This window comes from Actinospica durhamensis, from assembly GCF_018139695.1.
GTDB lineage: Bacteria > Actinomycetota > Actinomycetes > Streptomycetales > Catenulisporaceae > Actinospica > Actinospica durhamensis.
Map to the genome: position 1 here is coordinate 1 of NZ_JAGSOG010000023.1, position 56408 is coordinate 56408.

Here is a 56408-nt window from a genome sequence, read left to right on the forward strand (position 1 = left end):
AGCTGTGTATAAGAGACAGCGTCGTCACCGCTCCCCCGCTGCGGCAGCCGGTCGGGTAGATCCCGGATAGCTCTCCGATAGCAGTGGTCTGACGCCGCAGGGCCTGGTCCGAGGACCAGGCCCTGCGTGGTGTGCGCTCGATCGCGATCACGGCTCGGCATCAGGCGTGCTGGTGCACCCCGCGCCCCTTGACCAGGCCGAAGGCCGCGCCGAGCGAGACCACGCCCATGCCGACGACGGCCGTGATCCCCTGGGCGCCTTCGAGGGCGAAGCCCGCGGACACCGCGACGAGCAGGTTGAACACGAACAGGAACCACAGCGTGGAGCGCCGGCGCAGGAACGACTTGATCGGGTCCCTCTTCGCGAGAGCGGTGCCCGCGGCGAGCGAGAGCAGGATCCCGCCGAACGTGGCCGCCTGCTTGCCGGTGCCGTCCAGGACGGAGCCGGCGCCCACCGTGGCGGCCATGCCGGCGGCGAAGCCCAGCCACTGCAGGATCGAGGAGATACGCGCGTTCATCGTGTGTCCTTTCGTCGGGCCCGTCGCGTCCGTTCGCGGGAATCGCTTGCGTTCTTCCTCCAGCCTGTCAGCGGGGGCTCGTCGTCACGAGGGGGCGCACTCCCGAACCCGGGGTGTAGCGCGCTACACCCCCGATCCGGGGCCGAACGCGGAAAACGGCCAGAGCCCGCCGGGATGACGGGCTCTGGCCGGGGCGCCCCAGATGGGATCGCCGCAGTTCAGGCCATACCTCGGATCGCCTCGACGACGGTTTCGGCCGTGGATCCGGCCGCGAAGAGCTGGCGGGCCTGGTTGAGCGCCCGGACCCAGTTGACGGTGACCGCACCGCACGCGGCACCGTTCGCGTCGGCGTGCACGACGGCCGTGCGCCCGTCCGCCTCGAGGTCGCCGATGACGACCGAACTGCCCTCGGGATCGCGCCAGCCGACGGCGTTCACCTTCCAGTCGTACTGGTCGGACCACACGTAGTCGGTGGACTCGTAGGCCGCCTGCGCACCCTGCGTGATGGCGATGGCGACGTAGCGTGCCTGGTCGCCGGCATTAGTCCAGTGCTCGGCGCGGATGTGGAAGCCTCGGCCCGGGTGCGGCCAGCGGGCGACGTCGCCGACCGCGAACACGTCGTCCACCCCGACCGCGCGCAGGAAGCCGTCGGTGACGACGCCGTTGTCCAGCTTGAGGCCGGAGCCGGCGAGCCACTCGGTGCACGGGACGGACCCGATGCCCACGACGGCGGTCGAGGCCGCCAGGCGCTCCCCGTCGTCGAGTTCGACGATGAGCCGCCCGGCCTCGCCCTCGATGCCCACCACGCCGACGCCGAACCGGGTCTGGGCGCCGTTGCGCAGGTGCAGGTCCACGAGGCTGCTCGCGATCTCGGGACCGACGAGTCGGGCCATCGGCTCCGGGACCGGGTCCACGACCGTCACGGCGCAGCCGAATCCGCGCGCCGCGGCCGCGATCTCGGTGCCGATGAACCCGCCGCCGACCACGACCACCGGCTCACCGAGCGCGAGCCGCGCGGCGATCGCGCGGGAGTCCGCCAGTGTCCTGAGTTGGTAGACCCCTGACGAGGGCTGCCAGGGAGAGGGCCGCGCCACGGCTCCGGTGGCGATGACGAGCACGTCGTAGGACACGCTCGTGCCGTCGGCGAGGCGGACGAACCGCGCCGTGGGGTCCAGTTCGACCGCGGCCGAGCCGAGCAGCAGCTCGATGGCGAGCGCGTCGAGTTCCGCCGGATCGATCAGCCGGACCGCGTCCACCGAGGACTCGGACCAGTCGCCCTTCAGCAGGTGCTTCGAGAGCGGCGGGCGATCGTAGGGCAGCTCGGTCTCGGCGCCGATGAGCGTGATCGGGCCGGTGTGGCCCTGGGCCCGCAGCCCCTGTGCGGTGCGGGTTCCGGCGAGCGAGGCGCCGACGATGACGACGTGGCGCTCCGTGGCTGTTGCGGTCATCGTCCGAGTCCTCCAGCTGCCGTGAGCATGTCCGCCCGGTCGTGGAGCTTGACCCGCTCCCGGCCGGTGGCTTCGCCGAGTTTCAGTTCGGCGGCCTCGATCGCGAGCCATCGGCTCCAGTCCACCACCGCCACGCCGCGCGAGCGCAGCAGTTCGTCGATCGTCTCGGCGCCGGCGCCGCGTTCCGAGAGCGCGTCCGCGTCGGCGAGGATGGCCGCGGCGGTCTCGCTGGCACACAGGCGGTTCGTCCCGATGACGCCGCTCGGCCCGCGCTTGGCCCATCCGACCACGTACAAGCCGGGGACGGCCTGCTCGCCGTCCACCACGCGGGAGTCGCGGTGCGGGATGGTCCCCGTCGATTCGTCGAACGGGACGCCGGGCATCGGTACGCTGCGATACCCGACGGCGGGCAGCACCAGTCCGGCTTCGAGCTCTTCGACGACCGCCGGATCCGTCGTCCTGGCCAGCCGGACGGCCGTGACGGCCGCGGACGCGTCGCCGACGAAGCCCACCGGCGTTCGGTTGAACAGGAACCGGATCGCGCGCTCTCGACCCTGCGGTTCGCGATCCGCCAGCTTCCGCAGCGACGCCACCAGGCGCGCGGCGGCCGGGGTGCGCGCCAGGCCGGCCTGCTGCGCGTCCGAGAGCTCCAGCTCCTCGGGCGAGACGATGACGTCCGCGCCCTCGACCTCGCCCAGCTCCACGAGCTCCTTGTTCGTGAACTTCGCCGAGTCCGGGCCGCGCCGGCCCACGATGCAGACCTCGCGCACCGCGTGGCCGGCTAAGGCCTCGATGACGTGCGCGGGCACATCGGTGCGGCGCAGTTCGTCCGGGGTGCGCACCAGCATGCGTGCGACGTCGAGGGCGACGTTCCCCACCCCGACGACGACGGCGCGAGCCGCGGCCAGCAGGGAGGTGTCGAAGGCCGCGTCCGGGTGCCCGCTGTACCAGGACACGAAGTCACGCGCCGCGACGACGCCCGCGAGCTGTTCGCCCTCGACGCCCAGCCGGCGGTCCAGCGGAGCGCCGGAGGCCAGCACGACGGCGTCGTAGTGGGCCCGCAGCTCGTCGATCGTGACGTCGGCTCCGACCGTCACGTTGCCGAGGAAGCGCACGCCCGGGGCGTCGAAGACCTCGCCGAGCGAGGCGGTGATGGACTTGATCTTCTTGTGGTCGGGCGCGACGCCGTAGCGCACCAGGCCGAACGGGGCGGGGAGGCGTTCGAACACGTCCACCGCGACCTCGCGGCCGGCCTCCTCGGCCAGGATCTGAGCGCAGAACGCTCCGGCGGGCCCGGAGCCGACGACGGCGATGCGTAGCGCGCCCACCGTCAGTCCGCCTTGCGCGGAAGCTCGGCCACGTACGCGACGTCCCGGTCGATCAGTCCGAGCTTGCGGGCGCCCTTGGGCGCGGCCATGCCCTCGAAGAACTCCGCGTTGAGGTCGAGGAAGGGCTCGTCCGCCTCGCTCAGGTCCGCGTCGTAGCGGATGGCCGAGGTGGGACAGACCTCCTCGCACGCGCCGCAGTCGATGCACTGATCGGGGTTGATGTACATCATCCGGCCGCCCTCGTATATGCAGTCCGCCGGACACACCACGATGCAGCTCTTGTCCTTGACATCGACGCACGCCTGCGTCACCACGAAGGTCACGTCTACTCCCTGAGCCATTTCTTCTAACGGAACGATCGATCCTTTTAACGCGTCAGTGTCGTACGCATCGCACCGGGTGTCAAGCACCTGTACAGGAGGCTTGACGTCCCGTTCGGGGGCGTGCGACGCTCGTCGCATCATGACAACGAAACATGTGTTCCGTTGTTTGCAACACATGTGGCTCGGTCACACACCGAGCACAGAGCCATGAGGGGACGCATCCTGATGACTGGAGAGCGGGTCGCCGTCGTCACCGGCGGGGCCGCGGGCATCGGCCTGGCGATCGCCGAGCGCCTGGCGCGGGACGGATTCAAGATCGCCGTCCTCGACGTCGCGGACGGCGCGGCGCGGCAGGCCGCGGAGGCGATCGAGCAGGCCGGCGGGACCGCGCGGGGCTACCGCGCCGACGTGAGCGACCGGGACCAGGTGGACGACGCGCTCGCCGCCGCCCGCCTCGAACTCGGACCGCTGGCCGCCGTCGTCGCCAACGCCGCGATCGCCCCGCAGCAGCCGTTCCTCGAGATGACCCTCGAGCAGTGGAACGGCACCCTGGCGGTCAACCTGACCGGGACCTTCAACGTCGTGCAGAGCGCGTTGCCCGACCTGCTCGAGGCGGGCTGGGGCCGGGTCGTGCTGATCTCCTCCTCCAGTGCCCAGCGCGGCGCGCCGAGGATGGCGCACTACGCGGCGTCCAAGGGCGGGCAGATGGCGCTGACCAAGGCCCTCGCGGTCGAGTTCGCCAAGTCGGGCGTCACGGTCAACACGGTCGCGCCGTCCTCGATCGACACTCCGAGCGTGCGCAAGAAGCGCGACGCGGGCGCCATGCCGTCGGCGGAGGAGATGGCCAAGTACATTCCGGTCGGACGGATGGGGACCGGCGCGGACATCGCCGCCGCGGTCTCCTATCTCGTCTCTGACGAGGCGTCGTACGTGACGGGTCAGACCGTCAGCGTCAACGGCGGCTCCTTCATAGGGTGATGCGACGATGACACAGCCACAGCCACAGACCCGGCCCCGTATCGCGCCGCGTCCGGTCGAGGACTGGACCGACGAGGTCGACGAGGCCTTCTCCGCGCTACGCGCCCACGTGCCCGGCGGCCAGGCCGGCGCACCCGACGGGCCGCCGGTGCGTCCGCGTTCGAACATCCTGGGCATCTACGCCTGGCATCCGGCGCTGGTGCGCGGCTGGATGCCGTTCTCCAACCACCTGCGCCACTCCACGCTCTCCGACCGGATCCGCGAGATCGCGATCATCCGCACGACCTGGCTCGGCTTCGGCGAGTACGAGTGGGCGCAGCACGTGCGGATGAGCCGGGCCGGCGGCTACCTCACCGACGCGGAGATCGACGCGCTCGCGCAGGGTCCCGGGGCCGACGCGTGGTCGGCCGCCGACGCCGCGGTGGTACGGGCCGTCGACGAACTGTGCGCGGACAAGAACATCTCCGACGCGACCTGGCAGGACCTCGAGGAGCAGTTCTCCCGCGAGCAGCTCATCGACTTCGTCTTCACCGTCGGCACGTACGACATGCACTGCATGGCGTTCAACGCACTCGGGTTGGAGCTCGAAGACGGCATGGTCGGCTTCCCGGACGACCACCGGCGCGGACGTTGAGCACCGTGGTGCGCCGGGGATCGCTGCGCTGGGCGGTGAAGACCTCCTTCGTGCACTACGTCCGGATGGTCGCGGCCGGCAGTGTCGAAGTGCTCGACGGTGCGCAGGCGAGCCCTGACGGTGTCTTCGAGTTCCCGTTGTCCGAGGCCTCGGAAGGGGCCTCGGGCCGGGTGCTGCGCTGCGCCGGGGCCGTGCGGTTCTCGGCGCACCACGGATTCCTCGAGGTCGACCTGCGCGACCTGGAACTGAGCCTGTCGGCGAACGGCGGCGAGCTGAGCATCGCAGGCCCCGAAGGCGGCAGGACCGCCATCGCCACCACGGACCCGCTCGCCCCGGCGGCCGAGCCCGGGCTGATCCGCTGGACGGGCCTCGTCCCACGGCTGACCGAGGCCGGGGTGGAAGTGTTCGGAAACGTCTATCCGGCCGGGACCGAGATGGCCCCGCTCGAAGCCCTCGTCCTGCTAGATTGACAGGCCATGCCCCCCTCCTCGCCCGAGCGACCTGCCCGTCGCAGCAACGCGCGGACCAGCGGAGAGCGCAAGAACGTCCGCGGAGAGGCGACGCGCCAGCTCATCCTCACCGCGGCCGAACGGCTCTTCGCGGAGCGCGGCATCTCGGCGGTGCCGCTGCGCGACATCGGCATCGAGGCCGGCCAGCGCAACCACGCGGCGGTGCAGTACCACTTCGGCGAACGCGACGAGGTGGTCCGGGCCATCATGGAGTTCCGCGGCGCCGAGAGCGAGGCCAGCCGCACGGACATGGTCGCCGACCTGATGCTGGGCGGGCGCAAGCCCACCGTCGTGGACGTCGTCAGCGCGTTCGTGCGCCCCCTGGCGATCCACATCAAGCCGGAGAACCACTACCTCGCCTTCCTCTCGCTCTACATCACCGAAGAAGGCGGGTACGAGGGCCTCGGCGAGGTGCGCACAGGCGCGTCCGTCACGACGCTGCAGGCCCTCCTCAGACGGCTGACACCGCAGATCCCGCAGGCGGTGCTGGACGAGCGCTGGTGGACGACCCTGACCAGCGCCGTGCACGCGCTGGCCCGGTACCAGTCGGCCCAGCAGAAGCGCGCGCACCTTCCCGCCACGATAGACGTCCTGATCGAGGACCTCGTGGCGTTCCTCAGCGCCGGACTCACGGCGCCTCTGGCCGAGGGCGATCCGAGGGCCGCGACCACGGGCTGAGTCCCGCTGAGCGCGCTGCCCGGACCCTGGCCGAGGCATGTCCGGACCCTGGCTGAACCCTCGCTGAGCCCTGCCCGGAAGACGGCCGCTGCCCGCGCATCCGATGCTTGACACCCGGTGCGTTGCCCACAACACTAGCGTCATCTTCATTGAAGAGATCGCTCGTTCCGCTGTAAGAAACACTCGCCGGAGAAACACCGCGGCGGGAGGCGACGAGCGGTCCGGCCGGCCGCAGCGACACTCATCTCGGGCTCGGCTTCCCTCGGAGACACGGACGCAGGGAGATCCGCAGCGTCCTGTGCCCAGATCCCGGCTTAGGAGCACACCATCATGGCAACGCCCGTCATCTCACTCGAACGCACCGATCCGTACCACCCGCCGGCCGCGCACCTGGAGATCCTGCGGTCGGACGCGCCGATCAGCCGGGTGCAGCTGCCCGACGGCCGCCGGCTCTGGGCCCTGACGCGGCACGAGGACGTCAGGGCCATGCTGGCCGACCCCCGGTTCAGTTCGGACCGCAGGGACCCGCGCCACCCGAGCCACACGCCGTACGTGGGGCCGGACCACCGGCAGCAGCTGATCGAGATGGATCCGCCGGAGCACACGCAGCTGCGCCGCTCGGTCGTCGGCGAGTTCACCGTGCAGCGCCTGGCCGCGTGGCGGCCGCGGATCCAGCAGATCGTGGACGAGAGTATCGACGCGATGCTGGCCGGCCCGGCCGAGGTGGACCTCGTCGAGGCGCTCTCGCTTCCGGTGCCCTCGAAGGTCATCTCGGAGCTGCTCGGCGTTCCGTACACGGACCACGACTTCTTCCAGGACAACAGCGCCGAGTTCGTACGCGCGGACTCCACGCCCGAGCAGAAGAAGGCCGCGATCGGCAACCTCCAGGGCTATATCGCCGGGCTCGTGCAGGAGAAGGTGAAGTCGCCCGGCGAGGACCTGCTGAGCCGTCAGATCGCGGCCGGGACCGAGCTGGAGGAGCTGCAGGCGCTCGGCTTCCTGCTGCTGATCGCGGGCCACGAGACGACCGCGAACATGATCTCGCTGTCGGTGGCCACCCTGCTGGACAAGCGGGAGCACCTGGCCGCGCTGCGGGAGGACCCGCAGCTCACGGTCGGCGCGGTGGAGGAACTGCTGCGCTACTTCTCGATCGCGGAGATCGGCGCGGCCCGGCTCGCCACCGCGGACATCGAGATCGGCGGCGTGCTGATCCAGGCCGGCGAGGGCGTGATGGGCCTGACCAACACGGCCAACCGGGACCCGCTGGTGTTCCCGGAGCCGGACGAGATCGACTTCACCCGGATGGCGCGCAACCACCTCGCGTTCGGGTTCGGGCCGCACCAGTGCCTCGGCCAGAACCTCGCCCGCCTCGAGCTCGAGATCGTGCTCGCGACGCTGGTACGCCGGATACCGGGCCTGCGGCTCGCGGTGCCGTTCGACGAGATCCCGTTCAAGGAGAAGGGCCCCAACTACGGGGTCTTCGAGCTGAAGGTGGCGTGGTGACCATGCGCATCGTCGCTCAGCCCGACCGGTGCGTCGGCGCGGGACAGTGCGTCCTGGTCGACCCGGAGGCCTTCGATCAGGACGACAAGGACGGGACCGTCATCGTCGTACGGCCGCGTCCCGAGAGCGAGGCGGAGATCGCGCGGGCGAAGGAAGCCGTGAACGTCTGCCCCGGCCGGACCCTCTCGCTCTCGGTCGAGGATTGATCAGGACACGAAGATCGCGAGGGGGCCCGGTCCGCGAAGACCGGGCCCCCTCGCGACGTCATCACCCCGCGCCAGAGCGCTCAGGCGGCGAGGTGGGCCATGAACTTCGCGGCCCAGTCCATCAGGCTCGCCGGCACGTAGTAGCCGTCCTGGGCGTTGACCTCGTCCCAGTGCTCGGCGATCTCCTCGACCGTCGGCACGCCCTCGCCGGCCGAGAGATAGCCGGGGGTGATGCCGAGGAACCACCGGGCGAACCGGTTCGCGCCGGCCACCAGGATCTCCCCGTTGACCGTGCAGTCCTCGTGCGCGAGATAGGCCATCATCGGCGAGACGAGCCCGGTCTGCATGGCCTGCAGTCGCGCCTCGTCCACCGGCGTGGTCGTGATGTTCGGCTTGGCCGCCGAGGTGCTCGGGCGGGTGATCGCGTTGGGCGCCAGGCAGTTGACCCGGATGCCGTGCGGCGCGGCCGAGACCGCCAGGCTCCGGGTGAAGCCGATCAGCGCGCCCTTCGCGGTGGCGTAGGCGAGGTTGTCCGGGAGCCCGAGCATGCCGGTGGAGGTCGTGGTGACCACCCGGCCGTAGCCCTGCTCCACCATGTGCGGCCAGGCGGCCCGGGTGGTGTGCCAGGTGCCGCGCAGGTGCACGTCGAGGGTGCGCTCCAGGTTCTCCGCGTCGGCCTCGGGGAACGTGGCGAACCGGGAGATGCCCGCGTTGTTCACGACGATGTCGATGCGCCCGAACTCGCGCACGGCGGTCTCGACCAGGGCGTGGCAGCCCTCTTCCCGGCCCACGTCGTGGGTGTCGGCCACGGCGATGCCGCCCGCGGCGGTGATCTCCCCGACCACGTCCGTCGCCGGTCCGGCGTCGCTGCCCTCGCCCTCCTTGGTGCCGCCGAGGTCGTTGACGACGACCTTGGCGCCGCGCTGCGCGAGCAGCAGCGCGTGGGCGCGGCCGAGACCGCGTCCGGCGCCGGTCACGAGGGCGACCCGTCCATCGAACCGGAAGTCAGGGGTGGCGTTCATCATTCTCCCTTGAAGGTGACGTTGGCCGAATCTAAGCACGAGAGCTCAGATAGCGCAACGCCCATTCGCCCAGCTCAGAAGATGTCGCCGCTGGATGGTTGACCATTTTGCAGCGCTAGTGCTTACATAAGTACAGCTGTCGCCAGGGCAGCCGAGACCGAGTGGAGTGAGCTGGGATGGCAGGACAGAGCGACAACGGCGTCGATGTCGAGGTGCTGGTGATCGGCGCCGGCGTGGTCGGTATCTACGCGCTCTACCGCGCGCTGGACGCCGGATTCTCCGCGCGGACCCTGGAGGCCGGGGACGGGGTGGGCGGCGTCTGGTACTGGAACAGGTACCCGTCCGCGCGCTTCGACTCCGAGAGCTACACCTACGCCTACATCTTCTCCAAGGAGCTGTTCGACGAGTGGCGCTGGAAGGAGGAGTTCGCCACCCAGCCCGAGATCGAGAGCTACCTCAACTTCGTCGTCGACCGCTTCGACCTGCGCGAGCACATCAGCACCGGCGAGAAGGTGGCCTCCGCCGTGTACGACGAGGCCGGCCGCGCGTGGGTGGTGACGACCGAGAAGGGCACCGTGGTGCGGGCCCGCTGGGTCATCTCGGCGACCGGCGGCCTGTCCGTTCCGCATTACCCTGAGATCGAGGGCCTCGAGGACTTCCGCGGGCGGGCCTACCACACCGGCGCCTGGCCGCACACGCCCGTGGACTTCGCCGACAAGCGCGTCGCCATCATCGGCAACGGCCCCAGCGGCGCCCAGCTGCTGCCCGCGATCGTGGACACCGTCGCGGCCGTGGACCTCTACCAGCGCACGCCGACCTGGACCACCCCGCTCAACAACGCGCCCATCTCGGACGAGCGCCAGGCCTGGCTGAGCGAGCACTTCGACGAGGTCGTCAAGATCCTGACCACCTCGCCCTCGGGCTTCCTGCACGAGCCGGCCGGGAAGTTCTCCACCGCGGACTCGCCCGAGCAGCGGCAGGAGTTCTACGAGAAGATCTGGCGCAGCCCCGGCTTCGCCAAGCTCACCTCGAACTACTACGACATAACCACCAACCGCGAGGTCAACCTCGAGTTCTGCGAGTTCCTGGCCGGCAAGATCCGCTCCATCGTCAAGGACCCGGTCACCGCGCAGCGCCTGATCCCGACCGACCACCTGTTCGGCGCGAAGCGCCCGCCGTTCGTGGCGAACTACTACGAGTCCTTCAACGAGCCGAACGCCTCGCTGATCTCCCTGCGCGAGACCCCGATCGTGCGCGTGGACGCCACCGGGATCGAGACCACCGAGCGGCATCGGGAGTACGACGTCATCGTGTACGCGACCGGCTTCGACTTCGGCACCGGCGCGCTGACCCGGATGGGCGTGCGCGGCCGCGACGGCCTCGACCTGAGCACCGACTGGGAGGACGGCCCGTCCGACTTCGCCGGGTTCAGCGCGCACCGGCTGCCGAACTTCTTCTTCCCGGGCGGCCCGCACGGCGCCGGCGGCGGCAACTACCCGCGCTACTCGCAGGACCAGGTCGACTGGATCACCGACACCCTGGTCTACGCCCGCGAGCACGGCTTCGACGTCTTCGAGCCGACCGAGGCGCAGCAGGACGCATGGATGACGATGATCGAGACTCTGGCGCCGCAGTCCATCTTCTCCGCGGAGCACAGCCACTACTACGGGGCGAACGTCCAGGGCAAGGTGCGCAAGTTCCTGCTCAACCCGGGCGGTCGCGGCAAGCTGCACGAGATACTCGGCGAGATGACCTCGACCGAGGACTACACCGGGGCGTTCACGCAGTCGGCACCGGTGGCGTGACCCGGTTCAGGGCAGGCACCGCCGGATCGCGTCGGCGACGAGTTCGCCGATGAGGACGGCGGTGGCCGCCGGGCCGCGGTGCGGCGCGTCCGGCAGGATCGAGGTGTCGGCCACGCGCAGGCCGCGCACGCCGTGAACGCGTCCGTACTGGTCCACCACCGCGTCCGGATCACCCTCCGGGCCCATCGGCACCGTGCCGCAGGTGTGCTGGGCCGTCCCCAGATGCCCGTGGATCCACGCGTCCAGAGCGTCGTCGTCCTCGAGGATCGCGCGGCCCGGTTCGATGAGGCCGGGCCCGCGGTCCGTGAACGGCGGCGTCTCGACGAGCGCGGCGGCCGCGCGCACCGCTTCGCGCATCCGGCGGCGGTCCTCGGCAGTGCCCAGATATCCGAGGTCGATGTCCGCAGGCGCGAGCGGATCGGCCGAACGCAGCCGCATGACGCCGGTCGGGCGGGGCGTGAGGACCGAGACCAGGAAGGGCAGTGCGGCGCCCGGCACCGCGGTCGTCCCCGCCACCAGACCGGCCATCGGAACCAGGGATTGCAGGATCTCCGCATCGCCCGGCCCGGCGGGCGTGCCGGTGCCGCCCGGCAGCCTCAGGTGAAGGCAGCCGCCGAGCCAGGACTCGCGCGGCTCGCCCCAGTCGTCCTGGTTCCCCCACTCCAGCGCGATCTGGGGATGGTCGCTCAGCCGGGTGCCGAGGGCCGGGGCGTCGCGGACGACCGGTATGCCGAGGCGTTCCAGGTCAGCGCGCGGGCCGATGCCGGAGAGCAGGAGCAGGTGGGCCGAGCCCAGCGCCCCGGCGCTGACGACGACGGTTCCCGCGTCGAGTGTCAGGAGCCTGCCGTCGTGTTCGATCAGCACGCCGGTCGCGCGGCCGGCGGCGAACAGGATGCGTCGGACCGTGCTCTCACCGAGCACGCGCAGGTTCGGCCGGTCGCGCACCTCGGCGCCCAGGTATGTCAGTGCCGTGTTCTTACGCACTCCGTCGACCGCGTTGGACGGCACGGGCCCGAAGCCGGGTGCGGCCTGGTCGTTCTTGTCCGGCTCTTCGGGATAGCCGAGCAGCGATGCCGCGGATCGGAAGGCGGTGGCCGCCGGATGGTCCAGCCCGCCGCGTCGGACGGGCACCGGCCCGCTGCCGCCGTGCACCGGGCTCGCGCCGTAGTCGAGGTCGTTCTCCAGCGCACGCAGGTGCGGCAGGACGCGATCGTAGGCCCACGCGGGGTTTCCCGCCGCCGCCCATCGGTCGAAGTCCTCGCGCCGGGCCCGGACGAAGTAGCCGCCGTTGACCGTCGTCGAGCCGCCGAGCACGCGGCCACGGGGCACCATCCAAGGGCGCTGCGACGTGAGCCGCACCGGCCACAGCGCGACCTGCGCCTGACCGGACACGGCTCCGGGCACCAGCCGGGCGTCGAGCAGCCGCGTGCCGAACTCGTGCGCCGAGCGCGGAGCCGGGCCGGCATCCAGCAACAGGACCCTGCGATCTGCGTCTTCGCTCAGCCGCGCGGCGAGCACGGCTCCGGCCGCCCCCGCGCCCACCACGACGACGTCCGGCACGCCGAAACCGGGCTGCCCGCACCCGGCCGTGGGCCCGATTCCGTTGCGTTCCATGGCTCCACCTCTGCGCACCCGAGGAAAATCCCGCCGCCGAACCTAGACTTTCGGCACTGCATGCCAATACTATCAGCGCATGTCGAACACCTCTTTGCTCACCGCGATGGTGCAAGCCCAGCCCGCCTATCCCGCCCCGCAGGACGCCGCCGAGGCGGCTCCCGCCGACGCCGTCGAGGCCCGCGACCTGATCGAGGCCGACGACCTGGTCGAGGAGATCTCGATCGACGGCATGTGCGGCGTCTACTAGAGACCGGTCTTCTGCCATGACTGCTTCGAAGCCCGCAGGTCCGGCCGCCGCGCCGGGGCTGGACCTGGACCGGGCCTGGACGCTGCACCCGCAGGTCTCCGTCCGGCCCGAGCCGTTCGGCGCGCTGCTCTACCACTTCGGCACCCGGCAGCTCTCGTTCCTCAAGGACCGCAGGCTCCTCGACGTGGTCAGTGCCCTGAGCTCGGCGTCCACGGCCCGCGCCGCCTGCGCGGCAGCAGGCCTGCGGGCCGAGGAACTCCCCCGCTACGCCACCGCGCTGGCGACCCTGGCCCGCTCCTCGATGCTGGTGGAGCCGGCCCCCTCGACGAACAGGACGGTGGCCTCGTGACCGCGAATTCCCTGATGGACGCGCCGGGCATGACGGGCGTGACGAGCGCGGCGGAGACGACGGGCGCGGCGACGCGGGCCCCGGCGCGGCTGGTGGACCTGTTCGAACAGGGCCTGAACTCCCCGATCTGCCTGACCTGGGAACTCACCTACGCCTGCAACCTGTCCTGCGCGCACTGCCTGTCCAGCTCGGGCCGGCGCGACCCGCGCGAGCTGACCACCGCCGAGGCCAAGGCCGTCATCGACGAACTGGAGGCCATGCAGGTCTTCTACGTCAACATCGGCGGCGGCGAGCCCACCATCCGTCCGGACTTCTTCGAGCTGCTCGACTACGCCACCGAGCACCACGTCGGCGTGAAGTTCTCCACCAACGGCGTCCGGCTCACCCCCGAGATCGCGCGGCGGCTGGCCGCCAACGACTACGTGGACGTCCAGCTCTCCCTGGACGGCGCCACCGCCGAGGTCAACGACGCCGTGCGCGGGGCAGGCTCCTACGACACGGCCCTGCGCGCCGCCGCCAACCTGGCCGAGGCCGGGATGAAGAACTTCAAGATCTCCGTGGTCTGTACCCGGCACAACATCCCGCAGCTCGACGACTTCAAGGCGCTCGCCGACCGGTACGGCGCGCAGCTGCGGCTGACCCGGCTGCGTCCGTCCGGCCGCGGCGCGGACGTGTGGGACGAGCTGCACCCGCTGCCCGGCCAGCAGCGCGAGCTCTACGACTGGCTCACCGCGAACGGCGACCAGGTGTTGACCGGCGACTCGTTCTTCCACCTGTCCGCGTTCGGCGCGCCGCTGCCGGGGCTCAACCTGTGCGGCGCGGGCCGGGTGGTGTGCCTGATCGACCCGGTCGGCGACGTCTACGCCTGCCCGTTCGCGATCCACGACGAGTTCCTGGCCGGCAACGTCCGCTCCCCCGGCGGCTTCGCCGAGGTCTGGCGCGACTCCTCGCTCTTCCGCCGGCTGCGCGAGCCGCAGCAGGGCGGCGCCTGCACCTCCTGCTCGTTCTACGACAGCTGCAAGGGCGGCTGCATGGCCGCCAAGTTCTTCACCGGCCTGCCCCTCGACGGCCCGGATCCCGAGTGCGTGCAGGGACATGCCGAGTCCCTGCTCGACGCCCGGCGCGAGGTGCCGAAGCCGTCCGGCGACCACTCCCACTCCCGCACCCGCCGCACCGGTGCCGTCCCGGTCTCGCTGACCCGGCGCCGCACCGACGAGGTGCGCCGTCCGCCCGTCTCCGCCTGCGACGAGTCCCCGCTGGCCGGCTTCCCGCGCACCTGAGCGCGTCACCTCCCCGTACTTCTCCACGAAAGAACGCCCCCATGAGCAAGAACCCCTGGTTCGAAACGGTCGCCGAGGCGCAGCGCCGCGCCGAGAAGCGCCTGCCCGGCTCGGTCTACAGCGCGCTGCTCGCCGGATCCGAGCGCGGCCGCACGATCGACGACAACACCGGTGCGTTCGCCGAACTCGGCTTCGCGCCGCGGGTGGTGGGCCACCACGCGCAGCGCGACCTGACCACGACGGTGCTCGGCATGCCCTCGGCCTTCCCCGTCGTCATCTCCCCGACCGGCGTACAGGCCGTGCACCCGGACGGCGAGGTCGCCATCGCCCGCGCCGCCGCCAACCGCGGCCTCGTCATGGGCCTGAGTTCGTACGCGAGCAAGCCGGTCGAGGAGGTCACCGCGGCCAACCCGAACACCGCGTTCCAGCTGTACTGGTCCGGCAGCCGGGAGACCATGGTGCAGCGGATGGAGCGGGCCAGGGCGGCCGGCTGCAAGGCCCTGATCCTCACCCTGGACTGGTCCTTCTCCAACGGCCGCGACTGGGGCAGCCCGGTCATCCCGGAGAAGATCGACCTGCGCGCCATGCTCCGGCTCGCCCCGGACGTGCTGCCGCATCCCGGCTGGCTGTGGTCCTTCGCCCGCACCGGCCGCATCCCGGACCTGACCACCCCCAACCTCGCCGCCCCCGGCGCCGCCGCGCCCACCTTCTTCGGCGCGTACGGCGAGTGGATGCAGACCACGCCGCCGACCTGGCAGGACGTCAGCTGGCTGGTCGAGCAGTGGGGCGGGCCGCTGCTGCTCAAGGGCGTGAGCCGGGTGGACGACGCGCTGCGCGCGGTGGACGCGGGCGTGAGCGCGATCTCGGTGTCCAACCACGGCGGCAACAACCTCGACACCACCCCGGCGACCATCAGGATCCTGCCGTCGATCGCCGAGGCGGTGGGCGACCGGATCGAGGTGCTGCTGGACGGCGGCGTGCGCCGGGGCGGGGACGTGGCCAAGGCGCTCGCGCTCGGGGCCAGGGCCGTCATGATCGGGCGCGCCTACCTGTGGGGGCTCGCCGCGAACGGCCAGGCCGGCGTGGAGAACGTGCTGGACATCCTGCGCGGCGGACTGGACTCGGCCGTCCTGGGCACCGGCCACGCCGCGGTGGGCGAGCTGAGCCCGGACGACCTGGTGGTGCCCGAGGGCTTCACCCGCACCCTCGGCGCCCCGACCCTTGGCGCCTCTGCCCTCGGCGCCCGCGCGATCGGCGTCTGACCCGTGGCGGCCGACCTGTCCCGCAGCACCTGGCCCCAGGTGCCGCCGTCCGGCGCCACCGTGCTGGTCCCGGTCGGCTCCACCGAACAGCACGGTCCGCACCTTCCGCTGTCCACCGACAGCGTGATCGCGTCTGCCGTGGCCGAGCGGACGGCGGCGCGGCTGGGCGGGTCGAGGTTCGTCGCGCCCGTCGTCGCGTTCGGCAACAGCGGCGAGCACGCCGGCTTCCCGGGCACCGTCTCGATCGGCCACGAGGCCCTGCGCCTGGTCCTGATTGAGCTGGTGCGCTCGCTGGGCCTGTGGGCCGCGCGTACCGTCCTGGTCAACGGCCACGGCGGCAACGTACGCACCCTGAACGAGGCGGTCGGACAGCTGCGCACCGAGGGCCACGCGGTGGCCTGGACCGGCTGCGACTTCCCCGGCGCGGACGCGCACGCCGGCCGGACCGAGACCTCGGTCCTGCTGCATCTGGCGCCGGAGACCGTCGATCTCGCCGCCGCCGAGGCCGGAGAAACCCGACCCATCAGAGAGCTGATGCGACAGCTGGAGGCGGGCGGCGTGCGCGCCGTCGCGGCCAACGGCGTGCTCGGCGATCCGAGCGGGGCCGACGCACAGGAGGGCCGCCGGCTCATGGACGACCTGGTGGACAGGACGGCGCAGCGTATCAGCACCTTCACGGCCAACGACCGCGGCCGGCTGCTCGATCCCACGGCGGCGGGCCGATGAGCTCGTACACGCAGGCGCGCCGCGGCACGGTCCCGCCCCGCCCCTCGGACGCGCCGCTGCCGACCGGATTCTCCCTCGTCCTCGATCGGCACACCGTCGTCATGGACGGAGGCAGGGTCCTGCTGGGCGGCGCACCCGTCACCCGGCTGCTGCGTCTCACCCCCCGTGCCAGGACTCTGCTGTCCGGCCGGACCTTGCAGGTGCACGACGCGGCCGGAGCGGTGCTCGCCGATCGCCTGCTGGAACTCGGCCTGGCGCACCCCGTGGCCCGCGAACTCCCGCTACCCGCCGAGCACGAGGTCACGTACGTGATCCCGGTCCGGGACCGGCCGCGTCAGCTCGACCGGCTGCTCGGCAGCATCGCCCCCGGCAGCGACGTGATCGTGGTCGACGACGCGTCCGTGGAACCCGAGGCCGTGGCCGAGGTCGCGGCCCGGCACGGCGCCCGGCTGGTGCTGCTGCCGGGAAACCTGGGCCCGGCCGGTGCGCGCAACGCCGGACTGGCGAAGGTACGCACGCCGCTCGTCGTCTTCGTGGACTCGGACATCGTCCTCGACGAGGACACCGTGCCCACGCTGCTCAGGCACTTCGCCGACCCCCGGGTCGGCCTGGCCGCGCCCCGCATCACCGGGCTCCACTCGCGGGAGTCGGCCGGCTGGCTCGGCCGCTACGAACAGACCCGCTCCTCCCTCGACCTCGGCGCGCACCCGGCGCTGGTGCGCCCCGGATCGTTCGTCTCCTGGGCGTCCACCGCCTGTGTGGTCGGGCGGGTCGAGGCCCTCGGCGACGGCTTCGACGAGCGGATGCGGGTGGGCGAGGACGTCGACCTGGGCTGGCGCACGATCGCGCGGGGCTGGCGGATGCGCTACGAACCCTCCGTCGCGGCAGCACACGAACACCGGACCGAATTCGTGGACTGGTTCCGGCGCAAGGCCGAGTACGGCACCGGCGCGCAGCCGCTGTCCGAACGCCACCCGCAGTCCGTCGCCCCCGCGGTCTTCGCCCCGTGGAGCGCCGCGACGGTGCTGGCGCTGCTCGCCCAACGCCGCTGGTCCGTGCCGGTCGCCGCGACGATATCCGGCGTGACGGCCGTGCGGATCGCGCGCAAGCTCGGCGAGATCGAGCAGCCGCTGCGCACCGGAGCGCGGCTCACCGCCCACGGCGCGGTCGGCTCGCTCGCCCAGACCGGCGCGCTGCTGACCCGGCACTGGTGGCCCGTCACCGCGGCCGCCTGCCTCGTCTCCCGCCGGGCCCGGCGCGCAGCCGCCGTCGCCGCGGTCGCCGACGTCGTCCTGGAACACCGGAGGGGCCCGGTGGATCTCGACCCGATCCGCTACACCGCGGCCCGCCGCCTGGACGATCTCGCCTACGGCGCGGGCGTGTGGTGGTCGGCGCTGCGCGGCCGCTCCCTCGCCCCGCTGCTCCCCCGGATTCAGAGCCCTTCGGCCACCCGCCGGAAGCCCTCGTCCAGCAGCTCGGTCAGATCCGCCGAGTCCTCCTGCAGCCACAGCTCGTAGGCCGTGACCGAGGTGGCCAGCGCCACGTTGCCGATCAGTACCGGCTCGAGCGCCGAGGTCGAGACCCCGGCACGCCCGGCCGCGAACTCGGCGACGATCGCGCGCCAGGCGTTGTACCGCAGCGTCGAGTCCGCCTGCAGGGCGGGCACGCTGAGGATGAGCGCCATCCGGCGGCGGTGCCACGGGAGCGTGTGCTCGTCGTAGCGGTTGAACTCGACGATGGCCGTGCGCAGCGCCTCCATCGTCGGCACCGACGCGGGGATCGCGGCCAGCAGTTCGCGCAGGTGCGCGAGCTGACCCTCGAAATCCCCCCACACCAGGGCGTTCTTCGAAGCGTAGTAGCGGAAGAAGGTGCGCCGGCCGATGCCCGCGGCGGACGCGATGTCCTCCACCGTCACCTCGTCGAACCCGCGCTGCGCGAACAGCTCGAAGCCGACACGCTCCAACTCCGCTCGCGACGTGGCCCGCGGGCGGCCGTTGCGGCCCCGCGCCTCGTCGAGCTCGCGATCGGCGAGCCGCTCCACCCGAACTCCCTTCGTCCGCACATCATGTGCGTCATGTGCGTCATGTGCCTCGACCTGCACGGTGTACCCCCCAAGATACGCCCTGAGCCGATCGAGGACTCGACCCTGACGCCTGGTGGTTCAGCGACCCTCGTCGGTGGCGCCGGGTAGGCCCGAAGCCGAGGTGAGGAACCTGAGCGCGGTGGAATTGGCCGCGATCAGTGCGGTTCTGACCACCCAGAACGAGTCGACGATCAGTTGGCTGGGCCCCTTCTGAAACGACACCTGGTCCCTCGGCGGCACCACGAGATCGCCCGAGCGCAGGTCGTAGAAGGCGTTGCGCTCGACGTCGAGTCCGATGTCCGGTCCTCGCGAGCTCAGCTGATCGACCAGGGAGCCGGCTTCCAGGCCGGAGGAGTGGGCCAGCTGGCGCAGCGGCTGCGCGAGCGCGTCGGCGTAGAGCTGCATCAGGATTCGATCATGCTGCTCGGCGGGGGTCGGCTCGGACAGCGTGCGGCCCAAGCCGGCCAGCACGTTGGCACCCCCGCGGACCAGGCCGTAGTCCAAGGCCTGCCGGGCCACCCGCAATCCGTTGCCGGCCCGGCGCATCCGGGCCTGCCGGTCCGGCCCTGGGCCGATCTTGACGATCGCGATCCCGGCCTCGAGCCTCCGTACGGTTTCGAACACGCGGTCCGAGGCCGAGTGATCGAGCTCTTCCTGCAGTGCCCAGTAGCGTGCGGTGACGCCGTCGGCCTGCGCGGGAAGGGCGGCGAGGATCGTGGTGGAACGCGTGACGATCGCTTTGCGGGCTTGCCCGAACCAGGTTTCGGCCGACAGTTCGCCCAACTCTTCCGGACGCAGCACGCCACCTCCGGAAATCGCCGCGAGGTCCCGCAGCACCTCATCGGCGCTGACGCGGGCGGCATCGTTCAGCCGCACGGCGGCGACCTGGATCCTTCCCCGGAGCTTCTCGATGGCCATGAATCGCACCAGATCGTCGGCGACGTCCCGCGCGACGACGAGCACGGCGTCCCTGCGTGAGCCGAGGTCGAGCAGAAAGCGACGCACCGGCTCAGCGTCCAGGAGCGTGCCGTCCACCAAGAGCACGCGCGGATTCTCCAGCACCGCTTCGCTGCGGTCGTCGTCGGTGAACAGCTCCGGGTCGACCAGCCCGGCGTCGAAGCTGGTGCCGTTCACGACGTCGAGTTCGAGTCCGGGACTCGGGCCCTGTTCGAGCACGACCTTGCCGAAGAGCCCGGTCCGGTCCATGCCATTGCTGAGGATCTCGGCGATCTGCCGGTCCCCGTCCGCGGCCAGGACTGTCACCTGGAGCACCTGCTCCATCGTCTCGACGGGGACGGCGAAGTGATCAAGTCCCTGAACCGCCGCGATGGCGCAGTAGTCGAAGGTTCGCAGCACCACATCGAGGTCGGCGCCGTCGGCGAGTCTCGCGTGGGCGCCGCGGATGAACGCCTGGGCCAGGGCCACCGCCGTGGTGATCCCGTCGCCGGACCTCTCCGCGACGTTTCCGATCAGGTCGCGGATCAGGGCGCAGCCGACCGCCTGGGCCGGTTCGGCCGGCTGGAAGCGGGCCGCGACGACGCGCGGGTCGGACTCCTGCCAGAAGCCGCCGCCCTCGATCGGGATGAGGTGCTGGGTCCCGCCCGGCCCGAGGGCGGGGACGATGTGGCGGGCCAGGGCGTTGACGCCGTCGAGGGTGGCGTCGAGCGGGCTGCTCGTCCTCGGGCGGTGGCGGGCCGCGGCGTTGCGGCACAGGGCCAGGTTCTGGGCCAGCCCGCTGTTCTTCTGCTGGGGCTCCGGGTGTCCGGCGGCCTGCTGGCGGTGGCGCAGTTCGCCGAAGACCTCGCGCAGCGCGACGAGCTCGGACCCGCCCGGGACCCCGTCTCGCAGGATACTGATCAGGGTTCCGCTGAAGGCGGTGTTGCGCGCCCCGGGCGGGGCGATGGAGGGCGCGTTCGCGGGCGAGGACGCCATCGTGTAGGTGCCTTCGATCTCCACCAGCCCGCCCAGGACGGCCGACGCGTCGCCCATCGCGGCCACCGCCCGCCCGGCGAAGCAGCAGTCGAGTATCAGGATGCGTGTCTTCGCCCGGCTGCCGTGGATGATCCGCCGCATCCGGTCGAATCCGAACGCGGTGTCCTCGACGTACCTGAGCGAGGAGCGCTCCACCGCCAGGTAGAGCGACCCGGGCTGGGCGATCAGGCCGTGGCCCGCGTAGTACACGATCAGGACGTCCTCGGCTTCCTGGGCGAGGTCGGTCAGCGCCACGCCGAGGTCCTGCGGCGACTTCGGATCCGCGATGACGGTGCACACCTCCGGCCGCAGCCCGCCGCGGTCCGGGTCGGTCAGCACCGCCGCGAGGTCGGTGAGGTTGTTGGAGATGGCGGCGATACCCGTGAGTTCGCGTTCCTCGTACTGCGACGCGCCGATGAGCACGGCCCGGGAACGGTGCGGATCGGGCAGCCTGACCGTCGTCACCGCTCCCCCTTCTTCCCCTCGGCGGCGGGTACCGCACCAGCATGGCACCCGGGCGGGCCTCAGTGCCCGGATTCGCGCGCGGAGCATCCTTCCGGGCGCAGCGGGTAGGGCACGAAGGTGCTGGCGTTCTGGTCGATGCGCAGCGTGCGCCCGAGCGGCGGGACGGCGCGCTGCGGGCAGGCGTCGCGCTCGCAGGTCTTGCAGCCGAGGCCGATCGGGGTGGCCGCGGACTCGTCGACCAGGTCGAGGCCGGCCGAGTACACCAGCCGGGAGGCGTGGCGCAGCTCGCAGCCGAGGCCGATGGCGAAGACCTTGCTCGGTCTGGCCCAGCCGCCCGGGGCGCGCACCACGGTGCGGGCGGTCCACAGGTAGCGGCGGCCGTCGGGCATGGCCGCGACCTGCACGTGTACCCGGCCGGGGGCGGCGAAGGCCTCGTAGACGTTCCACAGCGGGCAGGTGCCGCCGCTGCGGGAGAAGTGGAAGTCAGTGGCGGACTGCCGCTTCGAGACGTTCCCGGCCCGGTCCACCCGGACGAAGGAGAACGGCACCCCGCGCCGCCCCGGACGTTGCAGGGTGCTGAGGCGGTGGCAGACGGTCTCGTAGCCGACGCCGAAGTGGTCGGCCAGGTGCTCGAGGTCGTAGCGGGCCTGCTCGGCGCGCTCGTGGAAGACCCGGTAGGGCAGCACCAGCGCGGCCGCGTAGTAGTGGGCGAGACCGATCCGGATCAGCGTGTGGGCCTCGGATCCCGGCTCCACCGGCTCGCGCTCGGTCAGCTCGCTCAGCAGCGCGTCGTGCTCGAGGTAGGCGAGCTGGGTGGCCATCCGGAAGGCCTGCTGGCCCGGGCGCAGCCGGACCGACAGACGCAGGGTCCTGCGTCCCGGGTCGAAGATGTGCAGCCGGTCGCGGTCGTCCAGGTCGCCCACCTCGACGCGGACGCCGTGCCGCTCGGAGAGCCGCTCCTCCAGGCCGGAGCGCACCTCGCCGCGGCGCAGCCCGATCCGCGCGGCGAGCCGCTCCGCCTCCCGGTCCAGCTCGTCGACGTAGTTGTGCCTGCGGTAGAAGTACTCGCGCACGCTCTCGTGCGGGGCCTGCGTCTCGAGGGCGTCGAGCGCGCCGCGGTCCCCGGCCAGCGCGGCGAGGTGCTCGCCCGCCGCCCGGTTGCGGCGCTGCAGGTCGAGCAGCAGGTTCGCCACGCCGGGCAGGCGTCCGGCCAGTTCCTCCAGGTCCCCGGGCGATATCCGCCCGGCCGTGACGTGCTCGCCCAGCGCGTCGCGCAGGTCCGAGGTCAGCCGCAGCTGGTCGGCCGGGGCGAAGTACGCGGCGTCCACGTCGAAGGCGGTGGTCAGCTTCAGCAGCACGGGCACCGTCATCGGCCGGGCGCCGTGCTCGATCTGGTTGACGTAGCTGGCGGACAGGTCCAGCGCCAGGGCGAGGGCGGCCTGGCTCAGTTCACGTTCCTCGCGGAATCTGCGCAGGCGGGTACCCACGAACGCGGTGCTGTTCACACGTAGCCTCCGGGTCGGGTCGGCTCGTTTCGCGCAGCATACTGCAGACTCCGCCGGCCGTCGGCTTCGCAGACTTCGCCGCTTCGCCGCCGCGGCTTCGCAGAACGTGGCCCCGCTCCACGGGTGACGGGCGCCTTCCCCGCTGCCACAGTGAGGCCCACGGCCGGATCCGCACTCCCGCGTGACCGGCACGTCTCATCGCGGCCTTCGCGGCCGCGATCTCGCATCCCGAGGAGTCATCATGACCGAGCAGGTTCGCCGAGAGCAGGAGCGGCGGGCGGCCGAACTGTCCGCGCGCTGGGCCTCGGACCCGCGCTGGTCGGGCGTGGAGCGCACCTACACCGCGGCCGAGGTGGTGCGCCTTTCCGGATCCGTCCGCGAGGAGCACACCCTGGCCCGCCACGGCGCCGAACGGCTGTGGCGGCAGCTGCACGAGCAGGACTACATCCACGCCCTCGGCGCGCTGACCGGCGGCCAGGCGGTGCAGATGGTCAGGGGCGGGCTGCAGGCGATCTACCTGTCCGGCTGGCAGGTGGCCGCGGACGCGAACCTGGCCGGGCAGACCTACCCGGACCAGAGCCTTTACCCGGCCAACTCGGTGCCGCAGGTGGTCCGGCGGATCAACAACGCGCTGCTGCGCGCGGACCAGATCGACACGGCCGAGGGGAATCAGGGCCCGGAGTGGCTGGTGCCGATCGTGGCCGACGCCGAGGCCGGGTTCGGCGGTCCGCTCAACGCCTTCGAGCTGACCAAGGCGATGATCGCGGCCGGTGCCGCGGGCATCCACTACGAGGACCAGCTCGCCTCCGAGAAGAAGTGCGGCCACCTCGGCGGCAAGGTGCTTGTGCCCACCGCGCAGCACATCAGGACCCTGAACGCGGCCCGGCTGGCCGCGGACATCGCGGACGTGCCCACCCTCGTGGTCGCGCGCACCGACGCGCTCGCCGCGAACCTGCTCACCAGCGACGTGGACGAGCGCGACGCCCGGTTCTGCACCGGCGACCGCACCGCCGAGGGCTTCTACCGGGTCGAGCCCGGCATGGCCCCGGTCATTTCGCGCGCCCTGGCCTACGCCCCGTACGCGGACCTGCTGTGGGTGGAGACCGGCACGCCCGACCTGGCCGAGGCCCGGGAGTTCGCCGAGGCGATCCACGCCGAGTACCCGGACCAGATGCTCGCCTACAACTGCTCGCCGTCGTTCAACTGGAAGGCGGCGCTGGACGACGACCAGATCGCCAAATTCCAGCGCGAACTCGGCGCCATGGGCTACCGGTTCCAGTTCATCACCCTGGCCGGCTTCCACGCGCTCAACCACTCGATGTTCACCCTCGCCCGCGGCTACGCCCTGCACGGCATGACCGCGTACGTGGACCTGCAGGAGGCCGAGTTCGCCTCCGGCGCCGACGGATACACGGCGGTCAAGCACCAGCGCGAGGTCGGCACCGGCTACTTCGACCTCGTCTCCAGCGCGGTGAATCCGAACGCGGAGACGCTCGCGCTGGTCGGATCCACCGAGACCGAGCAGTTCCACTGAGCCGACCGGACCCCGCAGCGTGGAGACGCCCATGAAGACCAGCACGATCGAGATCCTCGGGCCGATGGAACCGCGGTTCGAGGAGATCCTCACCGGCGAGGCGCTCGCCTTCCTCGCCCGCCTGCACACCGCGTTCGCCCCGCACCGCGCGGCCCTGCTCGCCGAGCGAGGCCGCCGCGCGGAGCTGCTCGCGGCCGGATTCGACCTCGACTTCCCGCCGCAGACCCGGCACATCCGGGAGGACCCGACCTGGCGGGTGGCCCCGCCCGCGCCGGGCCTGGTGGACCGCCGGGTGGAGATCACCGGCCCGCCGGAGCGCAGGATGACCGTCAATGCCCTGAATTCGGGGGCGAAGGTCTGGCTGGCCGACTTCGAGGACGCGACCGCCCCGACCTGGCACAACCTCGTCTCCGGCCAGCTGAACCTGCTGGACGCGATCGAGCGCCGGATCGACGAGACCACGCCCGACGGCCGGCACTACCAGGTCGGCTGGGACCCGGCCACGATCGTGGTGCGCCCGCGCGGTTGGCACCTGGACGAGGCGCACCTGCGCTTCGACGGCAAGCCCGCGATCGGCGCGCTGGTGGACTTCGGGCTCTACCTGTTCCACTGCGGCCGGCGGCAGATCGCGGCGGGCAGCGGGCCCTACTTCTACCTGCCGAAGCTGGAGAACCACCTCGAGGCCCGGCTGTGGAACGAGGTGTTCACCGCGGCCCAGGTCGACCTCGGCATCGCGCACGGCACGATCCGCGCCACCGTGCTGATCGAGACCATCACCGCCGCGTTCGAGATGGAGGAGATCCTCTACGAGCTGCGCGCGCACGCGGCCGGGCTCAACGCGGGCCGCTGGGACTACCTGTTCAGCCTGATCAAGAACTACGCGGAGCTCGGCGAGAAGTACGTGCTGCCCGACCGGGCCCGGGTGACCATGGACCTGCCGTTCATGCGCGCCTACACGAACCTGCTCGTGCGCACCTGCCACCGGCGCGGCGCCCACGCGATCGGCGGGATGGCCGCGGCGATCCCGCAGCGCGATCCCGGGGCGAACGCCGCCGCGGTGGCCAAGGTGCGCGCGGACAAGAGGCGCGAGGCGGGCGACGGGTTCGACGGCTCCTGGGTGGCGCACCCGGCGCTGGTGGCCGTGTGCCGGGAGGTGTTCGACTCCGTACTCGGCGCCCGCCCGAACCAGATCCGCCGCCAGCGCGAGGACGTGCGGGTGAGCGCCGAGGACCTGCTGGCCGTGCACAGCGGCGCCCCCGGCTACCCGACCCGCGAGGGCCTGGCCGCGAACGTCGCCGTCTCGCTGCGCTACCTGGTCTCCTGGCTCGGCGGCTCGGGCGCGGTGGCGCTGTTCGGCCTGATGGAGGACGTCGCGACGGCGGAGATCGCCCGATGCCAGCTGTGGCAGTGGCAGTACCACTGCTCCCCGCTCACCGGCGGCGCGTTCGTCACCCCGTTCATGATCAGGGACCTGATCCAGCTCGAGGCCGCCGCGCTGCTCGTCGAGGGCGGCGACGCGGTGCGCATCGCGGACGCGGTCCGGGTGCTCGAGCAGACCGCGCTCGGCCCCAAGCTCCCGCCGTTCCTCACCGTCGACGCGTACGCCCGGTACATGGTCGAACCGGAGGCGGTCGCCGCGGCTGCGTAGGGGCTCCGGTGGTAGGGAATCCGGGGTGAGTCCGGTGTGAATCCGGTGAGCAGGAGACAGGCGGGTGGGGCCGGCGCGACGGCCCCACCCGCCTGTCACCGCTCCCGGACAACCGCGCGTCGGACTATCGCGCAGCGGGCGGCCGGTAGCCGGGGTGAACGCCGACGGCGAGCCCCTGGCGGACGGCGAGCCGCTCGAGCAGTTCCTGGAGTTGCGCGCGCTCGCGCTGGTCGAGGCCGTCGCAGATGTCGTCTTCGTGGGCCGCGCCGACGGTGGCGAGCCGCGCCATGAAGTCGGTCCCCGCGGCGGTGAGGTAGAGCGCGTGGTGGCGCCGGTCCTCGGGATTGCGCCGCCGCTCGATCAGCCCGCGCTCCTCCAGCCCGTCGACGAGCAGCACCAGCCGGCTCGGCGGCGTGCCCAGGGTACGGGCGACCGCCTGCTGGCTCTGCCCCGGCTGCCAGGCGATCAGGCGCAGCAGACCGGCCTGAGCCGGGGTGAGGTCGAGCTGCCCGACCCGCTCGGCGAACCGGGCGGCCGCGTGCGCACCCAGCTGGGCCAGCAGAAACGCGTTGCCAGGCCGCCGCGGCGGCGACCCGTCGCCTCCGCCGTCTTTCGCACTCACGCTCTTGTTCGTACTCACCCTGCCATCATACCCGCTTGACAATCGTATACGCCGGATAACTATATTGGAGTGGACACCGTTTCTCCGCAGCTACCAATCCGTCCACTCGCCACCAGGGGAAGCCATGACCGCCACCGACGTACCCGTCACCACCGCCCGCCGCCCGCAGGCCCAGGGCGGACCGCCGCCGCTCGCACCGATCCTGGCCTACGGGGTGCTGATGGTCACCGCGGTGATCCTGTCCGCCGCGAGCCCGGCGCCCTCGGCGTCCGCCGCGTCCGTCCTGGCGTATGACCGCAGCCACCACGATGCGCTGCTGGTCGCGGGCTGCCTCGGATTCGCGGCCGCCCTGCCGCTGGCCGTGTGGTGCGCCACCGTCTACCGGCGGATGCGCACCGGGCTCGGCATCACCGCCCCCGGCGCGGTCATCGGCCTGGTCGGCGGGCTGCTCGCCGCCTCGTCCCTGGCCCTGACCGGACTGGTGAACTGGACCAGCGCGCAGACCTCCACGCTCGGCGACGCCGGGGTGGCCCGCGCCCTGGCCGACCTGAGCTTCGCCACCGGATCCGCCGGATTCGTCACCCCGCTCGGCCTGCTCCTGGCCGGCATCGCCGTGCCCGCCCTGATCATGCGGCTGCTCCCGCGCTGGCTCGCCTGGACCGGCCTCGTCGTCGCGGCCCTCAGCCTGGTCTCGACGTTCGCGCTGCTGACCTCGGCGCTCTACTTCACCTTCCCGGTCGGCCGCTTCCTCGGCCTCGCCTGGCTGATCGCGGTGAGCGTCCTGCTTCCCGCCAACCGCCACGCCGTGCGCCGCACGACAGCCTCCTGAGAGACCCGCCTGTTCGAATGGCTGGAGTCCGAACCCGGCGCCGACGCCCGCGCACAGATCTTCGGCCCGCTGGAGCAGGAGGTCGACGAGCTGCTGCGGGACGAGGCCGCCGCGATCTGCCGAACCCACCACATCGCCGCCGACGCCCTGCGCACCACCGTCCGCCTCCGCACCCCCCTCGGCGCCCGCGTCCGCTGAACGCGAAGGTCTCCGCGCCGGTCAGCCATCCGCGCACATCGCGCTCGCCACGGCGCACGTCGATGACGCGAACCCCGGGCACGATCGAGGAATCGTCGTCGCCGAGGCCGCCGATGGCGATGCGCTCGTCATCGAGCCAGACCATCGCGTGGGCCCAGTAATACTCCCGTGTGCACAGACTCATCCGGCTGGCCCCGTCGTCCGACTCGAACGAATTGCCCTCCAGCCACGGCGCTATCTCCCACGAGGTCACCGCGCCGAGGGGGTGCCAGATCCAGCCGTCGTCGGCGATACGCGAGCCGGACGGGTTGAGGTGCAGCGCGCCATGGAAGTAGTCGAGGGAACGTGGAGGCAGTCGCCGCTCGAAATCCGCGGACTCGGCGAACTCACGCGCGGTCATCACCTCGCCGGTCGCGAGGTCTACCGCGTCCAGGCGGTTCCAGTCGGTGCGGTGGATGAGGATCTCAGCGCCGCGATGCATGGTGAAGGCGAGAGAGAACGGAACCGTCTCCTGTTCGTCCGTCCCACCGTGAAGCGTGAGCGCTTCCCGCCCGCTGAACAGGTCGAGGACCACGCCATCCGTGCCGTAATCGACGGCGATCGCGAGAAATCGGCCGCTCGGCGACGGGTGCAGCCGCAGCGCGGCCGGGTGCTCGCCCCACGTCTCCTCAGACTGGCCCGTCGTCGTGAGCGTCGTCGAGCCTACGAGTTCGCAGGCGCTGGTGCCGCAGTCCCAGCGGAAGACCTCGCCACGCTCGGACAGGACCAGCCACGCCGCGGATCCGGACGCATCGAGGGGCGCGACAGCACGGGCCGGGGTTGCTTGAAAGGGCAGCGGCGTGATGAGCAAGGCCGTGCCGCCGCCCCTACGCCCTTCCACGCGAGAACCGTACCGTGCGTAGCAGTTTCCGGTCCGAGGGATTCGTGATCACGAAGGTCTTGTGCGGGTAGCGTTCGCGCACTTCGTAGACCGCGTTCTCCATCGTCGTCAGCGCGCCGCGCGCCGCTGCGGGGGCGGAGTAGGCCAGGAACCAGCGCCACTCGTCTTCCTCGGTGGGCGCGTGTCCCTGCAGGCGGGCCTGCATCGTGCGCCGCAGCCGCCCGAGCGCGTGGCCGATTCCCATGTCGTTGTCGACGTTCCGGTGTTCGACGACGTCGTAGAGCTCGAATATCAGGATGGCTTCGGCTCGTGCGGCGAAGTGCCTGTCCCACCACCACGGTCCGCCGCCGGCTATCCAGCGCGGCTGGGCCGCGAGTTCGCGCGCGATGACGGCGAGGCGGTCGGTGGTGGCGGGGATGCCCTGCTCGTCGTACAGGTGGGGCCGCAGGTAGATCGGCTCCAACCCGAGCGTCAGCGGGAGGTATCGGTACACGCGGCGCTCGAAGCCGGGGACGTAGACCTCTGCGACCTGCCCGGCGAGGATTCGGCGCCACAGGGCTTCGCGCGCCGGTATCTCGTCCTGCGGTGACTGCGACTGCGCCTCGTCGCTCAAGGGTCACCCCGTTCTCAGCCTGGGGACTGCATCCACTGAGACAGCTCAGCACACTTCGGCCGAGTGTGGCTCAGCTGCGCAGGTGGGACGCGCCGTTGAGGTCGAGGATGGTGCCCGACGCCCAGGTGGCCTCGGGCGAGGCGAGGTAGACCGCGGCGGCGGCGACCTCTTCGGGCGTGCCGACACGGCCGAAGGGGCTCTGGTCGCGCAGTTCGTCGCCGCCGGGTCCGGCCAGCTTCGCGCTCTGGCGGGTGGTGGAGATGAAGCCGGGTGCCACGGAGGCGACGCTGATGCCGTGCGGCGCGAGGGCCACGGCCATGGACTGGCCGAACGCGTGCAGCGCGGCCTTGCTCGCGCCGTACGCGGGGTAGTCGGGCTCGCCGCGGAAGGCCCCGCGCGAGCCGATGTTCACGATGTGGCCCGGAGCCTGACGCTCGATCAGATGCCGCGCCACGGCCCAGGTCAGGTCCGCCGCGGCGAACACGTTGACGTCGATCATGCGGCGCCACGCCGTGCGCCACGCCTCGAGGGAGACGGTGGCCACCGGGTGGTGGTTGTCGGCGGACGGGGCGATCGCCGCGTTGTTGACCAGGACGTCGATCGCGCCCAGCGCGGCCACCGCCTGCTCGAGCACCCGCTCCGCGCTGCCCGGCTCGGCCAGGTCGGCGCCGACGATCGCGTGTCCGTCCCCGGGGAGCAGCCGCAGCGTCTGCTCGGCGTCCTCCCGCGCGGACGCGTAGTGCACGGCCACGCGCTCGCCCCGGGCGGCGAACGCGATCGCGATCGCGCGCCCGATGCCGCGCGAGGCTCCGGTGACGAGGACGCCCCTCATCGCGGGGCCGTTGGACGAAGGATCGGTCATGGCGGGAGACCTCTCTGCGCGGTGGACGATCTGCGCGGTGCGCGCTCAGGCGAGGGTTTGGGTGAGGGAGTTCTCGGTGTCGCTGCAGACGAGGCGGGCCTGGGCTCCGTTGACCAGGGGCAGGTAGGGCACGACGTGTCCACATTCGACGTCTGCGATGATCGGCACCCCCAGGACGGCGAGCGCGTCGAGGACGGCCTCCCGCTGGGTCAGGCTGGGGGCGTCGGCGGCTCGGGTGCGGCCGACGACGACGGCGTTGGCCTGGTCGAAGTACCCGGACAGGCGCATGCCGTGCAGGGTGCGGCAGATCTGGAACGCGTCGTCGCCGGACGCCTCCACGTAGACGAGCAGGCCCTCCGGCGCGTGCTTCCGGGCGAAGCCCGCCACGTCGGCGAAGGGCGTACCGGAGACGGGACCGAGGGTTTCGACGCACCCTCCGATCAGCCGGCCGGCCACCTCCACGGCCCCCGAGCCGTCCAGGCGCGTCCACCGGCCGGGCGTGTCCAGCGTGAGCTCGGTGACGTCGGGGTGGCCCCGATAGTCGTCGAAGCCCTCGCCGCGGTAACGGCCGGGCGAGTCCTGACGCAGCGTCGCACCGGGCGCCGCGGCGGCCAGGTCCAGCCAGCTCAGCAGTCCCTTCGGGGCCCGGTACGGGGTGTCCATCAGGTTGTAGCCGTGGATGGTCGCGATACCGGTGCGCAGGGTCAGCGGGGTGAGGATCGTGGCCAGGTCGGAGAAGCCGACCAGCCAGGTGGGCTCGGCCGCCTCGATCGCGTCCCAGTCGAGCAGCGGCAGGATGTCGATCGCGGTCTCCCCGCCCCAGGGCGGCACCACGGCCCGCACGCTCGGGTCGGTGAGCATCGCGGTCAGCTCGCGCGCGCGTTGCGGCGCGGGTGCGCTGATGTGCCCGGCCCCGTCCATGCACTCGCCGACGACCACCTCGTACCCGCGTGCTCTGAGGGTCTCGAGCGCGTACTCGAAGCGGGGCCACAGGGCTTGCGGCACTCCGCTGGAGGGCGAGGTGACGCCGATTCGGTCACCGGGGCGCAAAGGAGCAGGGAATCGCACAGATGAGAGCCTATCTGAGCGGGCGAATCGAGAGTGACGATCATTCGAGCATGGGCTCGCATGTCGCAGGCCCTCACCGGGACGCGGCGCTCCCCTCTTTCCCCGCGGCGGATCAGGCCACGAGCAGCCGCAGGCCGAGCTCTGCCGCGTCGAGCGCGACGAGGTCGCGGTTGCGTTCGGCCCACCGGCCCGAGGCGAGGTCCTCGCGGAGCATGTTCACCGCCCGCTGCTCGGCTTCCGGCCCGACCCTGGTCCACACCGAGACCGCGCGGCGCACCTGCTCGTCGAGATACGCCTCGGGTCGGCGCCAGTAGGCCTCGAAGAAGCCGTCGGCGCAGTCCCACGGGATCAGCAACGGCTCAGCGCGGCCGCCGATCGCACGGGTCATGTCGGCCAGCGAGGGCCAGCCGACGAGCAGGTCGGCGAATTCGGGCAGGTAGTCGCGGGTGAGCCAGAACCGCTCGAGCCAGCCGGGGGTCCTCGCGTCGTAGGTGAGCACGACGACGCGGCGGGCCACCCGGCGCAGTTCGCGCAGCCCGGCGAGCGGATCCGGCCAGTGGTGGACGGTGGAGACGGCCATCGCCGCGTCGAAGGTCTGGTCTTCGAACGGCAGGTGCTGAGCGTCGGCGGCCACGCACGGCGCCGCGCCCGCGGGACGCTGGGCCCGCATCACCGCCGACGGCTCGACCGCCGTGACGTCGCGGTCGACCGGTTCGTAGGAGCCCGTGCCCGCACCGACGTTGAGCACCGTCCGCGCGTCCCCGAGCGCACTCCAGATCTGCGCGGCGATCCGCGGCTCGGTACGCCGCGTGGCCGGGTAGGCGGACCCGATCGTGTCGTACAACTGCGCGCCCAACATCTTCAGCTGCTCCTCCGGTGTCGTCTTGATCCCCATCGCCCGTGCCTCCAGTTCCCTCTCGATGGCCGCCACCATGGCGTCGGCGCGGTCGCGCTGCTCCAGCAGCAGGCCGCGCAGCCGGCGCAGGTGCGCGACGGCGTCGGTGGCCGGGTCGTCGACCAGGTCCGCGATCTCGCGCAGTCCGAAGCCCAGCCGCCGGTAGGCGAGCACCTCCCGCAGCCGCTCCACGTCGCCCGCCGCATACGCGCGGTACCCGGCCGCGGTCCGCGCGGACGGCTGAACCAGGCCGATCTCGTCGTAGTGATGCAGGGTGCGTACACTCACGCCGGCCAGTTCGGCCACGCGTCCCACGGTCAGGCGCTCTGCCACGCCCCCGACTATGCGGCATGACGCCACGTGAGGGTCAACCACCAGGGGCGGGAATAGAGACGCAGAGCTCGAAGGTTTGTGTCTCAGTGATCTTAGGAGTCGCTCTGACCGACGGCGTGACGCAATCCGCCGGCAACCTCGTGGACGAGACCGTCCGCCTGACCCGGCAGGCCGCCGAGCTGGGGCTGCGCTCGGCGTGGCTGGGCCAGCGGATGGACTTCGACTCCGTCGCGCTGGCCGGGATCGCCGGCCGGGAGGTGCCGGGGATCGCGGTGGGCACCTCGGCGGTGCCGATCTTCGCTCGGCACCCGATCCTGGTCTCCAGCCAGGCGCAGCGGGCCGGCCGCGGCGCGCCCCGCATCGCCGCCCTCGTCCCCGGCCTGGTCACCACCGACCTGGACACGGCACGCGAGGCCGCGGCCGCAGCGACCGCCTTCTACGACCAGGTCCCGTCCTACCAGCGGATGACCGAGCTGGCGGGCGCGTCCCGGACGAGCGAGCTGGTCACGTTCGGCGACGAGCAGGCCGTCGCGACGGTCGTCCAGGACTACTTCGACGCGGGTGCCACCGAGGTGATCTTCACCGAGACGAACCTCCTCGGCGAGGAGGCACGGCTGCGCACCTGGCGCCTGCTCGGCGAACTCGCCCGCGGCTGAGCGCCGTCCTGGAGGCTCCGACCAGTATCAGACATCGCCATCTTGACCGGGGCGCAGCACGCAGAACTCGTTACCGTCAGGATCCTGCAGCACGTACCACGTCCACCCGTCCTCCTCGACGGGAAGTCCGGTGGTGTGACGGGCTCCGGCCTCGATGAGCCTGGCCAGCTCGCGTTCCAAGTCCGTGGTGCGCAGGTCCAAGTGGACTCTATTCTTCCCGGTCTTGGCCTCGGGTACCTTCTGCAGCAGCACCTCGATGCCTTCACCTGTTGCAGGAAGAAGGGCCAGGTAGGCGTCGTCGTCCGCGAGAGGGTCGGCCACGTAGCCCAATGCGGCGGTCCAGAACGCGGCCGAGCGGCGCAGGTCTGTGCAATCGAGCACGATGACCAGTTCCGTGTCTTCGCGCCCTGCATAGCGAGTGGGCCTGTGCACCATGCGGGAACTCTACTCCGGCACTGATACCAGGAGCCCTTACTCCGACACCGGCCTGACGACCATGAGCGAGTCTTCCAGGCTCGCCACCATGGCGAAGGGAAACCGGTCGAGCTCGAGGCAGAGTGCGACGTCGTCGGGATGCACACCCTGACGCACACCCTCGGCCAGTTCGACCGCGGCGCGCGAATCGGCGGCGCGGCGGAGGAACTCGGCCGCGTCCGTCTCAGCCTCGACGGTCCTGCGCGCGATGTACTGAGCGCACGCCAGATCCTCGTCGGCCCGGCCGTCCTCGCCGGTGACCACGAACGTGACCCGCTCGCCCCCGCGCGTCCGCAGGACCTCGGCCGTCGCCTGCGCCACCACGAAACTCGCGCACAGCACCAGCGAAGCGTCCTTGACCGCGAGCGCGCCGACCGTCCCCGCCGTGGTCTTCTGCACGACGGTCCGGCCGCCGAGGTCGACGGATCGCAGCAGACCGGGCGAGTTGACGGCGTCGAAACCGGGCGCGGACGCACCGTCCTTGAGCGCCAGCCAATCCGGGTGGCGGGCCTTGAGCGCCAGGGCGTCGTCCAGCGACTCGGCGAGAACGATCCGCTCCGCGCCCTGCGCGAAGGCCCAGGCGGCCACGGTGAAAGCACGCATGACGTCGACCACGACCGCCACCGAAGGGGTTTCGACGAGTTCGGCGATGCCGAGGAAACGAGCGTCCATCCGGCCATGATCCCCCGCGCCCGACCCGGGACGCGGCGGCCGAGGCCTGGCCCGGGCTCTGGCTCAGTCGGTGGCCAGCAGGCCGAGCTGCGTCAGCACGCTGACGCCGTCGTCGAGGCCGACCTCCTCGATGATCAGGCCGTCCTCGACCTTCAGGACGGTGATGCCGGTGAAGCGCATGCTCCTGCCGCTGCCGGCCGGCACGCCGCCCAGGGGCAGGTCGGTGAACGCGTCACCGGTGTGGGTGCCGCCGCCGATCCACTGCCCGACGACGTAGTCGCCCTCGGCGATCAGCTCGGCGGTACCCTCGAAACCGAGGTCCGGGAACGCGGCACGGAACCCGGTCGCGAACGCGCGCACCGCCTCGCGCCCGCGCAGCGGCTCGTGCAGCGAATACTCGAAGCGGATGTCGGGCGCCGCGAGCTCGTCGATCACCGCGGGGTCGAAGTTCTTGCCCCAGAACTCGGTGAACCAGCGGCCGACCACGGCCTTGTTCTCCTCGACGGTCATGTGGACTCGTCCTTTCCGTAGCGTTCGGGCGAGGGACACACCTGGCGGCGCGGCCTTCACCCGGTAGACGGCGGAGCGGACTGCGACGTGAGATCCCGCCGGACCACACACTTCGGACGGTACCGAAGCGTCCGGAACCTACGGTCGAGCCCATGAAGACCGCGGCGCAGACCCAGACCGAGACGCAGACCCAGGCCCAGACCGAGGCCCAGTCCCAGACCCAGACCCAGACCCACCGCACCATCGCACCTCAGATCCTTTACTTCGGCACCCCGGTGGTCCTGCTGACGAGCGAGAACCCCGACGGCTCGGCCAACCTCGCGCCGTTGTCCTCGGCCTGGGCGCTCGGCCAGGCCGTCGTGCTCGGCCTCGGCACCTCCGGACAGACCGCGGCCAACCTGCGCGAACGACCCGACCTCGTGATCAACCTGCCCCCGCCGGCGCTGTGGCCGCAGGTGGAGCGGCTCGCCCCGCTGACCGGCCGTCACCCGGTGCCGCCCGGCAAACAGGGCACATTCCGCTACGAACGGGACAAGTTCGCCGCCGCCGGCCTGACCCCGCAACCCGCCGACCTCGTGCGCCCGCCGCGCGTCGCCGAGTGCCCGCTCCAGTTCGAAGCCCGAGCCGCACGCGTCCAGCCCGACGTCACCGGGGCCTTCCTGATCATCGAGGCCCACGTACTGCGGGTACACGCCGCGCCACAGCTCACCGTCCCGGGCACCGACCACGTCGACCCGGGCGCATGGAGTCCGCTGATCTACAACTTCCGGCACTATTTCGGCCTCGGCGCGCAGCTCGGCCACACCTTCCGCTCCGAGACCGCCGCCACGCGATGACTCTTCAGCGGACGGGACATCCTGCTCGCGCCGCTGCCGCCGAGGTTCCGGAGGGCGGACACCGGCACCCGCGCCGGCGACCCGCCGGCCACTGATCGCAGCGCCCTTGCGTACCTACTGCCTATACTGTCTATACTGTGCATGTACAGTCAGCGGAGGGAGCGGTGAGCGTCGTGCGCGTGGTTTTGTCCAACAGCTCGAATCTGTCGCTCTACGAGCAGATCAAGGAGCAGGTCGGGGCGGCCATCCTCTCCGGCGAGCTGCCCGAGGGCGCGGCCCTGCCGTCGGTCCGGGCGCTCGCGCGGGACCTGCGCATCAGCGTCATCACGACCGCCCGGGCGTACACCGAGTTGGCCGCGGCGGGCTTCATCACGACGGTCCCCGGCAAGGGCGCCTTCGTCCAGCCGCTGGACTCGGAGCTCGTGCGGGAACAACGGGTGCGGCAGGTGGAAGGCGGGCTTCAGACCGCGTTGGACGCCGCCCGGCAGGCGGGTCTGAGCCGTGACGATCTCGTCGAGATCCTCGACGCGCTGATCCGGCTCGAGCAGCGGGACGAGATCGAGGTCGAATAGCAGGGCACGGACACACGAGACGAGGGAGGGTTCGCGATGGATTCGGACCTTGCGTTTTCACTTCGGGGCGTGGGGGCCACCGCCGGCAGCTTTCAGCTGCGCGACGTCAGCCTCTCGCTCCCCGTGGGCTACGTCATGGGCTTCGTCGGAGCCAACGGCGCGGGCAAGACGACGACCATCCGCTGCCTGCTGGGCATGCAGCAGATCCAGCGAGGCGAGATCGAGGTGCTCGGCCACCGCGTCCCCGGCCCGGTCGCGCTGCGGCAGGACGTGGGAGTGGTGCTCGACCACGACTACGTCGTGGGCGACTGGCGGCTGAGTGAGGTGGAGCGCGCGGTACGGCCCTTCTACGACCACTGGGACGGCCGGCGATATCGCGAGCTGCTCGAGGAATTCGGGCTGGACATGCGAGCCAAGGTCGGTGACCTGTCACGCGGCATGAACGTCAAGCTGATGATCGCGCTGGCGCTCTCGCATCAGGCGCGGCTGCTCGTCTTCGACGAGCCCACCAGCGGCCTCGACCCGGTCGCCCGGGACGAGCTGATCGGCATCCTCGGCGACTTCCTGCTCGACGAGGGACACAGTGTCCTGTTCTCCACGCACATCACCACGGACCTGGAGCGCATCGGCGACTATCTGACGCTCATCCACGCCGGGCGCATCGTCTTCACCGGGACCAAGGAGGAGGTCCTGGACGCCTACCGCGTCGTACGCGGTGGGCCGGACGACCTGACGGACACCGTCGGGGTCGAGCTGATCGGCCTGCGCCGGACGGCAACCGGGGTCGAGGCGATGGTGCCCGCCGCCGACGCGGAGCTGCTGGGCTCGCGGGTCGTCGTGGAGCGGCCCACCCTGGAGGAGATCGTCGTCCGCATCGGGTCCAAGGCCGGGACGAAGACCGGAGCGAAGACCGGGCCGAACAGCCGGCCCGTCGCAGAGCACGCCGACACGGGTCCCACCCGCTCGCGCGGCCGCCGGCCCGCCATGGCCTGGAGGAACAAGTGAAGCCCATCGTCCGCGTGACGCTGCTGGATCTGCGCACGATCACGCCCTACGGCCGCCAGGCCCTCGTCATCGCCGTCCTGGTCATGGCGATCACCGCCGACCGCCCCCAGGTCGTCCTCCCGGCGCTCATCCTGCTCGCCGCCTCGGTCACGGCCGGCTACCCCTTCCAGATCTCCGAGAAGGCCGACCTGGAGACGCTCTACGCCGTGTTGCCCCTGACCCGGAGTTCGCTGCTGCTCGGCCACTACCTCTCGGCGCTGGCCACCTTCGCCGTCTACGCGGTCCTCGGTTCACTCGAAGCCGTGATCTGCGCTCACCTGCGGCACGTCTCGTTCAGCGGACACGAGTTCGCGGCGGCGCTGGCGCTGTCCTGGGCCCTGTTCGCCCTCAACATCGCCGTCAAGTTCCCCCTGTTCATCCGCTTCGGATACTCACAGGTAGGCATGCTGGGCACGACCATCCCGATCGCACTGGTCGCGGTGATCGCCTCCCGGGCGCACCTGTCAGTGCCGTCGGCGGCATGGCTGGACCTGCTCGCGGCCGGCGGCCTGGTCCTGTTCGGAGGCTCGATCGCCGTCACCGTGGCCGTGGACCCGCGGCGGTTGCGCCGGCCCGGCCTCGCGGTCCGGTACTGAGGCCGCGTCGTCGCGATCTGACGAACACGCAGATCACCACCTGCGAGACGCCCGTTCCTCCGTGCCACGGTGAGACTATTTCGATAACAGAAGTTACCAAAGCATTACTTGTTCATGAGATTGACATGAGATCACTTCAGCACTTAGCATCGCCGGTCGGGGGACTGCTGCCATCTCATCAGGCTCGGCTACCCCACGTGAAACACTGGCTAGTGCGAGGACCGACAGATGCGTGTGGTGGTCACCGGAGGTGCCGGTTTCATCGGCTCGAACCTGTGTGAGCGGCTGATCGAACGAGGCGACGAGGTCGTCTGCGTCGACGACTTCTCCTCAGGCGTCCTGGACAACGTCCGGCACCTGACCGAATCCCCCCGCTTCTCGATCTCGCGCCAGGACATCTCGGCCGGGCTGACCGTGGACGGGCACGTCGACGCGGTCGCCCACCTCGCCAGTCCGGCCTCGCCGCCCGACTATCTGCGCCGGCCGCTCGAGACGCTCGCCGTCGGCAGCAGGGGCACCGAGAACGCGCTGGAGCTCGCCTTCCGCAACGGGGCGCGCTTCATCATCTCCTCCACCAGCGAGGTCTACGGCGACCCGCTGGCGCACCCGCAGCGCGAGAGCGACTGGGGCAACGTCAACCCGATCGGGCCGCGCAGCGTGTACGACGAGGCGAAGCGCTACGCCGAGGCGCTCACCATGGCCTACCGCCGCACCAAGGGTGTCAACACCGGCATAGTCCGGGTCTTCAACACCTACGGCGTGCGCATGCGGGCGGACGACGGGCGCGTGGTGTCGAACTTCATCACCCAGGCCCTGGCGGGCAAGGCGTTGTCCATCTACGGCAGCGGGGAGCAGACCCGCAGCTTCTGCTACGTCGACGACCTCGTGGGCGGCCTGCTCGCGATGCTCGGCAGCGACGAGCCGGGGCCGGTCAACTTCGGCAACCCGGAGGAGCGCACGGTCACCGAGCTGGCCGACCTGGTGTGCCGGATCGTCGGGAGCGACGCGGCGGTGGAGTACCACGCGCTGCCCCAGGACGACCCGACCCGCCGCTGCCCGGACATCAGCCTGGCCGGCCGCCTGTTCGGCTGGGCGCCGAGGGTGGGCATCGAGGAGGGGCTGCGCCGCACCACCGCGTGGTTCGCCGCGCAGCCGGAGCCGGACACCGCCGCACAGCTGTGCGGGGACGAATCCCTTGTCAGCGCAGAGGTATAGCGTGCAGGACGCGCCGGAGGTCGCAGGATGAAGGAGCGCCAGGTCCAGGGGGCGCCGAAGCGGGTCGCCCCGACTCCGCCGCGCCCGTGGTCGTCCGACGACGCCACGATGCTGCTGACGAAGTGGACCCCGCCGGTCGGCTTCGACGACGAGGTGGAGCAGTGGATCCCGGTCCGCGGCTTCGGCGCGGAGGCCGGGGCCTGGACCCCGCCGCCCGTCTACGCCGACCCGGCCGCCGAGGCGAAGGCGCGGCGCGACATCGAGGACGAGCTCTACCGGCTCTCCGGCGGCAACGTCACCGGGTTCCGGACCACCGGGCCGATCTTCGGCCCGCCGCTGAAGGTGCGTTACCTGGACCAGACCACCATGGTCCCGGCGCTGCGCCGGCGCGACCGGCTGGCCATCACGCTGATGTCGGTCGGCTGGATGGTGTGTTTCACGCTCTTCTGGATCTGGTGGCTCTCGCCGCAGAACCGCCTCGGCTGGGCCGGGCTGGTCATCAACAGCGCGATCCTGTTCTACGTCACGGCCATCCCGATGTACTTCCTGCTCGCGGTCGCCTGGCTGCGCAAGCTGGATCCGGCGATCCCGATACCGAGGCTGCGAGTCGCCTTCGTGGTGACCAAGGCGCCGTCGGAGCCGTGGGAGACGGCCAAGCGCACCCTCGAGTGCATGCTCTCGCAGGAGTACCCGCACGAGTACGACGTGTGGATCTGCGACGAGCGCCCGAACGAAGAGGTCATCTCGTGGTGCGAGGAGCACGACGTGAAGATCTCCACGCGGTTCGGGGTGGAGACCTACCACCGCACCAGCTGGCCCCGGCGCACCAAGTGCAAAGAGGGCAACCTCGCCTATTTCTACGACCGGGTGGGCTACGCGGACTACGACGTGGTCGTCCAGCTCGACTGCGACCACGTGCCCGAGCCCACCTATCTGGCCAGCATGGTCCGGCCCTTCTCCGACCCGGCCGTGGGCTACGTGGCGGCGCCGAGCATCTGCGACGCGAACGCCGACTCGTCCTGGGCGGCACGCGGCCGGCTCTACCGCGAGGCCGTCTGGCACGGTCCGGTGCAGCTCGGCCACAACGGCGGCCTGGCCCCGATGTGCATCGGCTCGCACTACGCCGTGCGTACCCGGGCGCTGCGTCAGATCGGCGGGATCGGCCCGGAGCTGGCCGAGGACTTCTCCACCACGTTCCTGCTGAACTCGGCCGGCTGGCAGGGTTCGTTCGCCATCGACGCCATCGCGCACGGCGACGGCCCGATGACCTTCGCGGACATGCTCACGCAGGAGTTCCAGTGGTCGCGCAGCCTGACCACCCTGCTGGTGCGGCTGCTCAACTCGCACCTGCCGCGGATGCGCAACACGCTGCGCACCCGCTTCGGCTTCTCGCTGGCGTTCTACCCGCTCAACGCCGCCGTGCTCTCGGCCGGCCTGCTGCTGCCGCCGATCGCCGTGCTGGCCGGGATCCAGTGGGTGCACGTGAACTACCCGTACTTCGTCCTGCACGTCGCCTCGGTCTCGATCTGGCTGCTGCTGCTCGTCGGCCTGCTGCGCCGCCGCGGCCTGCTGCGCCCGGCCAAGGCACCGGTGCTCAGCTGGGAGAACTGGATGTTCACGCTGACCGGCTGGCCGTACGTGGCGCGCGGCGTGACGGCCGGGTTCATGAGCGCGATCCGGCCGAAGCCGATCACCTTCAAGGTGACCCCGAAGAGCGCCGCGGGCATGCCCACGCTGCCGGCCAGGCTGATGACGCCTTACCTGGCCTTCTCCCTCGCGCTCTCCGGCGTGGCCGTCTACGGCGAGCTGTGCACCCAGTCCGTCGGCTATGTGCTGCTGTGCATCTTCAGCTCCACCGCGTACGCGACGATCTCGATCGGCGTACCGTTGCTGCACGCCCGCGAGTCCGCGCGCAACGCGGGCGAGACGTTCCGCAGGGCCCTGAGCGTCGCGCGGACGGCGCTGGTCCTGGGGCTGCTCGTGCTGCCCAGCCTCGGCTTCGCCATGGCCAGGTACGTCCCCTACGTACTCGGCGTGTACCACCGCTGACCCGCCCGGCCCGCGGGCCGCACCACCGACCTCGAGCTTGCGAGCTCGGCCAAGGAGAGCTCGATGACCACTGCGTCCCGTGACGAGGCGCCGACCGTCCTGGTGACCGGCGGCGCCGGCTTCATCGGCAGCCACACCTGTGTGGAGCTGTTGGAGCACGGCTACCGCGTGGTCGTGGTGGACAACCACGCCAACAGCTCGCCCGAGGCGCTGGCCCGGGTGGAGAAGATCGCCGGAGCGCCGCTGGCGGCCTCCTACCAGCTCGACCTGCGGGACGCGGACGGCCTCGACGAGGTCTTCCGCCGGCACAGTTTCGACGCGGTGATCCACTTCGCCGCCATGAAGTCGGTGCGCGAGTCGGTGGAGATCCCGCTCGAGTACTACGACGTGAACCTCGGCGCGATGACCTCGCTGCTCAAGGCCATGCAGCGGCACGGGGTGGACCGGCTGGTCTTCTCCTCCTCCTGCTCGATCTACGGCGAGTCCGACGCGCTGCCGCTCACCGAGCGCAGCCCGGCCCAGCCGACCAACGCCTACGCGCGCTCGAAGTGGATCTGCGAGCAGATGCTCGCGGACCTGTGCCGCATCCGGCCGGAGTTCGCGGTGCTCTCTCTGCGCTACTTCAACCCGGCCGGCGCGCACCCCTCCGGCCAGCTCGGCGAGGACCCGCGCGGCATCCCGGGCAACGTGATGCCCTTCGCCATGCAGGTGGCGGTGGGCCGCCGGGAGAATCTGAGCATCTTCGGCGGCGACTTCGAGACCCCGGACGGCACCGCGCTGCGCGACTACATCCACGTCGTGGACGTCGCCGACGGCCACCGCGTCGCCCTGGAGAAGCTCGGCGTCACCGCCTCCGGCCCCCTCGGCGAGGCCCCGACCGGGATCCAGGTGCTCAACCTGGGCACCGGAAAGGGCAGCTCCGTGCTCGAGCTCGTGCACGCGATCGAGAAGGCCTCGGGCCGCCCGGTCCCGTACGAGATCATCGAGCGGCGGGCCGGCGACGTCACCAGCCTGATCGCCTCGGCGGCCGAGGTGGAGCGGCTGTGGGGGTGGCGCACCACGCGCGACCTGGAGCAGATGTGCGCGGACGCCTGGCGCTTCCAGGAGGCGAACCCGGACGGCTACGGCGGCTGGGACGCGAACGCCTGATCGCGCGGCCGATAATCCGTTGACCGCATCTGCCGGCGTCGCGACCATGCCCTGGTGACCTTCACGGACGACGACGTCGCGCAACTCTACGATCTGACGAATCCCTGGGCCGCCGAGCAGTGGCCGGGCGACCGGTTCTACCACGCACTCGTCATGGCCGCGGGGTCAGTGCTCGACGTCGGCTGCGGTACCGGCCAGATGCTGCACGAGGCCCGAACCCGCGGCCATCGCGGTCGTCTGGCCGGCATCGATCCCGATGTGGCGGCCCTGCGTCGGGCGCGGCGTCGGGAGGATGTCGAGTGGGTTGAGGGCAAGGCCGCCGACATCCGCCCGCATCGGGAGTTCGACCTGGCCACGATGACGAGCCACGCCTTCCAGTGTCTGCTGTCGGACGAGGAGATCCGGCTGTCCCTGGCCGCGATCCGAGGCGCGCTGCGCAACGGCGGCCGCTTCGCCTTCGAGACGCGCCACCCCCAGGCCCGGGCCTGGGAGCAGTGGGCCGTCGGAGATTCCGGGGACATCGCGTTCTCCGACGGCCGTGTCCTGCGCATGCGGTACCGGGTCGAGGCCCGCGGCGACATCGTCGAGCTGATCGAGGTCACCGCCCTGGCCGACGGCACGGTGCTGCGCGAGGACACCGGCAGTCTGCGGTTCTTGGACGTGGAGCCGCTCAACGCGTTCCTCGCCGAGGCCGGGTTCGAGATCGAGGCGCAGTACGGCGACTGGAGCCACGGGCCGATCACGCTGGAGAGCAAGGAGATCGTCACGATCGCCCGGGCGGCGTAGCGGCGTGGCGCGTCTGCCTAATTTCGGCCCGCATACAGTGCCTGGGCACTGCCCCAGAGGCTGCTGCGGTTGAGGTGGTCCGGATGCCGCCGGATCATGGCGTGGTAGAAGCCCTCCGGAGTCGGCTCCGACTCGAGCAGTTCGTCGGTGTCGGCAAGGTAGCGGCGGGTCTGGCGGATCTGGCGGCCCGCATCGTCGTCGTGCTCGGCGTTCTTGTGGCCGGCCACGATCCGGCCCGCACCCAGCGCTTCGACGACGTCGATGGCACGGCGCCACGCCTCGCGCCCTCCGTCGCGTGATTCGACGAGGTACTGGTGGACGCCGTCGTAGACCACGTCACCGGCAACTACGAGGTCGAGGGCCGGGGCGTGCAGCACGCTGGTGTCGTCCGTGTCACTGTGTCCGACCTCGATGATGGACAGCTCGTGCCGTTCGAGCACGAGCCGGTTGCCGAGGTCCTCGGTGGGGACGGCCGTGACGGGCGTCGCCGGGATCTGCCCGGGCAGGATCTTGTCCCAGAACCCGGCGCGCGCCTGGGCGGCGCGGTGCATCTGCTCGATGGTCGCGGCCGTGGCCACCACCCGGGCACCGGGAAACCGCTCGGCCACGCTCGCGGCGGTGAACCAGTGGTCCCCGTGCGCGTGGGTGGCGAAGACGTACGTCAGCCTTCTGCCGACGGCCTCGACTCGGTCCGCGACGGCCCGCGCCTGGGCGGCGGTGAGCGGCGGATCGACGAGGATCGCCTCCCGCTGACCGTAGATGAGCGTCGTGGACACCGGCGCCCAGGTACGCGCACCGCCGTCCGGCAGGAGATCCGGCAAGGCGAGCGCAATCGCCGGGGACACGAGGACCTCGTAGCTCAAATCGATCTCGGACATGAGAGTGCTCCTTCGAGTCGTCCGGGCCGGACGTGAGATCCGGCTCGGAAAGCGTTGGGCGACCCAACGTTGTGAGGCCCAACGTATCAGACATCAGTTGGGGTGCCCAACGGTTATAGTGAGGGCATGGGTGATGCGCACGAAGATCTCCAGCCCCCGGCCCGGCTGCGGGCCCTGACGAGCTGGCAGGCGCACAAGGTCTCCACCGTCGGGGCCCGCATGACCGCCAGGCACATGCCGCTGACCGCGCGCTCCGACTTCGCCGTCCTGGCCGCGCTGGAGGAGTACGGCCCGCTCAGCCAGGCCGATCTCGGCAGGCGGCTGGGGTTGGACCGCAACGACGTCAGCGGAATCGTCACCCGACTGCACACCGGCGGCCACGTCGACCGCGAGGCCAACCCCGAGGACCGGCGCCGGAACCTCGTCACCGTGAACAAGACAGGCCTGCGCTACCTCGACGAGATCCAGCGCAACGCCGACAAGGCCCAGGCCGAACTGCTCTCAGGCCTGGACGCGAACGAGCGCCGCCAACTCCATGCACTGCTGGCGAAGGCGCTCGAGGCCCACCGGGGAGAGCCTGCGTAGGGCAGGCAGATGCGACAAGGCCCTGACCTCTTCGGGCCGGTCAGTGGGAGTGATGTCCCGAGCTCGAGTCGCCGTTTCCGCCATGGTGGCTCGGCGGTGTGCCTTGATAGCCGCCGGCAGAGTTGAGCTCGAACCGATACTCGTAGCGGAGCAGCTTCACCAACTCGGTGGTCAGCTGTGCGATCGCGTCGGAGATCGCCTGCGTGACCGCGTCCGTTACGGCGGCGTCCGCGGAAGCGACGGCGGCCGCGGTGCTGTCGGCGGCCTCGCTTTGGCTGCCCACTCGCGCGATCCGTGCGCGGGCGAAGGGCGAGAACCTGTAGAGGTGCCGGTCCAAGCCGGCCGAGTGGGCCAGTCCGGCGAGAGCGCGGTCCGCTTCGTCGCTCTCGCCGCCGTGGGCGACTCGATCCAGCCGGGCTTTGGCCGCGTCGCGGCGCGTCTGATCGAGCAGCGTGGCGGACATGGGCGCCGGCACCGGGCTTCGGCGGCGTTCGAGGCGAAGCACGCCTTGATCGGCCAGGATCGACAGGTATCTGTTGACCATCCCGAAGCCGGCCGGGGTGTCCTTGAGCCAGGTGCGCAGCGACGGCGCGGCGCTCGCGCCGAGTGAGGCCAAGGCGCTGTCCAGCCTCTTGTCCCCGGTCTCCGCGACGTCGAGCACCGTGATCCTGTTGGCGTTCATCGTGATGCGGTGCGCGAGCGCCAGATCGACCAGGACCGACGCCCGCAGGGCGAACTTCATCCGGTCGACCTCGCGTATCTGCCCGCTACGCGGCACGAACGCGAGGAGCAGCAGGTCTTCCCCCGAAGTCATGGCCCTGATGGTAGAGGCTTCGCCACGCGGGGTCCATAAGGTCGGAGGCTTGCCCTAGTTCCCCGTGGTAGTACTGGGCGACGCGGACGCCGTGGTCGTCGCGGCGCCGGCCGCCGAGCTGGGCGCGGCCATCACAGCGCCCTGCATGGCGGGGATGGACACGGCCTGGCCGTAGTAGTCCAGGTTGCCCGGGTTGGTTCCGAAGTTCGTGGACAGGTCGATTCCGGCCGTGGCGGCCGCTGCTCCCGGCTGGGGGACGGGGACCTGAGTGTGCGTCGGGTCCCAGCTCGCGGCCGGGCCCTGGGCGAGGCCGGGGTCCGTGGAGGAGCCGGTGTCGTTGCCGTTGAGGGTCTCCTGGCCGGTGGAGGCGCGCCAGTCGCTCAGCGAGGTGTAGCTGTTGCCGCCCCACTGCAGGCGCCAGTGCGCGGCCAGGGAGTAGTAGGCGTTGCCCTGCAGCTCCACCTGCGAGGTGTGGAAGCTGGAGGAGGTCTTGATCAGCGAGCCGAACTCGGCGATGAAGACGTTGTCGCGGATCGAGGCGCCGTGCAGGCTCGAGCCGAGGTTGAGCAGCGGGGACTCGGCGCCGTGGCCGTTCTGGACCACCGTGTTGTGGTAGACCTCGACGTCGGTCTCATAGCCGTCGACCATGAGCAGGCCGTAGGTGATCGAGTCGTTGTCGGTCGGGCTGAGCGCGTCGTTCATGCTCACGTTGAACCGCACCACGTTGCCCGACGAGGCGGCCGAGGAGTGGCCGGCGTAGACCATGTAGCCGGGGCCGTAGTTGTTGTAGGTCAGGTTGTATTCGAGCACGGAGTCGAACGTGCTCTGGTCCAGGTCGAACCCGCCGCCGTCGGTGTAGCCGGCGGTCCGGTTGGAGTAGGAGACGTTGTGCTCGATGACCACGCCGGTGGAGTCGTGCGCCCAGATGCCGACCGGGCCGGATTCCGAGTCGCAGTCGCCGCCGTTGCCGTAGGCGACCGAGTTCTCCACCGTGCCGCCGCTCACGCCGCCCAGGCTGATCCCGCTGCCGGTGGAACCCTGGTGGTCGGAGGCGTTGCCGAGGTTGTCGTAGGCGGCGACGCCGGAGATGGTCAGGGACTGGATCGGGTAGCCGGCCGAGGGCTTGAGGTCCGACGGGCCGAAGGTGATGATCCCGTTGTCCCGGTTCGCGTGGGCCTTGGTGTCGGTGATGGAGACGTCGGTGAACCCGGCCGTCCCGGCGCCGCCGCCGATCGATATGCCGTCGCGGTAGCCGGAGACGTCGAGGCCGGTGAGCGTGAGTCCGGCGAGCTTCCGGTTGCCCGAAAGCGTGTTGTACACGTCGACGCCGGCATTGGCCGAGCTGTTCGCGCCCGGGCCCTTGATGGTCAGGTTCTGCAGGGTGATGCCGGCGGTGTTGTAGATGGTGACGGCGGGCGCGTGGGCGCTGCTGATCACGGCCTGGCCGGTGCCGTAGGAGCCGACGACCACGGGATGGGCGGCGTCACCGGCCACCCCGGCCTTGAACTCCAGGCTGCCGGTGAAGGTGGCGCCGCCCTGCAGCAGCAGCCGTTGGCCCGGCCTGAAGCTCTGCTGGTCGGCGCGGGCGAGGGTGCGCCAGGCGGTCGCGGGGGACGTACCCGCGGCCGAGTCGCTGCCGGTGGAGCTGACGTAGTAGGTCAGTCCGGCCGCGCCGCCGGAGGCCGAGGGGCTTGGGGGGGAACCGGAGGAACCCGCCGCGCTCGGGGTGGCGGACTTGCCCGCGGCGAGTCCGAAGTGGATCCCGACCACGGTCAGGCCGGTGGCCAGGAGCAGCAGCAGCGTGCGGCGCCGGGCGTTGCCGTGCACGGGTTTGATGAGCACGTGCTGTGGCGCGGGGGCGTCGAGGTTCTCGTCGGGCTCTTCGCCGGGCGGCTGCGTCACGCGTCAAACTTCCTTCGCCTCCCGGCTGCGCACGCGGCGCCGCACGGACCCCAAATTCGGCCTGCGCCCTGGCGGGACCGGAGCGGTCCGTCACTCGGCTGCGGGCGCACAGCCGACCAGAAGTATCGGAGACTAGAGATATCAGGGGGCTGATCGCCGTCGCTCGTCGCGTCGAGCCGGTACGACGCACGCCCCGACGGCCTTTGTCACCCTGGGAATTATAAGCCATGGAGACCGGCGGATCCGCCCGCCGAACTCCCCATCAGGTCGCAGTGGCCGCATTCCCCTCGCGGACCGCAGCGTCCTGATGCGACGTAACGGGCGCGCCGGCCCGCGGACGGGGCCGGCGCGCCGGTTTCAGCGTGCGGCCGCGGGACGGCCGAGCGCCGCCACGGTCCAGCCGGCGCCGCGCCAGGCGGCCAGGTCCAGCGTGTTGCGGCAGTCGACGAGGTGGGGCTGGGCGACCCACCCGGCGGCCTCGACGGGATCGATCTCGCGGAACTCAGGCCACTCGGTGGCGTGCACCACGACCTGCGCGTCCCGGGCGGCCTCGCGCGCGCTGTCGGCGAAACCGAGGTGCGGCAGGTACTTCGCCGCGTTGTCGCGCGCCTCCGGGTCGTACACCGTGACCAGCGCGCCCTCGCCCGCCAGCGCGTCGGCGACGGCCAGCGACGGCGAGTCGCGCACGTCGTCGGAGTCCGGCTTGAACGCGGCGCCCCACACGGCCACCCGCCGGCCCTCGAGGCTGCCGCCGCACAGTTCGCGTGCGAGGGTGACCGCGCGGGCCCGGCGGCGCAGGTTGATCCCGTCCACCTCGTGCAGGAAGGCCAGGGCCTGGCCGACGCCGAGTTCGCGCGAGCGGGCCGCGAAGCCGCGGATGTCCTTGGGCAGGCAGGCGCCGCCGAAGCCGAGGCCGGGCTCGAGGAAGCGCGTGCCGATGCGGGGGTCGAGCCGCAGCGCCTGGGCCAGCAGCACCACGTCCGCGTCCGCCGCCTCGCACACCTCGGCCATCGCGTTGATGAACGAGATCTTGGTGGCCAGGAAGGAGTTCGCCGCGGTCTTCACCAGCTCGGAGGTGGCCAGGTCCATGGTCAGGAACGGCACACCGTCCTCGAGCAGCGAAGCGTAGACGTCGCGCAGCGCCTGCTCGGCCTCGGCCGACTCGACGCCGACGACCAGCCGGTCCGGGTGCAGCGTGTCGGCGACGGCGTGGCCCTCGCGCAGGAACTCGGGGTTCCATGCGGTCTCCACCGCCGCCGGCGCCAGCTCGCGCAGGCGGTCCGCGACGGCGGCCGCGGTGCCGACCGGGACGGTGGACTTGCCGACCACGACACAGGATTCGGTCAGGTGCGGCGCCAGCGCCTCGACGGCGAGGTTCAGGTAGCGCAGGTCCGCGGCGTCGCTGCCGGCCGACTGCGGGGTGTTGACGCACAGGAAGTGCACCGCCCCTTCGCCGCCGAAGGCCGCGAGCTCAGCGGGATCCGTGGTGAAGCGCAGCCGCCCGGAGGCGACGTTGCGCGCGAGCACCTCGTTGAGCCCGGGCTCGAAGAAGGGGGAACGGCCGGAGGCGAGTACACCGATCTTCTCGGCGTCCACGTCCATTCCGAGTACCTCGAACCCCAACTCGGCCATACACGCCGCGTGGGTAGCCCCCAGATAACCCGTACCCGTCACTGTGATCCGGCGCTTGCCCACCCGAGCCATCCATCCGTAACCGATGACTTACATGTAGTAGTAAGTTCATAAAAACAATCAACGTCTCGGACACTGTAGTCGACCAGCGCAGTTCCCAGCACCAGAGGTCGGATCCGTGGACAACGCGGCCGCGACGGTGAGCGTGGCGGGCCCGCATTCCCGTTCCCGCCTGCGCCCGCGCGCCAACGCCCGCCCCTGGATCGGGTACATGTGAGAGTGTCGATTCATGGACAGACCAGTGACCTTCGCAATAGTCGGCAGCGGTTGGCGTGCCGAGTTCTTCGCCCGGCTCGCCGCCGTCATGCCGGAGCGCCTGGCCCTCGTGGGCGCCGCGACCAGGCGGCCGGAGCGCGCGGAGGAGATCACCGCGCGCTGGGGGGTGGCCACCTACCTCTCGCCGACCGAGCTGATCACCCGCCAGAAGCCCGACTTCGTGGTCAGTTCGGTGCCGTGGCCGGTGAATCCCGAGGTCATCGCGACCCTGGTGGAGGCGGAGGTGCCGGTGCTGGCCGAGACGCCGCCCGCGCCCGACGACGAGGGCCTGAGCGCGCTGTGGGACCGCGTCGGATCGCGCCGCCTGGTCCAGATCGCCGAGCAGTACCTGCTGATGCCCGCCCACGCCGCGCGCCACGAGGTGGTCCGGCGGGGCTCGATCGGCACGCCCACCAGCGTGCAGGTGTCCTCGACGCACGGCTACCACGCCGTGTCGATGATCAGGGGCCTGCTGGGCGTCGGCGCCGACCGGCCGGTGCGGGTGGCCGCGCAGCGCTTCACCGCGCCGCTGCTCGACCCCCTCTCCCGGGAGGGCTGGACCGGGGCCGAGGAGCCCGCGGACGCGACCACGACCCTGGCCACGCTCGACTTCGGCGGCGCCAGCGGGCTCTACGACTTCACCGACAACCAGTGGCACAACCGCCTGCGGCAACGCCGCATCCTCGTGCGCGGCAGCCTCGGCGAGATCGCCGACGACACGGTGGTGCGCTGGGGCGGGCCGCGCACGGTGATCACCTCGGAGATCACGCGCTCGCAGCTCGGCCACGACCTCAACCTCGACGGCCACGACACCGAGCACTTCGTGTTCGAGGGCGAGGTCGTCTACCGCAACCCGTTCGTCGGCCTGCGGCTGATGGACGAGGAGATCGCCATCGCGACGCTGCTGGTCGCGACCGGCGCGTGGGTGCGCGGCGAGGGCCCGGAGCCCTACCCGCTGGCCGACGCGTGCCAGGACCACCACCTCTCCCTCGCCATCGACCGGGCCGCGGAGTCGGGCGCGCCCGTCGTGGCGGAGGTCGGACCTTGGGCCGGCGCGGTCTCCTCGCCGAAGTAGGCCACCGGCCGTCCGGCCGTGCCATCCGGGTGCGAAAGCCCAGGTGGGACGGCCGGACGGCGGCGTTCTCGCACGCTTCGAGGCACGGCGGCGCGGCAATTCGGGAGCTATCGGCAGATATTCCCGCGTAACCGCTGCTCAGCACCCCTGGCGCTGGAGCCCCGCGTGTATCAAGCTGAAGAGAGAGAATGCGAGAGTGGGTGAGTGCCATGCGCACTCGACTTCGGCCGGATCGCCAACTCGTCGCCCGGATGGGCGTGACGATGTTCCTGCTCGGGCTGCTCTACGTCGCGTTCGCGGCCGCGCTCATCGTGCTCCTGAAGTCGCTCGCGCTGATCGTCGTGATTCTCGGCGGGATGCTGGTGGCGCAGTACTGGTACTCCGACAAGATCGCCCTCGCCGCCCTGCACGGGCACCTGGTGACCGAGGACGAGGCCCCGGAGCTGCACGCGATCGTGGACCGGCTGTGCGCCAACGCGAACCTGCCCAAACCGCGGGTGGCGATCGCCGACCTCGAGCTGCCCAACGCGTTCGCCACCGGGCGTGACGCGCGACACGCGGTGGTGTGCGTCTCCACCGGACTGATCCGGCGGCTCGACGGGCCGGAGCTCGAGGGCGTCATCGCGCACGAACTGGCCCACGTGGCCCACCGCGACGTCGTGGTCATCACGCTCGCCTCCTTCCTCGGCGTCCTCGCGGGCCTGCTGATGCGCACCGCGATCTACTCCCAGCTGCTCGGCGGCCGCCAGCGCGACCAGAACATGCTGGTCATCATGGGCGCCGTGGCCGTCGTGTCCACCGCGGTGTACGCGATCAGCTTCCTACTCATCAGGACCCTGTCGCGATACCGGGAGCTGGCCGCCGACCACGACGCCGCGGTGCTGACCGGGCGCCCCTCGGCCCTCGCGTCGGCGCTGGTCAAGGTGGCCGAAACGCCGGCGCGCATTCCGACCAAGGACCTGCGTGCCGCGCAGGCGTTCAACGCGTTCTTCTTCTCCCCGGTCGGCACGCAGTGGACCCTGTTCTCCACCCATCCCACCCTGCAGCGGCGCCTGGACGAGTTGGAGAAGGTCGGCGCCCAGCTCGGCGAGATGACCGAGGCGCGCTGAGCCGGGCCCCTTCTCCGCCGATGCCTCGGTTCCGCGGATGCCTCGTTTGGCCGATGCCTCGTTTCGCCGATGCCTCGGTGGACGACCGCAGTCGAGACCTCAGTCGACGATCAGGACGAGCTTTCCCCGGGCGTGCCCGGCGTCGCTCAGCCGCTGGGCCTCGGCGGCCGCGGTGAGCGGGTGGACGGCGCCGACGGTGGCGACCAGGTCGCCGGCGGCGGCCTGCCGGGCGAGTTCGGCCAGGCGCGCGGCGGACTGGCGCTGCGGGCCGTGCTCGAAGACGACGCCGAGCTCGTCGGCGCGGAAATCGGCGATGGTCACGATCCGGCCGGTACCGCCCCGCAGCGTGATCGAGTCCTCCAGCGCTCCCTTGCCCGCGGCGTCGAACACCGCGTCCACGCCGTCGGGGGCCAGTGCGCGCACCCGCTCGACCAGGCCGTCTCCATAGACGAGCGGTGCGGCGCCGAGCGCGGCGAGGTGGTCCTGGTTGCCGGGCCCGGCGGTGCCCAGGACGCGCGCGCCGCGGGCGAGGGCCAGCTGAACCGTGACACTGCCGACGGCCCCGGCCGCGCCGTGGATCAGCAGGGTCTCGCCGGCGGTGACGCCCAGCGCGTCGATCACGCGCTCGGCGGCATCGGTCGCGACCGGAAGTGCGGCCGCGTGCGCCCAGTCGAGGCCGGCCGGCTTGGCCGCCAGGACCGTGGCGTCGGCCAGCGCGTATTCGGCGTAGGCGCCGGTCTGCGTCCAGCCGAGCACCTCGTCACCCGCCGCGAGCCCCTCGACCCCCGCGCCGACGGCGTCGACGACGCCGGCGAACTCGCTGCCGGGGATCGCGGGCAACGGGGTCGGGAAGAACGCCTGCATGCTCCCGGAGCGGATCTTGCCCTCCACCGGGTTCACGCCGACGGCCTTGACCCGCACGCGGACCTGCCCGGGGCCGGGCTGGGGGATCTCGAGCTCGGCGGTGCGCAGGACGTCGGCGGTGCCGAAGCGCTCGAAGGTGATGGCCTTCATCTGGGACTCCCAAGGGTCGGCGACGTGGTCGGTATCGTGTCGCTCACGAAGTGCTTCGAATTCGAAGCACATAATGAGACTAACCTGCTTCGAATTCGAAGCAAAAGGGCAGGGGGCAGTGACGCTCGTCACATGTTTCGAATTCGAAGCAGGTACCATGGAGCCATGACGGACGGACTCGATCCCCGGGAGCTCGGCACCTATTTCGCGCTGATGGAGGCCGTGGGCGTGCTTCAGCACCACGTCGAGCAGCAGCTGCGCGCCGAGGGCGGGATCAGTTACGTGCAGTTCCAGCTACTCGCCCGCCTCGCCGACGCCGACGGGCCGCTGACGATGACGCAGCTGGCCGACGGCGTCGTCTACAGCCGCAGCGGCCTGACCTACCAGGCCGGGCTGCTGGAGAAGGCCGGCCTGATCACCCGCGGCAGCTTCGCGCAGGACGAGCGCGCCACACTCGTGAGCATCACCGACGAGGGCCGGGCTCTGGTCGGCCAGGTGCTCCCCGGCCACGTCCAGGTCACCCGCAGGCTCCTGTTCGACTCCCTGTCCGACGACGACCTGCAGCACCTCGGCGCGATCATGACGCGCGTACGCGACCACGCGCGCGCCCAGCCCCCGCGCTCCGCCGCCCCCCGCAAGCGCAGAGCCGCAGCCGACGCCGCAGCCGACGCCGCGCCCGACTCGCCCGAGTGAGGACCCGGACCTACTCGACCGACTCGGTCACCGACTCGATGTGCACCTGGTCGTTCGGAACGCCGTCGCCGGAGCCGTTCACGTCGTTCGAGCCGGCCTGCGCGACCTGCTGAATGATGTTCAGACCCTCGGTGATGGTGCCGAACGGCGTGTAGGCGGGATCGATCGACGAATCCTTGTACACCAGGAAGAACTGGCTGCCGTTGGTGTCCGGGCCGGCGTTCGCCATGGCCACCACCCCGGCCTTGTAGGTCACCGCGCCTTCCGAGTCGGGCGTGCCGAGCGAGGCCAGGTTCTCGTCCTGGAACGCGTAGCCGGGCCCGCCCGCGCCGGTTCCGGTCGGATCCCCGCACTGCAGCACGTAGATTCCGACGGTCACCAGGCGCGTGCAGTCCGTGTTGTCGAAGTACCGCTTCTCGATCAGGTAGACGAAGGAGTACACGGTGTACGGCGCGGCGTTGCCGTTCGCAGTGAAGACGATGTTCCCGCGATTGGTCTTGATGGTGACCGTGTAGGTCTTGTGCGCCGGCGCCGCGGCGTACGCGGGGACACCCACACTGCGCGCGGCCGTACCGCAGACGTGGTAGCCGATGGGCTCACTCGAGATGCCGGCCGCCGTGCTGCACGACTGCGGCGTGTCCCCCGCCGGAGAGGAAGCCTCGGCCGAGGGCTGCGGGGCCGCGCTCTGCGGGGCGCTGGAGGTCTGGACGCCCCCGGCCACCGCGGGACTGGGCGCCGCGCCCCCGAGCAAGGCGATCGCGATACCCGCGACGATGACCGCGAGCGCGACGGATATGACGATCACCGCCGTGGCCGCCGAGCTGCGTGAACGGAACGCCCCGGGCCGCTGCGGCACCGTCGGCCAAGGGGCGGGCTGCTGGGGATACGGCTGCTGCTGCGGATAGAACTGCGGGTTGCCGGGCTGCGGGTACTGATGCGGGGGCTGCGGGTACTGACCGCCGGGCTGCGGATACGGCGGTTGCTGCGGGTAGGGCTGCTGCTGCGGATACTGCGGATACTGTGGGTACGGCTGCTGCGGGTAGGACGGCGGCTGCGGCGGCACGTTGCCCTGGGGCACGCCGCCCTGCTGCGGTACATAGTCCTGCGGCACGGCGTCCTGCGGCTCCTGGCCGGGGCTCACCCAGCCCGAGTTCCCACCGTTCGGCTGATCCCCGGTTGCCACGAGCTGATCCCCCATCCGACCACCGCCAGGCGAGCACCGGGCTCGGGCACTGTACTCGGACTCCCGGGCGGTGTTCAACGCATTCTCCCACGCCGCCGAGCGTCTCAGCGCTCCAATTCGCTTGCGGGCGCACCCGGTCGGTGATCGAATGCCGCCATGACGTCGACCGGCCCCCGCGAGTCCTCGACGTTCTATCAAGCCGCCGACGGCAGCGAGCTGCCCCTGCTGCTGTTCGAACCGGGCGACGGCGCGCAGCCGCGGGCGGGAATCATCGTGTTCCACGGCGGCGCTCTGCGCGAGGGCTCGGCCGACGGGCTCGCCGCGCACTGCCGGAAGCTGGCGTCGGCCGGGATCTTCGCGGTCTCGGCCGGGTACCGTCTGCTCGGCCGTGGGGCCTCGAGCATCGGCGACTGCGTCGCCGACGTGCGGCGCGCGGTCGAGCAGTTCGGGCGGTTGGCCGCGTCGCGCGGTCTTGACGCGCCGCAGCTGGCCTCGGGGGGCAGCTCGGCCGGCGGCCATCTCGCGCTGGTCGCGGCGATGGCCGCCCCGGACGGGCCGGCCGCGACGCCGGAGCCCGGCGTCGCGGCCGTCGCGGCCTTCAATCCCGCGGGCCTGGATCTGGGCTCGATGGACCCGGATGCCCGGCGCCGGCTCGAAGACCGGGTCGGCCTCGCCCCCGGCCGGCTGACCGACTACTCACTGATCGAGCTCGTGCGGCCGGGCAATCTACCGGTACTGATTCACCACGGCACGCGCGACGGGATCGAGCCGATCGACCAGGTGCGGCGGTTCCGGGACGCCATGGAGCGCGCCGGCAACGCGTGCACCCTGTACGAGTACGAAGACGCCGAGCACGGATTCCACTACCCGGGCGAGGACACCGCGCACTTCGACGCCGTCATGGACGCCACGGTGCGGTTCCTGCTCGATCAGCTCGCAGTGGACTGACGCGAATCGAGGCGTCGGACGTGCCCGTGCCTCAGTCCCCTGCCGCCAGGTTCGGGTCCGCGGGGCCGCCGATGACCGTCCAGGTGCTGCCGCTGCCCGAGTACTGGTCGACGCTCGCCGGTCCGTTCGGGCCGTAGACGACGCCGTACATGCTGGTCTCGCTCTCCGTTTCGGGCACCGGGCCGTTGGTGGAGATCAGCGACCAGCTGTTCGGGGTGCCGGAGTACGCGTAGACCAGGTTGCCGGCCGTGCTGTAGTCGTAGACGTACACGCCCTGGTCGCCGCCGACGAGGTTGAGGATCTCGGCGTTGCCGGTGTTCAGGATCGGGGTCCAGGTCGTGCCGCCGGTCCACGCGGAGACGGTGTCCAGGTCGTCGTCGGCGCGGTAGATCACGCCGTTGCCGACCGCGAAGTCCCAGCCGTGGCCGCCGATGTCGGTCCAGCTGCCGGGGGTGCCGTTGTAGTGCCAGACGTCCCCGGAGGAGTTGGTGGACTGCGCGGTCGCGATCACGCCGTCGGTGCCGGCGTAGATGTTCTGCGCCGAGCCGCCGATGACGCTCCAGCTGTTGGGCGTCCCGTTCCACTCGGCGACGTAGGCCCCGTTCGGCCCGAGTCCGTAGAGGTGGCCCCCGCCCTCGGCGAACTCCTGGCCCGGACCGCCGATCTCGGTCCAACTGCCCGGGGTCCCGCTGTACTCGAAGATGTCGCCCGAGGTCGGATCGGTCGCGAACACCCCCGCGGAACCGGCGTAGACGTGGCTGGCCGGGCCGCCGATGACGGTCCAGCCGGAGCTGAGCCCCATCCACTCGGCCACGTAGCTGTCGGTCGGGCTGAGCGCGAAGACGGTCTGGTCCGTCCACGGTATGTAGATGCGCGACGCGGGCTGGGCCGCCTGAGCCTGACTCGCGCCGGTGCCCGCGGTGAACGCGGCCGCGGTCGCGAACACGGTGGCCGCGACGGCCCTGGTCCCCCTCATGTGCAGCACTGCAATCCCCTCCTGGTTTTTTCGGTTGTTGCGCCCAGCCAGCGTTCCGCCCGCCGGCACGCACGTCATGAGTAGCGCGTACTCACCCCACAGCACGCGCGTCGATCCCGCCGTCAGGCGGGCGGCTGGAAGCCCTTGGCCGCGTGCCTGGTGAGCGACATGCGCACGGCCTCGCTCAGGCTCCCCGCGAAGACGATCTCCAGGTTCTGCCGCACCTTGGCCGACACCCGGCCGAGGTCGCGCTCGTTGCCGACGGACGCGACCAGGCGCTGGGCGAAGGCCTGCCTGGCCACGTGCGCCACGTCGGCGAGCGAGGCGACCGGCAGCAACTCGCCGGAGGAGGCGAGCACGCCGGCCACGGACACCTCGTTGCGCACCATCCGGCCGGTGAGCCCCGAGAGCACCGCGAGCACGACGCCGATCCCGACGTTCGAGGCGTCGGTGGCGCCGTCGGTGGCGGGGACCGGGCCGTAGCTCTGGAAGATCCGGAAGTCGTGCCCGGCGAACCACGCCTCCCAGCCGCCGTCGCGCGGCGGCAGCAGCGTGGCCGCGTTCGCGCGCACGAACGCGACGGCGTCGTGCGCATGCTGATGGACGGCCTCGACCGGCCAGTCCGTGACCTCGACCCGGCCGCCGCCCGGCCGCGCGATCGCCTCGATCGGCACGAGGACGTCGTCCACCGGCGTCCAGGCGAGGCCGACCCGCTGTTCGGTCCGGTGCCGGGAACGCTCCGAGATCCCGCTCAGCCGCTTGGCCTCGGCGGTGGCCTGGGTGATCC

The 56408-nt window shown here is 71.3% G+C and carries 56 protein-coding genes (1 of these 56 running past the window's edge); 30 read left to right on the forward strand and 26 right to left on the reverse strand.

Annotated elements, in window-relative coordinates:
* Positions 1 to 160: 160 nt before the first annotated feature.
* From KDL01_RS07575 to fdxA, 4 genes are all read right to left on the reverse strand, one after another.
* Positions 161 to 517, reverse strand: coding sequence for a hypothetical protein (locus tag KDL01_RS07575; RefSeq protein ID WP_212527641.1), 357 nt, complete (start codon positions 515 to 517; stop codon positions 161 to 163).
* Positions 518 to 735: 218 nt separating this feature from the next.
* The gene (locus KDL01_RS07580) at positions 736 to 1965 is read right to left on the reverse strand and encodes an NAD(P)/FAD-dependent oxidoreductase (protein ID WP_212527642.1); all 1230 of its coding nucleotides are present in this window, start codon (positions 1963 to 1965) and stop codon (positions 736 to 738) included.
* A complete protein-coding gene (locus KDL01_RS07585; protein WP_212527643.1) occupies positions 1962 to 3293 on the reverse strand; it encodes an FAD-dependent oxidoreductase in 1332 nt (443 codons plus the stop codon). The genes KDL01_RS07580 and KDL01_RS07585 overlap by 4 nt, the downstream gene beginning before the upstream one ends.
* Before the next feature lie 2 nt (positions 3294 to 3295).
* Entirely contained in the window at positions 3296 to 3616 is a 321-nt protein-coding gene (gene fdxA, locus KDL01_RS07590; protein WP_212527644.1) for a ferredoxin, read from the reverse strand.
* Between the two features lie 207 nt (positions 3617 to 3823).
* Between fdxA and KDL01_RS07595 the strand changes: the two genes are divergently transcribed.
* The 6 genes from KDL01_RS07595 (at position 3824) to KDL01_RS07620 (ending at position 8124) form a co-directional block, all read left to right on the forward strand.
* A complete protein-coding gene (locus KDL01_RS07595; protein WP_212527645.1) occupies positions 3824 to 4594 on the forward strand; it encodes an SDR family oxidoreductase in 771 nt (256 codons plus the stop codon).
* 7 nt (positions 4595 to 4601) lie between these two features.
* The gene (locus KDL01_RS07600) at positions 4602 to 5228 is read left to right on the forward strand and encodes a carboxymuconolactone decarboxylase family protein (RefSeq protein ID WP_212527646.1); all 627 of its coding nucleotides are present in this window, start codon (positions 4602 to 4604) and stop codon (positions 5226 to 5228) included.
* 5 nt (positions 5229 to 5233) lie between these two features.
* Complete coding sequence (locus KDL01_RS07605; protein WP_212527647.1) at positions 5234 to 5698, forward strand: HtaA domain-containing protein; 465 nt, start codon at positions 5234 to 5236, stop codon at positions 5696 to 5698.
* A gap of 6 nt (positions 5699 to 5704) precedes the next feature.
* Complete coding sequence (locus tag KDL01_RS07610; RefSeq protein ID WP_212527648.1) at positions 5705 to 6415, forward strand: TetR/AcrR family transcriptional regulator; 711 nt, start codon at positions 5705 to 5707, stop codon at positions 6413 to 6415.
* A 330-nt stretch (positions 6416 to 6745) separates the two neighbouring features.
* On the forward strand, positions 6746 to 7918 hold the full coding sequence (locus tag KDL01_RS07615) for a cytochrome P450 (RefSeq protein ID WP_212527649.1): 1173 nt from the start codon (positions 6746 to 6748) through the stop codon (positions 7916 to 7918).
* A gap of 2 nt (positions 7919 to 7920) precedes the next feature.
* Positions 7921 to 8124 (forward strand): ferredoxin, encoded by a 204-nt coding sequence (locus KDL01_RS07620; protein ID WP_212527650.1) that lies wholly within the window; start codon positions 7921 to 7923, stop codon positions 8122 to 8124.
* Positions 8125 to 8204: 80 nt separating this feature from the next.
* Here KDL01_RS07620 and KDL01_RS07625 read toward each other — a convergent pair whose 3' ends face one another.
* On the reverse strand, positions 8205 to 9146 hold the full coding sequence (locus KDL01_RS07625; protein WP_212527651.1) for an SDR family NAD(P)-dependent oxidoreductase: 942 nt from the start codon (positions 9144 to 9146) through the stop codon (positions 8205 to 8207).
* A gap of 176 nt (positions 9147 to 9322) precedes the next feature.
* Between KDL01_RS07625 and KDL01_RS07630 the strand changes: the two genes are divergently transcribed.
* Entirely contained in the window at positions 9323 to 10951 is a 1629-nt protein-coding gene (locus KDL01_RS07630) for a flavin-containing monooxygenase (protein WP_212527652.1), read from the forward strand.
* A gap of 6 nt (positions 10952 to 10957) precedes the next feature.
* On the opposite strand, the gene mftG is transcribed toward KDL01_RS07630, so the two are convergent.
* Positions 10958 to 12565 (reverse strand): mycofactocin dehydrogenase MftG, encoded by a 1608-nt coding sequence (gene mftG, locus KDL01_RS07635; protein ID WP_212527653.1) that lies wholly within the window; start codon positions 12563 to 12565, stop codon positions 10958 to 10960.
* A 79-nt stretch (positions 12566 to 12644) separates the two neighbouring features.
* On the opposite strand from mftG, the gene mftA reads away from it, so the two are divergent.
* Genes mftA through mftF form a run of 6 tightly spaced genes read left to right on the forward strand, consistent with a single transcriptional unit; the run spans position 12645 to position 17949 of the window.
* Complete coding sequence (mftA, locus tag KDL01_RS07640) at positions 12645 to 12815, forward strand: mycofactocin precursor MftA (protein WP_212527654.1); 171 nt, start codon at positions 12645 to 12647, stop codon at positions 12813 to 12815.
* Positions 12816 to 12831: 16 nt separating this feature from the next.
* Positions 12832 to 13164 carry a mycofactocin biosynthesis chaperone MftB gene (gene mftB / locus KDL01_RS07645; RefSeq protein WP_212527655.1) on the forward strand — a complete coding sequence of 111 codons (333 nt, stop codon included), beginning with the start codon at positions 12832 to 12834 and terminating at the stop codon, positions 13162 to 13164.
* 29 nt (positions 13165 to 13193) lie between these two features.
* Positions 13194 to 14444 carry a mycofactocin radical SAM maturase gene (mftC, locus tag KDL01_RS07650; protein ID WP_246576107.1) on the forward strand — a complete coding sequence of 417 codons (1251 nt, stop codon included), beginning with the start codon at positions 13194 to 13196 and terminating at the stop codon, positions 14442 to 14444.
* Positions 14445 to 14485: 41 nt separating this feature from the next.
* Positions 14486 to 15706, forward strand: coding sequence for a pre-mycofactocin synthase MftD (gene mftD, locus KDL01_RS07655; protein ID WP_212527657.1), 1221 nt, complete (start codon positions 14486 to 14488; stop codon positions 15704 to 15706).
* Between the two features lie 3 nt (positions 15707 to 15709).
* Positions 15710 to 16432: a mycofactocin biosynthesis peptidyl-dipeptidase MftE gene (gene mftE, locus KDL01_RS07660; protein WP_212527658.1), complete on the forward strand. Its 723-nt coding sequence runs from the start codon at positions 15710 to 15712 to the stop codon at positions 16430 to 16432.
* A complete protein-coding gene (gene mftF, locus KDL01_RS07665) occupies positions 16429 to 17949 on the forward strand; it encodes a mycofactocin biosynthesis glycosyltransferase MftF (protein WP_212527659.1) in 1521 nt (506 codons plus the stop codon). The genes mftE and mftF overlap by 4 nt, the downstream gene beginning before the upstream one ends.
* Here mftF and mftR read toward each other — a convergent pair.
* The 3 genes from mftR to KDL01_RS07680 all read right to left on the reverse strand — a co-directional run bounded on the left by mftR (position 17865) and on the right by KDL01_RS07680 (position 22456).
* Positions 17865 to 18473 (reverse strand): mycofactocin system transcriptional regulator MftR, encoded by a 609-nt coding sequence (gene mftR, locus KDL01_RS07670; protein WP_212527660.1) that lies wholly within the window; start codon positions 18471 to 18473, stop codon positions 17865 to 17867. The two genes, mftF and mftR, sit on opposite strands and share 85 nt — an antisense overlap.
* Positions 18474 to 18593: 120 nt before the next feature.
* On the reverse strand, positions 18594 to 20951 hold the full coding sequence (locus KDL01_RS07675; RefSeq protein ID WP_212527661.1) for a caspase, EACC1-associated type: 2358 nt from the start codon (positions 20949 to 20951) through the stop codon (positions 18594 to 18596).
* Between the two features lie 59 nt (positions 20952 to 21010).
* Entirely contained in the window at positions 21011 to 22456 is a 1446-nt protein-coding gene (locus KDL01_RS07680; RefSeq protein WP_212527662.1) for a short-chain fatty acyl-CoA regulator family protein, read from the reverse strand.
* A gap of 241 nt (positions 22457 to 22697) precedes the next feature.
* Here KDL01_RS07680 and aceA point away from each other — a divergent pair, with 241 nt between their 5' ends.
* Both aceA and aceB read left to right on the forward strand, forming a co-directional pair.
* A complete protein-coding gene (gene aceA, locus KDL01_RS07685; RefSeq protein ID WP_212527663.1) occupies positions 22698 to 23990 on the forward strand; it encodes an isocitrate lyase in 1293 nt (430 codons plus the stop codon).
* 31 nt (positions 23991 to 24021) lie between these two features.
* Positions 24022 to 25638 (forward strand): malate synthase A, encoded by a 1617-nt coding sequence (gene aceB, locus KDL01_RS07690; RefSeq protein ID WP_212527664.1) that lies wholly within the window; start codon positions 24022 to 24024, stop codon positions 25636 to 25638.
* A gap of 124 nt (positions 25639 to 25762) precedes the next feature.
* Here aceB and KDL01_RS07695 read toward each other — a convergent pair whose 3' ends face one another.
* Complete coding sequence (locus tag KDL01_RS07695) at positions 25763 to 26278, reverse strand: MarR family winged helix-turn-helix transcriptional regulator (RefSeq protein WP_212527665.1); 516 nt, start codon at positions 26276 to 26278, stop codon at positions 25763 to 25765.
* Between the two features lie 106 nt (positions 26279 to 26384).
* Here KDL01_RS07695 and KDL01_RS07700 point away from each other — a divergent pair, with 106 nt between their 5' ends.
* A complete protein-coding gene (locus KDL01_RS07700) occupies positions 26385 to 27089 on the forward strand; it encodes a hypothetical protein (RefSeq protein ID WP_212527666.1) in 705 nt (234 codons plus the stop codon).
* On the opposite strand, the gene KDL01_RS07705 is transcribed toward KDL01_RS07700, so the two are convergent.
* From KDL01_RS07705 to KDL01_RS07725, 5 genes are all read right to left on the reverse strand, one after another.
* Positions 26986 to 28167, reverse strand: a complete 1182-nt coding sequence (locus KDL01_RS07705; RefSeq protein ID WP_212527667.1) for a hypothetical protein — start codon at positions 28165 to 28167, stop codon at positions 26986 to 26988. The two genes, KDL01_RS07700 and KDL01_RS07705, sit on opposite strands and share 104 nt — an antisense overlap.
* Positions 28154 to 28780, reverse strand: coding sequence for a hypothetical protein (locus tag KDL01_RS07710; protein ID WP_212527668.1), 627 nt, complete (start codon positions 28778 to 28780; stop codon positions 28154 to 28156). Before KDL01_RS07710 ends, KDL01_RS07705 begins: the two co-directional genes overlap by 14 nt.
* A 70-nt stretch (positions 28781 to 28850) precedes the next feature.
* Complete coding sequence (locus KDL01_RS07715) at positions 28851 to 29612, reverse strand: SDR family NAD(P)-dependent oxidoreductase (protein ID WP_368861530.1); 762 nt, start codon at positions 29610 to 29612, stop codon at positions 28851 to 28853.
* Positions 29613 to 29687: 75 nt separating this feature from the next.
* Positions 29688 to 30692, reverse strand: a complete 1005-nt coding sequence (locus KDL01_RS07720; RefSeq protein WP_212527670.1) for a S66 family peptidase — start codon at positions 30690 to 30692, stop codon at positions 29688 to 29690.
* 130 nt (positions 30693 to 30822) lie between these two features.
* Positions 30823 to 31938 carry a MerR family transcriptional regulator gene (locus KDL01_RS07725; protein WP_212527671.1) on the reverse strand — a complete coding sequence of 372 codons (1116 nt, stop codon included), beginning with the start codon at positions 31936 to 31938 and terminating at the stop codon, positions 30823 to 30825.
* Positions 31939 to 32024: 86 nt separating this feature from the next.
* On the opposite strand from KDL01_RS07725, the gene KDL01_RS07730 reads away from it, so the two are divergent.
* Positions 32025 to 32594: an LLM class flavin-dependent oxidoreductase gene (locus KDL01_RS07730; protein ID WP_438801950.1), complete on the forward strand. Its 570-nt coding sequence runs from the start codon at positions 32025 to 32027 to the stop codon at positions 32592 to 32594.
* A gap of 27 nt (positions 32595 to 32621) precedes the next feature.
* Here KDL01_RS07730 and KDL01_RS07735 read toward each other — a convergent pair whose 3' ends face one another.
* The 3 genes from KDL01_RS07735 to KDL01_RS07745 form a co-directional block, all read right to left on the reverse strand.
* Complete coding sequence (locus tag KDL01_RS07735) at positions 32622 to 33029, reverse strand: VOC family protein (RefSeq protein WP_212527673.1); 408 nt, start codon at positions 33027 to 33029, stop codon at positions 32622 to 32624.
* Between the two features lie 36 nt (positions 33030 to 33065).
* Positions 33066 to 33740 (reverse strand): 2-phosphosulfolactate phosphatase, encoded by a 675-nt coding sequence (locus KDL01_RS07740; protein WP_212527674.1) that lies wholly within the window; start codon positions 33738 to 33740, stop codon positions 33066 to 33068.
* 63 nt (positions 33741 to 33803) lie between these two features.
* Positions 33804 to 34250 (reverse strand): ester cyclase, encoded by a 447-nt coding sequence (locus tag KDL01_RS07745; RefSeq protein WP_212527675.1) that lies wholly within the window; start codon positions 34248 to 34250, stop codon positions 33804 to 33806.
* 152 nt (positions 34251 to 34402) lie between these two features.
* Between KDL01_RS07745 and KDL01_RS07750 the strand changes: the two genes are divergently transcribed.
* The 8 genes from KDL01_RS07750 (at position 34403) to KDL01_RS07785 (ending at position 42497) form a co-directional block, all read left to right on the forward strand.
* The gene (locus KDL01_RS07750; protein ID WP_212527676.1) at positions 34403 to 35086 is read left to right on the forward strand and encodes a flavin reductase family protein; all 684 of its coding nucleotides are present in this window, start codon (positions 34403 to 34405) and stop codon (positions 35084 to 35086) included.
* A gap of 173 nt (positions 35087 to 35259) precedes the next feature.
* On the forward strand, positions 35260 to 35658 hold the full coding sequence (locus tag KDL01_RS07755; RefSeq protein ID WP_212527677.1) for a GntR family transcriptional regulator: 399 nt from the start codon (positions 35260 to 35262) through the stop codon (positions 35656 to 35658).
* Between the two features lie 69 nt (positions 35659 to 35727).
* On the forward strand, positions 35728 to 36663 hold the full coding sequence (locus tag KDL01_RS07760; protein ID WP_212527678.1) for an ABC transporter ATP-binding protein: 936 nt from the start codon (positions 35728 to 35730) through the stop codon (positions 36661 to 36663).
* Positions 36660 to 37298, forward strand: coding sequence for an ABC-2 transporter permease (locus tag KDL01_RS07765; protein WP_212527679.1), 639 nt, complete (start codon positions 36660 to 36662; stop codon positions 37296 to 37298). The genes KDL01_RS07760 and KDL01_RS07765 overlap by 4 nt, the downstream gene beginning before the upstream one ends.
* A gap of 228 nt (positions 37299 to 37526) precedes the next feature.
* Entirely contained in the window at positions 37527 to 38513 is a 987-nt protein-coding gene (locus tag KDL01_RS07770) for a UDP-glucuronic acid decarboxylase family protein (RefSeq protein ID WP_212527680.1), read from the forward strand.
* A 27-nt stretch (positions 38514 to 38540) separates the two neighbouring features.
* Positions 38541 to 40562, forward strand: coding sequence for a glycosyltransferase family 2 protein (locus KDL01_RS07775; protein WP_212527681.1), 2022 nt, complete (start codon positions 38541 to 38543; stop codon positions 40560 to 40562).
* Positions 40563 to 40625: 63 nt separating this feature from the next.
* A complete protein-coding gene (gene galE / locus KDL01_RS07780) occupies positions 40626 to 41711 on the forward strand; it encodes a UDP-glucose 4-epimerase GalE (RefSeq protein ID WP_212527682.1) in 1086 nt (361 codons plus the stop codon).
* Between the two features lie 54 nt (positions 41712 to 41765).
* Positions 41766 to 42497, forward strand: coding sequence for a class I SAM-dependent methyltransferase (locus tag KDL01_RS07785; RefSeq protein WP_212527683.1), 732 nt, complete (start codon positions 41766 to 41768; stop codon positions 42495 to 42497).
* Positions 42498 to 42514: 17 nt separating this feature from the next.
* Here the strand turns inward: KDL01_RS07785 and KDL01_RS07790 are convergent, their stop codons facing one another.
* Positions 42515 to 43375 carry an MBL fold metallo-hydrolase gene (locus KDL01_RS07790; RefSeq protein WP_212527684.1) on the reverse strand — a complete coding sequence of 287 codons (861 nt, stop codon included), beginning with the start codon at positions 43373 to 43375 and terminating at the stop codon, positions 42515 to 42517.
* A gap of 126 nt (positions 43376 to 43501) precedes the next feature.
* Here KDL01_RS07790 and KDL01_RS07795 point away from each other — a divergent pair, with 126 nt between their 5' ends.
* Entirely contained in the window at positions 43502 to 43960 is a 459-nt protein-coding gene (locus tag KDL01_RS07795; protein WP_212527685.1) for a MarR family winged helix-turn-helix transcriptional regulator, read from the forward strand.
* Positions 43961 to 44000: 40 nt separating this feature from the next.
* Here KDL01_RS07795 and KDL01_RS07800 read toward each other — a convergent pair whose 3' ends face one another.
* From KDL01_RS07800 to KDL01_RS07810, 3 genes are all read right to left on the reverse strand, one after another.
* Positions 44001 to 44774: a GOLPH3/VPS74 family protein gene (locus KDL01_RS07800; protein WP_212527686.1), complete on the reverse strand. Its 774-nt coding sequence runs from the start codon at positions 44772 to 44774 to the stop codon at positions 44001 to 44003.
* A 54-nt stretch (positions 44775 to 44828) separates the two neighbouring features.
* On the reverse strand, positions 44829 to 46676 hold the full coding sequence (locus KDL01_RS07805; protein ID WP_212527687.1) for a right-handed parallel beta-helix repeat-containing protein: 1848 nt from the start codon (positions 46674 to 46676) through the stop codon (positions 44829 to 44831).
* Between the two features lie 357 nt (positions 46677 to 47033).
* A complete protein-coding gene (locus KDL01_RS07810) occupies positions 47034 to 48380 on the reverse strand; it encodes a UDP-glucose dehydrogenase family protein (protein WP_212527688.1) in 1347 nt (448 codons plus the stop codon).
* Between the two features lie 229 nt (positions 48381 to 48609).
* Here KDL01_RS07810 and KDL01_RS07815 point away from each other — a divergent pair, with 229 nt between their 5' ends.
* Both KDL01_RS07815 and htpX read left to right on the forward strand, forming a co-directional pair.
* Complete coding sequence (locus KDL01_RS07815; RefSeq protein WP_307846165.1) at positions 48610 to 49698, forward strand: Gfo/Idh/MocA family protein; 1089 nt, start codon at positions 48610 to 48612, stop codon at positions 49696 to 49698.
* Positions 49699 to 49907: 209 nt separating this feature from the next.
* A complete protein-coding gene (gene htpX / locus KDL01_RS07820; protein WP_212527690.1) occupies positions 49908 to 50807 on the forward strand; it encodes a zinc metalloprotease HtpX in 900 nt (299 codons plus the stop codon).
* A 99-nt stretch (positions 50808 to 50906) separates the two neighbouring features.
* Here htpX and KDL01_RS07825 read toward each other — a convergent pair whose 3' ends face one another.
* Positions 50907 to 51821 carry an NADP-dependent oxidoreductase gene (locus KDL01_RS07825; protein WP_212527691.1) on the reverse strand — a complete coding sequence of 305 codons (915 nt, stop codon included), beginning with the start codon at positions 51819 to 51821 and terminating at the stop codon, positions 50907 to 50909.
* 165 nt (positions 51822 to 51986) lie between these two features.
* On the opposite strand from KDL01_RS07825, the gene KDL01_RS07830 reads away from it, so the two are divergent.
* Positions 51987 to 52514: a MarR family winged helix-turn-helix transcriptional regulator gene (locus KDL01_RS07830; protein WP_212527692.1), complete on the forward strand. Its 528-nt coding sequence runs from the start codon at positions 51987 to 51989 to the stop codon at positions 52512 to 52514.
* Positions 52515 to 52524: 10 nt separating this feature from the next.
* On the opposite strand, the gene KDL01_RS44420 is transcribed toward KDL01_RS07830, so the two are convergent.
* Positions 52525 to 53697: a peptidylprolyl isomerase gene (locus KDL01_RS44420; RefSeq protein WP_307846166.1), complete on the reverse strand. Its 1173-nt coding sequence runs from the start codon at positions 53695 to 53697 to the stop codon at positions 52525 to 52527.
* Between the two features lie 156 nt (positions 53698 to 53853).
* Here KDL01_RS44420 and KDL01_RS07840 point away from each other — a divergent pair, with 156 nt between their 5' ends.
* Positions 53854 to 54645, forward strand: a complete 792-nt coding sequence (locus KDL01_RS07840) for an alpha/beta hydrolase (RefSeq protein WP_212527694.1) — start codon at positions 53854 to 53856, stop codon at positions 54643 to 54645.
* Between the two features lie 31 nt (positions 54646 to 54676).
* On the opposite strand, the gene KDL01_RS07845 is transcribed toward KDL01_RS07840, so the two are convergent.
* Together KDL01_RS07845 and KDL01_RS07850 are read right to left on the reverse strand one after the other, a co-directional pair.
* Positions 54677 to 55621 (reverse strand): hypothetical protein, encoded by a 945-nt coding sequence (locus tag KDL01_RS07845; protein WP_212527695.1) that lies wholly within the window; start codon positions 55619 to 55621, stop codon positions 54677 to 54679.
* A 122-nt stretch (positions 55622 to 55743) separates the two neighbouring features.
* Positions 55744 to 56408, reverse strand: part of the annotated coding region (locus KDL01_RS07850; RefSeq protein ID WP_212527696.1) for a S16 family serine protease (this coding region is incomplete at its 5' end). 340 nt of the annotated region lie beyond the right edge of the window; 665 of its 1005 annotated nt are in view.

Excerpts from the sequence above, each read along its gene's own strand:
- KDL01_RS07575 (WP_212527641.1), bottom strand. The coding sequence starts at position 517 with ATGAACGCGCGTATCTCCTCGATCCTGCAGTGGCTGGGCTTCGCCGCC.
- KDL01_RS07580 (WP_212527642.1), bottom strand. The coding sequence starts at position 1,965 with ATGACCGCAACAGCCACGGAGCGCCACGTCGTCATCGTCGGCGCCTCG.
- KDL01_RS07595 (WP_212527645.1), top strand. The coding sequence starts at position 3,824 with ATGAGGGGACGCATCCTGATGACTGGAGAGCGGGTCGCCGTCGTCACC.
- KDL01_RS07600 (WP_212527646.1), top strand. The coding sequence starts at position 4,602 with ATGACACAGCCACAGCCACAGACCCGGCCCCGTATCGCGCCGCGTCCG.
- KDL01_RS07610 (WP_212527648.1), top strand. The coding sequence starts at position 5,705 with ATGCCCCCCTCCTCGCCCGAGCGACCTGCCCGTCGCAGCAACGCGCGG.
- KDL01_RS07615 (WP_212527649.1), top strand. The coding sequence starts at position 6,746 with ATGGCAACGCCCGTCATCTCACTCGAACGCACCGATCCGTACCACCCG.
- KDL01_RS07620 (WP_212527650.1), top strand. The coding sequence starts at position 7,921 with ATGCGCATCGTCGCTCAGCCCGACCGGTGCGTCGGCGCGGGACAGTGC.
- KDL01_RS07625 (WP_212527651.1), bottom strand. The coding sequence starts at position 9,146 with ATGAACGCCACCCCTGACTTCCGGTTCGATGGACGGGTCGCCCTCGTG.
- KDL01_RS07630 (WP_212527652.1), top strand. The coding sequence starts at position 9,323 with ATGGCAGGACAGAGCGACAACGGCGTCGATGTCGAGGTGCTGGTGATC.
- mftG (WP_212527653.1), bottom strand. The coding sequence starts at position 12,565 with ATGGAACGCAACGGAATCGGGCCCACGGCCGGGTGCGGGCAGCCCGGT.
- mftA (WP_212527654.1), top strand. The coding sequence starts at position 12,645 with ATGTCGAACACCTCTTTGCTCACCGCGATGGTGCAAGCCCAGCCCGCC.
- mftB (WP_212527655.1), top strand. The coding sequence starts at position 12,832 with ATGACTGCTTCGAAGCCCGCAGGTCCGGCCGCCGCGCCGGGGCTGGAC.
- mftC (WP_246576107.1), top strand. The coding sequence starts at position 13,194 with ATGACGGGCGTGACGAGCGCGGCGGAGACGACGGGCGCGGCGACGCGG.
- mftD (WP_212527657.1), top strand. The coding sequence starts at position 14,486 with ATGAGCAAGAACCCCTGGTTCGAAACGGTCGCCGAGGCGCAGCGCCGC.
- mftF (WP_212527659.1), top strand. The coding sequence starts at position 16,429 with ATGAGCTCGTACACGCAGGCGCGCCGCGGCACGGTCCCGCCCCGCCCC.
- aceA (WP_212527663.1), top strand. The coding sequence starts at position 22,698 with ATGACCGAGCAGGTTCGCCGAGAGCAGGAGCGGCGGGCGGCCGAACTG.
- aceB (WP_212527664.1), top strand. The coding sequence starts at position 24,022 with ATGAAGACCAGCACGATCGAGATCCTCGGGCCGATGGAACCGCGGTTC.
- KDL01_RS07700 (WP_212527666.1), top strand. The coding sequence starts at position 26,385 with ATGACCGCCACCGACGTACCCGTCACCACCGCCCGCCGCCCGCAGGCC.
- KDL01_RS07715 (WP_368861530.1), bottom strand. The coding sequence starts at position 29,612 with ATGAGGGGCGTCCTCGTCACCGGAGCCTCGCGCGGCATCGGGCGCGCG.
- KDL01_RS07735 (WP_212527673.1), bottom strand. The coding sequence starts at position 33,029 with ATGGTGCACAGGCCCACTCGCTATGCAGGGCGCGAAGACACGGAACTG.
- KDL01_RS07740 (WP_212527674.1), bottom strand. The coding sequence starts at position 33,740 with ATGGACGCTCGTTTCCTCGGCATCGCCGAACTCGTCGAAACCCCTTCG.
- KDL01_RS07745 (WP_212527675.1), bottom strand. The coding sequence starts at position 34,250 with ATGACCGTCGAGGAGAACAAGGCCGTGGTCGGCCGCTGGTTCACCGAG.
- KDL01_RS07750 (WP_212527676.1), top strand. The coding sequence starts at position 34,403 with ATGAAGACCGCGGCGCAGACCCAGACCGAGACGCAGACCCAGGCCCAG.
- KDL01_RS07770 (WP_212527680.1), top strand. The coding sequence starts at position 37,527 with ATGCGTGTGGTGGTCACCGGAGGTGCCGGTTTCATCGGCTCGAACCTG.
- KDL01_RS07775 (WP_212527681.1), top strand. The coding sequence starts at position 38,541 with ATGAAGGAGCGCCAGGTCCAGGGGGCGCCGAAGCGGGTCGCCCCGACT.
- galE (WP_212527682.1), top strand. The coding sequence starts at position 40,626 with ATGACCACTGCGTCCCGTGACGAGGCGCCGACCGTCCTGGTGACCGGC.
- KDL01_RS07790 (WP_212527684.1), bottom strand. The coding sequence starts at position 43,375 with ATGTCCGAGATCGATTTGAGCTACGAGGTCCTCGTGTCCCCGGCGATT.
- KDL01_RS07795 (WP_212527685.1), top strand. The coding sequence starts at position 43,502 with ATGGGTGATGCGCACGAAGATCTCCAGCCCCCGGCCCGGCTGCGGGCC.
- KDL01_RS07800 (WP_212527686.1), bottom strand. The coding sequence starts at position 44,774 with ATGACTTCGGGGGAAGACCTGCTGCTCCTCGCGTTCGTGCCGCGTAGC.
- KDL01_RS07810 (WP_212527688.1), bottom strand. The coding sequence starts at position 48,380 with ATGGCTCGGGTGGGCAAGCGCCGGATCACAGTGACGGGTACGGGTTAT.
- htpX (WP_212527690.1), top strand. The coding sequence starts at position 49,908 with ATGCGCACTCGACTTCGGCCGGATCGCCAACTCGTCGCCCGGATGGGC.
- KDL01_RS07825 (WP_212527691.1), bottom strand. The coding sequence starts at position 51,821 with ATGAAGGCCATCACCTTCGAGCGCTTCGGCACCGCCGACGTCCTGCGC.
- KDL01_RS07830 (WP_212527692.1), top strand. The coding sequence starts at position 51,987 with ATGACGGACGGACTCGATCCCCGGGAGCTCGGCACCTATTTCGCGCTG.
- KDL01_RS07840 (WP_212527694.1), top strand. The coding sequence starts at position 53,854 with ATGACGTCGACCGGCCCCCGCGAGTCCTCGACGTTCTATCAAGCCGCC.
- KDL01_RS07845 (WP_212527695.1), bottom strand. The coding sequence starts at position 55,621 with ATGAGGGGGACCAGGGCCGTCGCGGCCACCGTGTTCGCGACCGCGGCC.